Here is a 56,564-nt window from a genome sequence, read left to right on the forward strand (position 1 = left end):
AAGGACGGCAAGGTCGGCGGCATCGCGGACGTCCGCGACGAGACCTCCTCGCGCACCGGTCAGCGCCTGGTCATCGTGCTGAAGCGGGACGCGGTCGCCAAGGTCGTGCTGAACAACCTCTACAAGCACACCGACCTGCAGACCAACTTCGGCGCCAACATGCTGGCGCTGGTGGACGGCGTGCCGCGCACGCTCTCCCTGGACGCGTTCATCCGGCACTGGGTGACGCACCAGATCGAGGTCATCGTCCGCCGTACGCGCTTCAGGCTGCGCAAGGCCGAGGAGCGGGCGCACATCCTGCGCGGCCTGCTGAAGGCGCTGGACGCGATCGACGAGGTCATCGCGCTGATCCGGGCCAGCGACACGGTCGACATCGCGCGCACGGGCCTGATGGGGCTCCTGGAGATCGACGAGATCCAGGCCAACGCCATCCTGGAGATGCAGCTGCGCCGGCTGGCCGCCCTGGAGCGCCAGAAGATCATCCAGGAGCACGACGAGCTCCAGGCGAAGATCACCGAGTACAACGCGATCCTGGCCTCGCCGGAGCGCCAGCGCGCCATCGTCAGCACCGAGCTGGCCGCGATCGTGGACAAGTTCGGCGACGACCGCAAGACCATGCTGGTGCCCTACGACGGTGACATGTCCATCGAGGACCTGATCGCCGAGGAGGACATCGTCGTCACGGTCTCGCGCGGCGGGTACGTCAAGCGCACCAAGACCGTCGACTACCGGGCGCAGAAGCGCGGCGGCAAGGGCGTGCGCGGGACGAAGCTGAAGGAGGACGACATCGTCGACCACTTCTTCGTCTCCACCACCCACCACTGGCTGCTGTTCTTCACCAACAAGGGCCGGGTCTACCGGGCCAAGGCGTACGAGCTGCCGGACGCCGGCCGGGACGCGCGCGGTCAGCACGTGGCGAACCTGCTGGCCTTCCAGCCGGACGAGGCGATCGCCGAGATCCTCGCCATCCGTGACTACGACGCGGCGCCCTACCTGGTGCTCGCCACCAAGGCCGGTCTGGTCAAGAAGACGCCTCTGAAGGATTACGATTCGCCCCGGTCCGGCGGTGTCATCGCGATCAACCTCCGGGAGAGCGAGGACGGTTCCGACGACGAACTGATCGGAGCCGAACTGGTCTCGGCGGACGACGATCTGCTTCTGATCAGCAAGAAGGCGCAGTCGATCAGGTTCACCGCCTCCGACGACACTCTGCGTCCCATGGGCCGTGCCACCTCGGGTGTCAAGGGCATGAGTTTCCGCGAGAGCGATGAACTTCTGTCGATGAATGTTGTTCGACCCGGTACGTTCGTGTTCACTGCCACCGACGGGGGGTACGCGAAGCGGACCCGTGTCGACGAGTACCGCGTCCAGGGCCGTGGCGGCCTCGGCATCAAGGCCGCCAAGATCGTGGAGGACCGCGGTTCGCTCGTCGGCGCGCTGATCGTCGAGGAGAACGACGAGATCCTCGCCATCACCCTGTCCGGCGGTGTGATTCGTACGCGAGTCAGCGGGGTCAGGGAGACGGGCCGTGACACCATGGGCGTCCAACTGATCAACCTGGGCAAGCGCGATGCCGTGGTCGGCATCGCACGGAACGCCGAGGCCGGCAGCGAGGCGGAGGAAGTCGACGGCGAGGACGTCGTGGACGAGACCGTCGAGATCGTCGAAGGTGTCGAGACCAGCGGTACGGACGAGGGTGAGGCGCCCTCGGCCGAGTAGCACGAGGAGAGAGTCATCGTGAGCGGAGCCACGGGCGCCGGATCGGCCGGTACCTCCACGGGTACGGACGCGGACGGCGGCGGCCGTGGCTCCGCCGCGTCCGGCGGGCCCACCGAGGGCGGTGCGCAGCCGATGGACACGCACACCACCCAGCTGAAGGCGGTCAAGGCGTCCGCGAAGGACGCGAAGGGAACCCAGGGGGGAACCGTGACCGACACCCGGGGCGGCCAGGCCGCGGCGGGCGCCCAGCCGGCCGCCGGACAGCAGCCGAACCCCTCCCCGCTGCCCGGCGAGCGGCGCCAGGAGCAGCCCGGAGGTCCCTATCACCCGCCGCAGGCCTACCCGGCGGCCCAGACCGCCGCGCAGGCGCCCGCAGGGGCGGTACGGCGGCCGCGCACGGGCGCCGGGACCCGCACCGCCCCGCGCACCCGCAAGGCCCGCCTGCGGGTCGCCAAGGCCGACCCGTGGTCGGTGATGAAGGTCAGCTTCCTGCTCTCCATCGCGCTCGGCATCTGCTCGATCGTGGCGGCGGCGGTGCTGTGGATGGTCCTGGACGCGATGGGCGTGTTCTCGACGGTCGGCGGCACGATCTCGGAGGCGACCGGCTCGAACGAGTCGAACGGCTTTGACCTCCAGTCGTTCCTGTCCCTGCCGCACGTCCTGATGTTCACGGCGATCATCGCGCTCATCGACGTCGTCCTCGCGACGGCGCTGGCGACGCTCGGCGCGTTCATCTACAACCTCTCCGCGGGCTTCGTCGGCGGCATCGAGCTGACCTTGGCCGAGGACGAGTAACCGGAGTCCAAACCTCTGCCGTCGGTCCCCCGACAACCGATTTTGGGACTGCCCCGGTCGTGCGCTAATCTTCAGGAGTCAGCGCGCGGGACACACCGCAAAGCGCGGCGGGGCTATAGCTCAGTTGGTTAGAGCGCATCCCTGATAAGGATGAGGCCACAGGTTCAAATCCTGTTAGCCCCACCAGTACGAAGGCCCCCGGTCCGGACGGATCGGGGGCCTTCGGCGTTGAGCGGCGGCGGAGCCGGTGGTGGTGCGGGGGGCCGGCGCCGGGAACGCAAAAGCCCGGTCGCTGGCGACGGGGGATGCACCAGCGACCGGGTTGAGGCCAGCCTAACAAGGCGGCCTGTGCGGTGGGAGTCAACTTCTCAGCCGTCGTGTGCAGTTGTGATCGGGATCACTCAAAGGCGGTCAGGCGGCGGGCGGGTTCAGGTGTCGCAGGGCGGGTCGTAGGCGAGCCGGGGGAGGTACTCCTGCCACTTCGCCTCGGTCAGGACGTTGCGGGTGGCCGAGCAGATGCGGCTGACGGCCCGGTCGACGTCCAGGCTCCACAGCCGGACCGTGCCCGCGCCGCTGGAGACGCCCAGCATGTTGCTCCTCGGGCTGAACGAGAGGAAGTTGCCCGTCTTGGCGTTCGGACTCATGGACTGGCCGATGGGGTGGGCGGCGGACGGGGCCGAGACGTTCCAGAGCCGGACCGTGTTGTCGTTGCCGCCGCTGGCCAGGGTCCTGCCGTCGCGGCTGAAGGTCAGGGACACCACCGCCTCGGTGTGACCGGTGAGGGCGGCGCCCAGCCGGGTCGCGCGGGCCGGGTCGGAGACGTTCCACAGGCGGACCGTGTCGTCGTCGCTGCCGCTCGCCAGCGTCGCGCCGTCGGGGCTGTAGGCGAGGGTGTTGACGGGGCCCAGATGGCCCGTCAGGGGTCTGCCGAGGGCCCTGGGGCGGCGCCGGTCGGAGACGTCCCACAGGCGGACCGTGCCGTCCGCGCTGCCGCTCGCCAGCGTCCTGCCGTCCGGGCTGAAGACCAGCGCGTTGACGTAGCCGGTGTGGCCCCTGAGGGGTGGGCCGAGCCGCCTCGGACGGGCCGGGTCCGTGATGTCCAGGAGCTGGACCGTGCGGTCGTCGTAGTCGGCGGCGACGGTCCGGCCGTCCGGGCTCATCGCCAGCGCCTCGGCACCCGCGTACCGGGTCTCCAGCCGGACGGACGGCCCGTACCGGTGCGGACGGGCCGGGTCGGAGATGTTCCACAGCTGCACCCGGTTGACGTTGTTCTCGCCGGTCAGGATGACGAGGGTGCGGCCGTCGCGGGTGAACACCATCGAGCGCAGGTCCCGCCATCCGGTCCTGAACGGCTCGCCGAGCGCCCTGGGCCGGGCCGGGTCCGCGATGTCCCACAGCCGCATCCGGCTGTCGCCGGCCCCGGTGGCCAGGACCCGACCGTCCGGGCTGAACGCCCCCGCCGCTCCGATCATGTCCGACCCGGGGACCGACCACAGCCGTACCTTGCCGTCTCCGCTGCCGGTCGCCAGGGTGTGCCCGTCGGGGCTCCAGCCGACGGCGTACATCTCCCCGCTGCTGCCCGCGAGCGGCTCGCCCACCTGCGAGGGGTAGGCCGGGTTGCCGACGTTCCACACGCTGGCGGTGGAGTCCGCGCTGCCCGCGGCGAGCATCGAGCCGTCGGGGCTGAAGGCCACCGACCAGACGGGCCCGGTGTGGCCGGTGAGCGGTGCGCCGAGAGCCTTGGCGTGCTCCCGGTCGGTGACGTCCCACAGCCGCACGGTGTCGTCCGTGCTGCCGCTGGCCAGGGTGCGGCCGTCCGGGCTGAAGGCCACGGAGTGCACGGTGCCGGAGTGCCCGGTCAGCGGCGCCCCGACGCGCGCGGGCCGCCGGGGGTCGGAGACGTCGTAGAGGAGGATCGCGTTGTCGTCGCTGCCGGTCGCGAGGGTGCGGCCGTCGGGGCTGAACGCGAGGGAGCGTACGGCCTCGGAGTGACCGCTCAGGGTGCCGATCGAGCGGGGGCGGCGCGGGTCGCGCACGTCCCACAGGCGGACGGTGTGGTCCTCGTCGGCGGTGGCCAGTGTCCTGCCGTCGGGGCTGAAGGCCACCAGGTAGATCGTGCCGTCGTGACCGTTCAGCGGGGTGCCCAGGGACGCCGGGTGCCGCGGGTCGGAGACGTTCCACAGCCGTACGGTGCCGTCGTCGCCTGCGCTGGCCAGGGTCCGGCCGTCCGGGCTGAAGACCGCGCTGGAGACCCAGCTGGTGTGGCCGGACAGCGGCGCGCCCAGCGCTCTCGGCCGGGTCGGGTCGCCGACGTCCCACAGGCGGACCGTGCGGTCGTAGGCGGCGGTGGCCAGCGTCCTGCCGTCGGGGCTGAAGGTGGTGAGGTAGACGGCTCCGGTGTGGCCGAGCAGCGGCGTCGCCAGCGGGGCGTTGACGATCGACACGAGGCGGTTGTCGGCGCCCTCGTCACCGGGACGCAGGTCGTGTGCGACCAGGTCGAGCTGGGCGGAGAGCGCCGGGTCCGAGTACTGGAACCGGTCGGCCTCCGCGACCACCTGCTCGAAGACGGCGTCGTCCCGCTGCTGCCGGGCTACCACGGCGGCGCCCGCGGCCAGCAGCGCCAGCACGACCAGCGTCGACACGGCGGCCCTGCCGAGCCACACGGTGCGCCGGCGCAGCCGTACCGAGGCCGCCAGGAACCGCACCGCGCTGCGGGTCAGCAGGGTGTCGTCCGCCGACCTCGCCCAGGTGTGGGCCTGCTCCAGCCGTGAACCGCGGTAGAGCAGGGCGGGATCGTGGCCGGACTCGTCCCAGGAGCGGCCGTCCTCCTCCAGGCGCTGGCGCAGCAGATTGCCGTTGCGGTCCTCGTCGAGCCAGTCGCGCAGCCGGGGCCAGGCGTGCAGCAGCGCCTCGTGGGTGATCTCCACGGTCTCGGCGTCCAGCGTCACCAGGCGGGCCCGCACCAGCGCTTCGAGCGACTCCTCCGTCTTGTTCGGGTCGGTGGACTCCGCGGCGAGCTGGCGCCGGGTGCCCCGCCTGCGGGTCGCCTGGGTGTCCTCGCCGAGGCGGACCAGGCGGAGCAGCAGCAGCCGGGCGGCGGTCCGGGCGGCCGGGTCCAGGCTGGTCCAGGCCCGCTCGGCGGTCGCGGCGACGGCGCCCTGGATACCGCCGGCGGCGCGGTAGCCGGCCAGCGTCAGGCGGCCCGCCTTGCGGCGCTGCCAGGTCGCCAGCAGGGCATGGGAGAGCAACGGGAGGGCGCCCGCGTCGTGCGCGCCCCGCGGGCCGTCGTCGCTCACCTCGCGGACGATCAACTCGGCCAGACCCGGCTCCAGTTCCAGGCCCACCGCCTTGGCGGGCGCGGTCACCGCCTCGCGCAGCTCGGCCGTGGTCAGCGGGCCGAGCACCATGTGCCGGTGCTGGAGCGCGTCGGCCAGCTCGGGATAGCCCAGGCACTGCTCGTAGAAGTCGGCGCGGATCCCCAGGACGACCAGCGCGGGAGCGGGTTCGTCAGGAGCGGCGGAGGTGCTGGCCGTGTGCAGGAGCCGGACGAAGGCGTGCCGGTCCGCCTCGTCGGCGCAGAGGGTGAAGGTCTCCTCGAACTGGTCGACGATCAGGACCGGCCGGGCCGTATCGGATCCTGACGGCCATGTTTCACGTGAAACATCCTCGCCCTCGCTCCCGGCCCAGGTCCTGACCGCCGCCCGCACGGCCTCCGGATCCTCCAGGTCCTTCAGGCCGGCCAGCTCGGGTATGCACCGGGTCAGTTCCTTGACCGGTTCCGGGCCCGGGACGAGCTGCACCACCTCGTGCGGGTGCTCCGCCTCCTCCGCCAAGGCGCCGTTCTGCAGCGCGGTGACCACTCCGGCGTTCAGCAGCGAGGACTTTCCCGCTCCAGAGGCCCCGACCAGCATCACCAGACCGCCGGTCGCACTCGCCGAGCGGAGCTGGGTGATCAGGGCGTCGGTGCTGCGCTCGCGGCCGAAGAACCAGCGCGCGTCCTCGCGGCGGTAGGAGGCCAGACCCCGGTACGGGCAGACGCCGTCCGGCGGTGCGGATGCGTCCGGATCCTCGGCCGCCGCCGGCGCGGACAGCTCGCCGACCGGGTCGGCCACGGCCCGCTCCCACAGCTTCTGCCACTGGGACAGGTCGTACAGCCCGGAGGAGACGGGGGCCGGCTGGGAGCGCCGGGCCTGGGGGATGAGGATCTGGAGCACGGCGGCGAGCACGGCGAACTGCGCGGGCACGTTCTTCGCCCGGCGCCAGTCGCTGATCCGCTGGGCGGAGACCCGTACGGGACGGCCCCGCTCATCGATACGATGCAGCCGGTCGACCGCCTCGGCGACGCGTTTGAGCGGGGGGTTGCCGGCCTCCTTGTACAGCAGCGCGAGACGTTCCGCGAAGGCTGCGCGTGCCCCTGCGTCGGGCCCCAAGGCGCTCCACCCCTTACTCCCGGGCTGCTGGACATCCGGACCGGAAAACTCACTTTATATGGCTGACCTGCGGCGAAGCCTGGGACCGGGCGTCCGGACCTCCTCAGATGTGCACCTCGACTGGCAGGATTTCGATCCAGCAAGGCGATGGCCGGGCCTCGCCCGGCGGGCCGACCAGCTCAGCGTCCGCGGAGCCGGCGCACGGCACCGCATGTTCTCGGTCAGGTTCCACCGGCCGTTCCTCGCCGGTGTGGCGCGCCGACGGCAGCTGCTCTCCGACCGAGCGGACCCCTCGGGGCCCGAGACCACCCGCGCCGTTCGGCGCCGGTCCCCACGTGGGGAGGGACCGGAGCCGAACGGCACGGGTCACCGTCCGAAGAGCCGTCAGCCCGCGGCACGGGCCGCCTCGGCCGCCCGTTCCCCCGCGTCTCCTCCGGCTCTCGTCTTCCCGCGAGGTCCGGCCCTCGTGGGCCTACGAGGCGAACAGGCCCAGGGCCGAGTCCAGGGACCAGGTCTGCCAGCACAGGGCGAACAGACCGACCGCGGAGATGAGGGCCATCATCAGGTTCTGGCCCTGCTCCGCCCAGTCGTGGATCATGAGCGTCAGGTAGATCATGTTGAGCAGGAACCCGGCCACCAGGGCGATCGGTGTGAGGAAGCCGAAGGCCAGGCCGAGGCCGAGGGCCAGCTCCGCGTACACCACCACGTAGGCCATCAGCCGGGGCCGCGGCGCGACGACGGTGTCGAAGCCCCGCCGGACCACCGGCCAGCGGTGCTTCTCCGCGACACCGGCCGCCCACCGGATGCCCCCGCCACCGAACCACTGCTTCTTGTCCTTGTGCCGCCAGCTCTCCAGCCACCACAGACCGAGCCCGATGCGGAGCACCGCGAACCACTCGGCACCGCTCAGCAAGGCTGATCGCATCCCGCACCCTCCCCGGATCCGTCCCACCATCTGACGATCCGTCAGTTCAGCGGATGGCGGCGCGACCCGCAAGAGGTCCGGCGGCTCTTGCTGGCACCGGCTCGTGGGCCTAGCCTGAAGCCCGTCACCAATCTGATGGACCGTCAGTTAAGCGGGCATCCAAGCAGGCAGCAGGGGGTAGGCATGGCAGAGAACGCGACCGGCACCCAGGAACTGCCCAGGGTCGTCAGCGTGGACGACCACGTGATCGAGCCCGCGCACCTCTTCGAGAGGTGGCTGCCGGGCAAGTACCGGGACAAGGGCCCCAAGCCCTTCACCGCGGGCATCGGCGAACTCGCCTACGTCGGCGGCAAGTACCGCTTCACCACCGACCCCGAGGGCCAGATCACCGACTGGTGGGAGTACGAGGGCCTGCTCTTCCCCTACAAGCGCATCATCGCGGCCGTCGGCTTCTCCCGGGACGAGATGACCCTCGACGGCATCACCCGGGAGGAGATGCGGCGCGGCTGCTGGGACCCCAAGGCCCGCCTCGACGACATGGACATGAACCACGTGGAGGCCTCCCTCTGCTTCCCGACCTTCCCCCGGTTCTGCGGGCAGACCTTCGCCGAGGCCGAGGACAAGGAGGTCGCGCTGGCCTGCGTCCGCGCCTACAACGACTGGATGGTCGAGGAGTGGTGCGGCGACAGCGGCGGCCGGCTGATCCCGCTGTGCCTGATCCCGCTGTGGGACATCGACCTCGCCGTCGCCGAGATCCGGCGCAACGCCGCGCGCGGCGTCCGTGCGGTCACCTTCAGCGAGATCCCTACCTACCTGGGCCTGCCGTCCATCCACTCCGGCTACTGGGACCCGTTCTTCGCGGTCTGCGAGGAGACCGGGACGGTCGTCAACATGCACATCGGCAGCAGCTCCCAGATGCCCGCGGCCTCACCCGACGCCCCGCCCGCCGTGCAGGCCTCGCTGAGCTTCAACAACGCCATGGCCTCGATGATGGACTTCCTCTTCTCCGGGGTCCTGGTGCGGTTCCCGCGCCTCAAACTGGCCTACAGCGAGGGGCAGATGGGCTGGATCCCGTACGCCCTGGAACGCGCCGACGACGTCTGGGAGGAGCACCGCGCCTGGGGCGGGGTCAAGGACCTGGTCCCGGAGCCGCCGTCGACGTACTACTACCGGCAGATCTTCTGCTGCTTCTTCCGCGACCGGCACGGCATCGAGGCGATCGAGACCGTCGGCGTGGACAACGCGACCTTCGAGACGGACTACCCGCACGTCGACTCGACCTGGCCGGAGACCAAGCGGGTCGCCCAGGAGCACGTCGGCGGGCTGGCACCCGAGGTGGCGTACAAGCTGCTGCGCGGCAACGCGATCCGGATGCTGCAGCTGCCTTTCACGTAACCCGGTTCGACCGGCCGCCGGATGGGCAGGGGACCTCCCATGAAGGTCTCCGTGTCGGTCGACGCCGACGTCTGTTACGGGTCGGGCGAGTGCGCCTTCCGGGCGCCCGAGGTGTTCGGCTTTGAGGACGGGTACGGTTTCGTCCTGCCCGGACGCGAGCGGTCCGGGGACGACGAACTGCTCCGGGACATCGCCGAACGCTGCCCGTCCCAGGCGATCCGGATCAACGGCACGAGGGTCACCGACTAGCGGATGAGCACCACCGGCACCGAACGCACCGGAGACAGCGGACTCACCGACCTCCTGGCCACCCTCGGCCGCGGCTGGGTCCAGGACTTCCCGGCCCCCTGGGGAAAGCCGCGCGTGGCCCGCGCGCTCAACGCCTACCTGCGCGACCACCCGCGCCGCCGGGTCGTCCGGACGCGCTCCGGCGCCCGGTTCGCCGTCGACACGCGGGACCTCATCCAGCGCTACCTCTACCTCTTCGGGGTGTGGGAACCGCACATGACCCACTGGCTGCGCGGCCGGCTGGCGCCGGGGGACTGCTTCGTGGACGTGGGCGCCAACATCGGTGTCTTCAGCGTCCTCGCCTCCGGGCTGGTCGGGGAACGGGGCCGGGTCGTGGCCGTCGAGGCCTCTCCCGCCTTCCACCGCCGCCTCGAACAGCACAGTGCGCTCAACGGCTGCCGGAACATCCGGGCGGTCAACGCCGCCGTCTCCGACAAGCCCCGCACCCTGACCTTCGTGCTCGCCAGCTCCGCCAACCTGGGCGCCAACAGCATCGTCCCGTGGGACGGCCCGGCCGAGTCGAGCTTCGACATCGAGGCCGTGCCGCTGCCCGAGCTGCTGCTGCCCGAGGAGATCGCGACCGCACGGGTCGTCAAGATCGACGTGGAGGGCGCCGAGGGCGCGGTGGTGCGGGGGCTCGTCCCGCTGCTGGAGAGACTGCGACCGGACGCCGAGATCACCGTCGAGGTCACCCCCGACCGCATGGCGCAGCTCGGCGACTCGGCCGATGACCTGCTGCGCACCATGACCGACGCCGGCTACCACGTCTACCGGCTCGCCAACAGCTACGCGGCGGACAGCTACCCGAAAGCCCTGCACGACGGGCCGCTGGCTCCGGTCCGCTGGGAGGGACCGGTGACGGAGGAGAGCGACCTGGTCTTCTCCCGGACCGACGCGGCGACGCTCATGCCCTAGGACCCCTCCGGCGAGGGGTGCGGCACCGGCCGGTCCCGGTCCGGCTCGGGCGGGCAGCGCCAGCCGAACTCGGCCAGTGCCCGTGCCCGGGCCGCCACGACCGCCATCCGGGCCTGCCGTTCGGCCGGGTCGGTGTGCGCGGGCCGGGCGGTGACCTGGCCCGGCCACTTGCGGTACAGCAGCCCGGCCTCCGCCGTGAACCAGCCCCGGCTGACCGCGTCCAGCGCCAGCAGCAGCCCGGTGTCCTCGGAGGCGGGCAGCGCCATCCAGCCGCCCAGGGCGAGCAGCAGGTCGCGGCGGACGAAGAGGCCCGCCGGGTGGACCGGGGCCCGGAAGTCGTTCGCCGCCCAGGAGGCGAGCACCGTCCCCGGTTCGAGCGGCCCGTCCGCCGGATCGCCGGGAAAACCCGCCGTGGAGCCGTCGGGCAGCAGGTCCAGGACGCGTGAGGTGGCCCAGCCGACCGCCGGACGGGCCTCCAGGACGGCCAGGTCACGGGCCAGCGCGCCCGGCAGGAGCTGGTCGTCGGCGTCGAGGATCTTGACGTAGGGCCCCTCGGCCCGGGCCAGCGCGAGGGTGCGGGCGACGCCGGGACCACCGGGACGGCCCTGCCGGTACGACACGCGGGGGTCGTCCGGGACGTACGGACGGACCTCGTCGCCGTGGCCGTCCTCCTGGATCAGCCACCGCCACCGCCAGCCGTCCGGCAGCCGCTGCTCGCACAACGACCCGTAGGCCTCGGGCAGGAAACGGGCCGACGGCGCGTGGACCGCGGTGACGACGGTGACGCACCGGCTCACTGCGGCGCTCACCACCTTTCCAGGTATGTGGTGAAGAGCAGTTCCGTGCGGTCGCCCGGGAGCGTGACGACGGAGACGTCCACGACACGGCCGTGGACGTCGTACGACGTCTTGCGCAGCACGATCACCGAGGTGCCGGCCGGCAGGTCCAGCTCCCGGGCCTCCTCGGGCGTGGGCGGCCGGGCGGTGACGCGTTCCTCGACGCGGGCGACCTCGATGCCGACGGTGCGCAGCTGATGCTGGGTGCCGCCCGGCCAGGGCTCCCTGGTCTCGTCCAGGAGCGCCGGGTTCGCCGCGATCAGGTCCCGGACGAGGTAGGAGCTGACCAGGCTGAAGGGCGCGGGCTCGGCCGAGCACCGGGTCCGGTAGGTGCGTTCCAGGAGCACCGTGCCCGCCGGCACCCCGAACACCTCGGCCAGGTCGCCGGGCGCGCCGAGTTCGCGGTAGCGGGCGAAGAAGACCAGGTCGTCGAGGACCAGTCCGGTCTCGTGCTCGGTCGCGCCGGTCGCCGCACGGGCGGCCTCCGGCATCCGGGCGCGGTCCTTCTCCCACTGGAGGCGCGTGTTGTCGCGGAGCGTGCGGGTGCGGGGTCTGCGCACGAAGGTGCCGCTGCCGTGCCGCTTGTCGATCAGGCCCTCCGCGCTCAGCATGCGCAGGGCGTTTCTCACCGTGGGCACGCTCTTGCCGAACCGCCGGGCCAGTTCCGTCTCGGCGGGCAGGCGGGCACCGGGTTCGAGGCCGCCGGTCCTGATGGAGCGGCGCAGGTCGTCGGCGATCTCCTCGTACGCCTTGGGCACCTCTTCAGCCTACGACTCCTGAAGAGGAGCTGAGGAGTCGAGTGGCCCGCGCAGGAGCCGGGGAGCGGCGTGTTCCGCGGAAGAACCGGCGTGCAGCGTGTCCTGGGGGAGACGACGGCGGGGCGGGAGGCCCTCCCGGGCCCGGACGTGCGAAGACCCGCGGCCGGATCCCGGTCGCGGGTCTGTGTCGCAGTAGGCGCTGGTACGTACGCAAGTCGCCCTTGCGCCGTTGCGTCTGAGCCGTCTGGGGAGAATCAGCAGTCGAGGTTCGCCGCGGGGGGTTCGGCCGGGTTGTCCGATTCCGTCGTGTCCAGGGGCCGCTGTCGGCAGCCGGGGGTCTTTCCGTGGGCCTCGGCCCTGATGCGCTGCTTCATCGTGGGGGGCAGGGACCTGGCCTGTGACCAGAGCCAGTGGGTCTGTGCCGGGATCATCACCTTGTCGGCCGGGCCCTGCTCGTCCCCGGTGTTGCTGTTGCGCGGGGTCTCGGTCTGCGGTACCGCGGCGGCGGTGGTGGCGGAGACGAGTCCGAGCGCCGTGCACAGCGCCAGGAAGGCGGTGACAAAGGCGGTCCACAACTTCATGACCTTGGCGTTCCGAGCCATGGCCCCTCACTTTCGGGTTGGGCGATTTGCGTACTTTCCTCATGATGTGTATGAGCGTCGCGAAGTGGGGGACGTCGACCGGTGGCGCGGCGATGTTCTGATGAACACCACCCGGACGGACGCAAGAGGTCCAAAAAATCAGAAGAAAGGCCCGCGAAAGCGGGCGAGAGGGCGCAAAGTAACCGTCCGTGGAGGTGTGATCACCCTCCGCCGGGAACGCCAGGCCGGGCGCGACGCCCCCCGCAACACCGTGCGGTGAGCCGGAGTTGGGGCCGGATGCCAGGTCACCGATCGATATCGGTCGGTGTGTATAGTCGGGCGCCAGAGGTCCCCTACGTCAAGGAAGAGACGAGGTCGCGCGGTGAAGAAGCTTCTCCTGGTCGCACTGGCCGCCATCGGCGGGCTCCTCGTGTACCGCCAGATCCAGGCGGATCGCGCCGAGCAGGATCTGTGGACGGAGGCGACTGACTCCGTGCCCACGGGTCCGTGAGTACCGACAACCAACGACACTGAGACCCCGACCGCCTGGCGGTCGGGGTTTTGCGTTGTCCCGGGCCGTCCGGCGGGTCCGGGGCGCGCGAGGGGGCCGTTTCGGACGGTCGCGCGAATCGCCGGGTGGCGCGGGGACACGCGCGGCAGTATGGGCCCGGTCCGGGCCTGGACGGCTGACGAGCGAGTGCTGGGGGCGCGCGTGATACGGCGGTGGCGTACGGCGACGGGACGGCGAGGCGGCGCGACGGCCGCCCGCGCGCTGACGGCGGTGCCGGCGGCGCTGCTGACGGCGCTGCTGTCGGCCTCTCCGGTTGCGGCGGACGACGGCAGCGGTTACGCCTTCGCCCCGGACGCCCGCACGATCACTGGAGCCGGCGGCAGCTCGGCCGCCGAACCGCTGGAGCCGGGCACGACCTACCGCAGCACCCTTCCGGACCAGGGCAAGCTGTACTTCCGCCTCGAACTCGCCGCCGGCACCACCGCCTACGTCCCGGTCACGGCGGTGCCGCCGGCCGACGCCACCGTCTCGGCGAGCGACGGCATCGGCGTGACGGTCCAGGACGCCAACGGTGCCACCTGCGGCTACGACGGCGCCCGCTTCGGCGCCGGGCTGAGCCCCCGGCCGATCACGGCGCTGGGACGCCGGGACACGGGCCGGTCGCTGTGCAAGGACGCGGGCACCTACTACGTGGTCGTCGAACGGCTGGCCTCCGGCTCGCGGACCACGACCCCGGGCAGCTGGGACCTGGAGATCGCGCCCGTCACCGAACCGGGCCTGGTCGAGGCGGGCGCCACCACCGCACCCGGGACCTGGGACTCGGCCTCCCCCGAGCCGGTCACCGGTGCCGCCCGCCGCCGAACCGCGGGCGCCGGATTCGCCACCGCCCGCACCCTGGGCCCGGGAGTCTGGCGGACCGGGATCAGCCCGGGCCGGACCCTGTACTACGCGGTCCCGGTCGACTGGGGACAGCAACTGCACGCCACCGTCGAACTGGGCAGCGGCGGCCAGGGCCACGGCTATGTCAGCGCCGCGCTCAACCTCTCCCTGTACAACCCGGTCCGCGGCTCCGTGGAGGACGTCTCCCTCGGCTACGACGGCACCCAGAAGGCGTCCTCGCTGGCGCCCCTGCCACCCGTGGCGTACGCCAACCGGTACGCCGTACCCGGCGAGGAGAACTCCGTCCGCTTCGCCGGCGCCTACTACCTCGTCGTCCACCTCACCCGCCAGACCGGCGACACCTTCGGCGCGGGGCCCTACGACGTGACCCTGCGGGTCCGCGTCGACGGCGCCCCCGGATCCGGTCCCCGGTACGCCGGTTCACCCGTCCCGAAGGGCGTCTTCGACCCGCCGTCGGACCAGGGCGGCGACGGCCTGTCGGCCCCGGCCGGTGGCGGCGGCACGTCGATGCGGCTGCTCGCGGCAGGCGGGATCGGCACGGGCACCGCCCTGCTCCTGGGCCTCGGCGTGTGGACGCTGACCGCCCGCCGGGCTCAGATCCGGGTCAACGCCCAGAAGCCCACGGCGTAACAGGCCAGCGCCAGCAGCAGAATGGGCACGACGGCCACCGCGGGCGGCCCGGGCCGGCGCGCCTTGCGCCGACGTCGGCCATGGGTGCGCGCCGGAGGCCGTGGCGCCGGCTGCGGGTCGTGGGCGGTGTAGGTGGCCGTGCCGCCGGTCCCGGTGGAGCCGCCGAGCGGCTGGGCCGGCACAAGGGGCTGGACCGGGGGCCACGGGGTGTGCTGCGGGTCCGGCCGCGGCTGCTGATGGGCGGCGTACGACGGGTACGGCGGTGCGGGCCGCGGCTGTTGCGCGGACACCGGGTGCGGGGCGGGGGAGAACGGCGTGGTGGGCGGTGGGAGACGGAAGCTCCCCGTGTCGGACATGTCGGCCGGGACCGGGGTGGAGCCGGTGGAGGGGGCCTCGGCCGGAGGCGGGCCGGCGCCCGGTCTCGGGTCCGCTGCCGGTCTCGGGTCCGTGCTCCCCGTCCGGTCCGCGGCCGCCGGGACGGGGCCCGATCCGCTCGGTGTCGCCGGGTCCGGCTCCGGTGTCGCGGCATGATCCGCCGGACCGGCGCCCGCGCGCGAACTCGGGCTTGCCGAGACGCCAGTTGGGTGGGCCGCGTCCGTCGTGGTCCCTGTCGGGTCGATCCCGGACGCCTGTCTCAGCGGGCCCGTGGGATCGAACCCCGGCGGCAGCGGACCCAGTTGGTCGAAGATCTCGATCAACTCGTCGTCGGCACCCGGTTCGGGGAGGAGTTCCACGGCCTGGGCCAGGGCCTTGCGCGCGCCGGTGGCCGTGCGGAAGCGGCGCTCCGGATCGGGCTGGAGGAGGATGGCGACGACCTGCCACAGCGGCTCGGGAATGCCCTTGGGCGCTCCCGGCGTGCCGTGCTCGGCGAAGTGCTCGACGAGCGCCTTGGCGTCGGGCTTGGCGCCTTCGAGGAGGAACAGGGCGACCAGGCCGACGGCGAACAGGTCGGCCCTGAAGTCGGGCTCCGCGCCGAGAAGTTGCTCGGGTGCGATGTAACCGGGCGTGCCGACCACGAGGTTGGTCTCGGTCAGCCGGGCCTCACCGAACCGCATGGCGATGCCGAAGTCCGACAGACGCAGCCGCGGACGGGCCGTACCGCTGGCCTCCAGCAGGATGTTCGCGGGCTTGATGTCCCGGTGGACGACGCCCTCGGCGTGCACGGCGGCGAGGCCGGAGAGCAGTTGGTCCAGGAGCGTGCAGACGAAGCCGGGAGGCAGGGGACCGTAGTCCCCCACGAGGTGGACCAGCGAGCCGCCGGCGACCAGGTCCATCGTGAACAGGACCTTGTCGTCGTCGGCGGCCCAGCTGGCCGGGGCCAGGACGTGGGGATGGTCGATGCGCAGCGCCTGCTCCCGCACGAAGCGCAGCAGCGCGTGGGCGTCGCTCTGCTGGAGCACCTTGGCGGCCACGTAGCGCTTGCGCCGGTGGTCCCAGGCGCGCCAGACGGCACCCACCCCGCCGTGACCGATCGGGTCGGCCAGTTCGTACCGGCCTGCGAAGACCTCACCCATGACTGCCCGTAGCCCTCCCCCTGCGGTCCCCTCGGTCCCCCCTGCCTCACACCCCCGTTGCCTTCCCCCCGATGAGCGATGCGACCCCTCTCGCGTGACCCCCTCGGCCAGGGCCGGGCCCCGCCCGGTTCACCGGACCCCCTCCGGTGCGCCGGGCCGTGGCTCAGCTCTGGTGCGACTGGTAGTGCGTGACGGCGTCGGACGTGCGGCCGGCGCCGTAGACGCGAAGGAACTCCGCGAGCTCCGGATGGGTCGGAGCCAGGGTGTCCGCCGCGTCGATGATGTCACCGGCGGCCGCCACCGAGCGCAGCAGCGACTGGATCTCGCGGACCACCCGCTTCACCGTGGGCGCGCCCGAACCGCTCGTCGTCTGCGTGGTGTTGCTGAGCACCGAGCCCCCCTGGGACTTCTTGATCTCGTCCATCCGCTCGGTCGCCTCGGCCGCGCTCACGCTGCCGTCCGCGACCTGCGCCGCCAGGTCCTGGAGCAGCTGCACCCGCTGGACCACGGCCGGGTTGCCGATCTTCGCCCGCTGTCCGCTCATCAACTGCGACAGCATGGGCGCGGACAGTCCGAGGACCGCCGCGAGACGAGCCTGATTGAGCCCCAGGTCGTCGATGAGCTTACGGAAGAGCGCCCCCAACGGCTCCCCGTACCAGTTCCGCTGCAGCTCCCGCGCTCTGGCGGTGGCTTCCTGCTGTGCGGCGTCCATTGCGTCTCCCCATCGCTTCCCCAAAAAATCCACGGTTCGCTACAGCGAACCCCCGTCGAGCATCTTACGGAGCGTGGTCATCTGCGGGGACCCCCAATCTTTTTGTGAGGTACGGGGGGTGACCCGGTACTCTGGTCTGCGGCACCGGTCGGCGGACGTTCCGCAGGGTCGGCGCTTCCCTTACGGGGCCTTAGCTCAGTTGGTAGAGCGCCGTCTTTGCATGGCGGATGTCAGGGGTTCGACTCCCCTAGGCTCCACCCCGTGACACCCCTCCGACCTGCTAGAACGCAGGCCGGAGGGGTTTTTCGTGTCGGTACCAGGGTCGGTGCGCGCGCGTACGGGCCGTCCCGGTCCGGCTACGTCACGTGGCGGAAGCGGTACCGGGCAGTTCGACGGTGACCCGGAGGCCCCCGGCGGACCGCGGGGTGAGGGTGAGGGTTCCGTCGTGGGCTTGGGCGATGGACTGGACGATGGCCGCACGGTGGAGATGACCCAGGGCTCGCCGAGCCGCTTGCGCAGCGCGGAGACCGTGATGCGCACGGCGTTGGTGAACGGGTCGGCGTTCTCGTCCCACGCCCGCTCCAGGAGTTCCTCGGCGCCGACCACACCGCCCTCCGCGCCGACAAGGACCTCCAGCACCGCGAACTGCTTTCTGGTCAGGGCGACATGGCGGCCGTCCCGGTGGACCTCTCGTGGAGAGCCTCCTGCCCTGGTGCGGCCTGCCCCTGCCGGTGCTGCTGGCCGCCGCGCTGTGGCGCCGCTCCGCCGCTGCCCTGGCCGCGCTGCTGCTGTCCACCGTGGTGTGGCTGAACCTCTTCGGAGGGCTGCTCGCCGACCCGTCCCTCCCGGGCGGCGACCTCACGGTGGCCTGCCACCACGTCGAAGCCGACAACCCCGACCCGGCCGGCACCGCCCGCGCCCTGGCCGCCTCCGGCGCGGACGTGCTCGCCCTGGAGGAGTTGACCGGTCGGGCCACGGGCACGTACGAGAAGGCGCTGGCAACGGCGTACCCCTACCGCGCGGTGCTCGGCACGGTCGGGCTGTGGAGCAGGCTGCCGCTGTCGGACACGCGGGCGGTCGACATCGGCACGGACCAGGGCCCCGGAGTTCCTGGAGGCTGCCCGCCACCGGCAGCGACCACCGGCCGGTGGCGGCCCGGATCAGCTGGTGAGGACGCCCGCCGGCCGCGTTTCCCCTCGCACGGAGCACAGGCGCGCCGCTGCGCCCCGTACCCGCGGGACACGGTGGCGCGCCTGTTTCACGTGAAACCTCGGCTCAGAGTTCCTGGTCGTCGCGGGACGCCTGCTCCTCCGCCTCCTTGGCCTGGACCTCCGGATGCAGGGCGGCACTGCCGTCCACCGAGCTGAGACGGCCCGGCTCCGGGACCTCCGTGGCCGCCGGCGGCTCGACCAGCCAGTCCGGGTTGGCCTGCTTGTCCCACCACTTCCACGTGGCGAAAGCGGCACCGGCCAGGACACCGACCACGGCGAACGCCTTGACGGCGCGGCCGAACGACGAACGCCGCTCGTTCCTGCGGGCCAGCTTCGCGATCTCCTCGGCCGAGACATTGCCACGCAGCGCGGCCAGTGCGGCCGCGCCACGCGACGCGGCCTCGTCGCGGACCGGCCCGGCCGCCGCCACGGCCTGCTCGATCCTCGGACGCGAGTAGTCGGCCGCCTGCCGGGCGGCCTTGCGGGTCAGGTCGGCTGCATCGTGTGCCGCCTGGTCCACCATCGGCGGCACATGGGTCCGCGCCTGTTCCAGACGCGGCACGAGACGGGCGTCGTACTGGACGCGGGCCTGCTCGGCGGCCTGCGACACCACGGGCGCGAGCCGTACGCGTGCCTCCTGCGCGTAATACGCGGCACGCTCCTTGGCCGTGTCGGCGTAGGGCGCCACCACTTCCGCGGCGTGCCGCACGCTGTCCTTCGCCGAGCTGGTCGCGGCGCGCACGCTCTCTTTGCGGGTCACGGGTTTCCTCCTCCTCGGTGGCGTACGGTATTTCGACTTTCCACCCTTTAACGGATCATGCCTGCCGACGGGCCGGGCGGCGCGCGAGGACGGGCATACGGGTGCAACCGGAGCTGAGAGGGACCTGCCCACGACGATGCCATGGATCGGTGCCCAGCGCTCCCGACCGGAGTACCCCGTCGGGGTTTCCGCAAGCGATTCGTGAGGATCCGTGTGGGGAGCGGCCTGGCGGGCCACCGGGCCGCCGCGGCGTGCGAGGATCGTGAGGGCGAACCCGGTACCGGGTCACCCCCCGCGCACACGAGAGAACAACGGAAGGCGGACCGTGGCCGAGCAGCTCTACGCCACCTTGAAGACCAGTCTCGGTGACATCGAGGTCCGGCTCTTCCCGAACCACGCGCCGAAGACGGTCAAGAACTTCGTCGAACTGGCGCAGGGCGAGCGTGAGTGGACCCACCCCGCCACCGGCGCGGTCTCCACGGACCGTCTGTACGACGGCACGGTCTTCCACCGGGTGATCGGCGGATTCATGATCCAGGGCGGTGACCCGCTCGGCACCGGCATCGGCGGACCCGGCTACAAGTTCGAGGACGAGTTCCACCCCGACCTCCGCTTCGACCGCCCCTACCTGCTGGCCATGGCCAACGCGGGACCCCGCACCAACGGCTCGCAGTTCTTCATCACGGTCAATCCCGCGCCGCACCTCAACCGCAAGCACACCATCTTCGGCGAGGTCCTCGACGCGGACAGCCAGAAGACCGTGGACAAGATCGCGGCGGCCCCCGTCAGCGGGCCGAACAAGCGCCCGGAGAACGACGTCGTCGTGGAGACGGTCGTCGTCGAGAAGCGCGGCGGCTGATCCGGCCGAAGGGAACCAAACGCCCCGCTCGTCCGTAAGGATGTGCGGGGCGGCGTATTGCCCACGACGAACGAGGGGACCCCATGGAGGACCAGGCGACAGGCAGCGAGCGCGACGCCCACAGCCTGCCCAAGTGCTACCGGCACCCGGACCGGGAGACCGGTGTGCGCTGCACCCGCTGCGAGCGCCCCATCTGCCCCGAGTGCATGGTCAGCGCCTCCGTGGGCTTCCAGTGTCCCGAGTGCGTCCGCGGCACCGCCCCCGGTGCGAGCGGCCCGCCCGCGGCCGACACCCGCCCCCGCACCATCGCCGGCGGTACCGTCACCGCCGACCCGCGCCTGCTCACCAAGATCCTGATCGGCCTGAACATCGCGGTCTTCCTGGTCCAGCTGTCCGTCGGGGACAACTTCACCGACCGCTTCGACCTGATCGGCCAGGCCTTCTTCCCGCAGTTCGGCGACATCGAAGGCGTCGCACAGGGCCAGTACTACCGGTTGCTGACCGCGATGTTCCTGCACGACAGCTCGAACTACATGCACATCGCGTTCAACATGCTCAGCCTGTGGTGGATCGGCGGCCCGCTGGAAGCGGCGCTCGGCCGCGCGCGGTACATCACCCTCTACCTGGTTTCCGGCCTGGCCGGCAGCGCCCTCAGCTATCTGCTGGCCGCCCAGAACCAGCCCTCGCTCGGCGCGTCCGGTGCCATCTTCGGCCTCTTCGGCGCGACCGCGGTCCTCATCCGCCGGCTCAACTACGACATGCGGCCGATCATCGCCCTGCTGGTGATCAACCTGATCTTCACCTTCAGCGGCGGGATCGCCTGGCAGGCCCACATCGGCGGCCTGGTCGCCGGTGTCGTCACCGGCTACGCGATGGTGCACGCCCCGCGCGAGCGACGGAACCTCATCCAGTACGGCACCTGTGCGCTGGTCCTGGTCGTGTCCCTGGTCATCACGGTCGTCCGGACCGCACAGCTCACCTGAGCCGAACCGCCCGCGCGGCCGCCCTGGGCCGTGTCAACCGCCCGCACGGCTCGTTCGGGCCCGGAGCACGGCGGCTCACCGCACCGATACCGAACCGTTGTCCACAGTCGGTGGCGGATCTTGTGCACAACGTGCGCGAACGACTGCGCCCCCTCTATCTCACCTGTGTCGTCGCAGGTCAGGGAGGGGGCGCGTCAAGTTGCGACGGGCGTTGTGGTAGTCGTACCGGCGTCAACGCCCAGCGGGTTATCCACAGATCGTCTTCTTTTCCCCAGGAGGGTGTGGACAGGAGGCCAGGTCTGTGGATAACTCAGCGAACAACCCTGGGCAGAGCTACTTCCACTGCGTGGAGACGCCGAAGCCGGCCGCGATGAACCCGAAGCCCACGACGATGTTCCAGTTGTCGAGGCTGTCGATCGGCAGCGAGCCGTCGGTCACGTAGAAGACGACGATCCAGGCCAGTCCGATGAGGAACATGGCCAGCATCACCGGCGCGACCCAGGCACGGCTGTTCAGTTTGATGGCGGTCGCCTGCTTCGCCGGGGGCGGCGTGTAGTCGGCCTTCTTGCGGATACGTGACTTCGGCACGAGGGTCTCTCCTGTCGATGCGCTGCGTGGCCGCGCAGGTAACTGGGTCGGGCTCGGAGCAGCGTACAAGGGGACAGCAAGGGCGCACTGACCGCTCCCCCGGGCGTCCGTTAGCGTAGTGCTTCCGCGGCGCCGAAGGAGATAAGGGTACGTTGAGCAATTCTGCCGACTCCAACGCCACCGGATCAACGGGTGCGGGCCCGGCGCGCAAGGCCGGCTTCCGGCCGGTGCGGATTCTCACCGTGGCCGTCTTCGCCCTGGCCGGTCTTCTCTTCTTCACCAGCTTCAACACGGCCAAGGGCACCGACATCCGCTCGGACGACAATCTGCTGAAGCTGTCCGACCTGATCCAGGAGCGCAGCCGCAAGAACAAGGAGCTGGACGAGTCCATCGCGGGCTCGCGGGACCGGAACGAGAAGCTCGCCGAACGGGACGACGGCTCCAGCAAGGCCGAAGACGACAAGCTCTCGGGCCTGGAGAAGGACGCGGGCACCCAGAAGCTGACCGGCGACGCGATCACCGTCACGCTGAACGACGCCCCGCCGAACGCCACCGCCAAGCTCCCCGGCTACCCGGAGCCGCAGCCCGACTACCTGGTCATCCACCAGCAGGACTTGCAGGCCGTGGTGAACGCCCTGTGGCGGGGCGGTGCCCGCGGCATCAAGGTCATGGACCAGCGGCTCATCTCCACCAGCGCCGTCCGGTGCGTGGGCAACACGCTGATCCTCCAGGGCCGCGTCTACTCACCGCCGTACAAGATCCAGGCGGTCGGGGACCCCGCGAAGATGCAGCAGGCGCTCGCGGACTCCGCGGCGATCCAGAACTACATGGTGTACGTCAACGTGTACGGCCTCGGCTGGAAAGTCACCGAGGACGGGACGGTGACTCTGCCGGGCTACTCGGGCACAGTGGATCTGCACTACGCGAAGCCCGTGGGGTAAACAGCCCGTCGTCCTCTGGAGCCGCCGGTGCGCGTGATCGTCAGGACCGTCAGCGAGCTGTGCATCACCGTCGGCACCCTCATCGTCCTCTTCGTGGTGTACGTGCTGTTCTGGACCGGGGTGAAGGCCGACGGCGTCATGCACGACCAGATCGACCGGCTGCAGCGCCAGTGGTCGGACAGCGCCACGGTGCGGCCCAGGACCGGGGCGAGCGCCGCCCCCGCGGCGCCGGCCGCGTACCACTACGGCAAGCCCTTCGCGATCATGTACATCCCGCGGTTCGGTTTCACGTGGAACAAGCCGGTCCTGGAGGGCACCGGCACCGACGTGCTGCAGAAGGGCCTCGCCCACTACGCCCGGACCGCCCGGCTGGGCCAGGAGGGCAACTTCGCGGTCGCCGGCCATCGCCGCACCTACGGCGACCCGTTCCTGGACTTCCCGCGGCTCCGCACGGGCGACGCGATCGTACTGACGGACGGTACGACCTGGTTCACGTATCGGATCGACAAAGGCCCCTACAAAACAGTTCCGACAGACGTTGAAGTGATCGACCCTGTGCCACGTAAGTCCGGGTATACGGGTCCGGGCCGGTATCTCACGCTGACCACGTGCGATCCGGAATGGGGGCACAGTCATCGGCTGATCGTCTGGGCGCACCTGGACTCCACACAGCCTGTGGACGAAGGCAAACCCCGGGCGTTGCGCCGTTAGTCTGGTGCAGTACGGCGGGATTCTGGTGCCGTGGTGGAACGGAAGGGACGGCATGTACGGCTGGATCTGGCGGCATCTGCCGGGCAGTGTGTGGGTGAGGGCGCTGATCTCACTCGTGCTGGTCCTGGCCGTGGTCTATGTCCTCTTCCAGTACGTCTTCCCCTGGGCCGAACCACTGCTGCCCTTCAACGATGTGACGGTGGACAACCAGTGAGCGCGCGGATTCTCGTCGTCGACAACTACGACAGCTTCGTCTTCAACCTGGTCCAGTACCTTTACCAGCTGGGCGCCGAGTGCGAGGTGCTGCGCAACGACGAGGTGTCGACGGCGCACGCCCAGGACGGCTTCGACGGCGTCCTGCTGTCGCCCGGCCCCGGTACGCCGGAGCAGGCCGGCGTCTGCGTGGAGATGGTCCGCCACTGCGCGGCCACCGGGGTGCCGGTCTTCGGCGTCTGCCTCGGCATGCAGTCCATGCAGGTGGCGTACGGCGGTGTGGTGGACCGGGCCCCCGAGCTGCTGCACGGCAAGACCTCGCTGGTCGAGCACGAGGGCACGGGGGTCTTCGCCGGGCTGCCGAGCCCGTTCACCGCGACCCGCTACCACTCGCTCGCGGCCGAGCCGGCCACCGTACCGGCCGAACTGGAGGTCACGGCCCGCACCCACGACGGGATCATCATGGGCCTCAGGCACCGTGAACTCCCGGTCGAGGGAGTGCAGTTCCATCCCGAGTCGGTTCTGACCGAGCACGGGCACCGGATGCTGGCCAACTGGCTGGCGGAGTGCGGTGACCAGCGGGCCGTGGCGAGGTCGGCGGGGCTCGCCCCGGTGGTGGGCAGGGCCTCGGCGTGACCGCGCTGCGCCCCGAGCGCGAGACCGATACCTCGTACGGGGATCAGTCGTACGGGGGACCGAGCGCGCTCGGGGACACGGCGTACCTCCCACCGGTGGACGACGCGACCGTGGCGCTGCGGATCCCCGATCCGCCGCCCGTGTCGGCCTCTGAGGGCGCGGCAGCATCACAGGCCTCCGGAGTCCCAGGGGGCGGCCGAGCGGCCCGCAGAAAGGCCGCCAGGCGGCGCGGTGGCCGCCGCGCCGGGGCACCGGAGGGCGCGCCGCCGGAGGACGGTCCGACGGGGCGTCCGCTCTCCCGGGTCGAGGCCCGTCGGCAGGCGAAGCTGCGCAAGCCGAGCCCGGCCGTCATGGCGAGCCGCGCGATAGGAGAGGTGTTCATCACCACCGGCGTGCTGATGCTGCTGTTCGTCACCTATCAGCTGTGGTGGACCAACGTCCGGGCGCACGCGCAGGCGGGCAGCGAGACCAGCAGCCTGCAGAAGGACTGGGCCAGCGGCAAGCGGGCCCCCGGCGTCTTCGCCCCCGGACAGGGCTTCGCCATCCTGCACATCCCCAAACTGGACGTCGTGGCGCCGATAGCGGAGGGCGTCAGCAACAAGAAGGTCCTCGACAAGGGCATGGTCGGCCACTACGGCGAGGGTGTCCTGAAGACCGCGATGCCGCAGGACAAGGCCGGCAACTTCGGTCTGGCCGCGCACCGCAACACGCACGGCGAGCCGTTCCGGTACATCAACCGGCTGACGGCCGGTGACGCGGTCGTGGTCGAGACGCAGGACGAGTACTTCGTGTACAAGGTGACGTCGATGCTGCCGGTGACGTCGCCGAGCAACGTGAGCGTGCTGGACCCCGTCCCGAAGGGATCGGGTTTCACCACGCCGGGCCGGTACATCACGCTGACCACCTGCACACCCGAGTTCACCAGCAAGTACCGGTTGATCGTGTGGGGCAAGATGGTCGAGGAACGCCCGCGCAGCAAGGGCAAGCCAGACGCGCTCGTCGAGTAAGGGCAGAGGCAGAGGAACAGTGGCAGCGACCGCCGACGACACCGAAGAGCACAGCGACGCGCAGGACGTGGTGCCGGGGCCTGGCCGCCGGCCGATCGGCCCGGTCGCGACGGCGGTCAGCGTCTTCGGTGAACTCCTCATCACGGCAGGCCTGGTGCTCGGCCTGTTCGTCGTCTACTCGCTCTGGTGGACGAACGTCATAGCGGACCGCAAGGCGGACCGGCAGGGCGACCGGGTCCGGGACACCTGGGCCCAGCAGGACACCGGTCCCGGGGCGCTGAACACGAAGAACGGCATCGGCTTCCTGCACGTGCCGGCCATGAGGAACGGCGAGGTGCTGGTCGAGAAGGGCACCTCGACGGACGTCCTCAACGACGGCGTGGCCGGCTACTACACGGACCCGGCCAAGGCGATGCTGCCCACCACCGGCAAGGAGGGCAACTTCACCCTCGCCGCCCACCGCGACGGCCACGGCGCGAAGTTCCACAACATCGACAAGGTCAAGGTCGGCGACCCGATCGTCTTCGAGACCCGGGACGACTGGTACGTCTACAAGGCCTACTCGATCCTCCCCGAGACCTCGAAGTACAACGTCAAGGTCCTCTCCCAGGTCCCCGAGGAGTCCGGCAGGACCAAGCCGGGCCACTACATCACCCTGACGACGTGCACGCCGGTCTACACGAGCCGCTACCGCTACGTGGTCTGGGGCGAACTGGTCCGCGTCCAGAAGGTCGACAGCAAGCGGACCCCGCCGAAGGAACTGGGCTGACCGAGTCCGTGACGGCAACGCTGTCCCCTGGTCAGCTGATGTGGCTGAAAACCCCTCATGGACACGGAAATCGATTGCAGTCGCTCAAATGTTTGATAGATCGTCTGCGTTGATCACAGGTCCGTCCTGGCCCTGGAGACACCCAGGGCCAATGGCAACGAAGAGGGAGCGGGCAATATGAGAACTCGCATGCGAATAGCCGCTGGCTTCGCCGCGGCGGCTGTCGCCACGATCGCTTTCAGCGGTCAGGCCTCCGCGGCGGAGACGGCCAGCTGTTCGACCACGGGGGCGCGAGGCAGCATGGGCGCCACCTATCCCACCGGCGACAACTGGCAGTACGCCGAGTTCAAGATCGCGCTGTCGGTGACGGACACGGCTGCCGACGGGCATCACGTAGCGGTCCGTCTCCTCACCAAGGCGATCGGGACCGACGCGGTGACGAAGTGGAGCTGGCACTCCCTCCTCACGGGCAAGGGTGACACCCTCACGCTCAGCACGACTGCGCAGACCTCGTGGGGCATCTGGGCCACTGGCGTCGAGGTAGCCCGCTTCGAAGGCGACACCAAGCTCAACTCCTGCACCGACTGGTCCTGAACCGGCGCCCCGTTCGGCCTGAATTCCTGGCGTAACTCATGAGGCTTGGCGATTTCTGCTCGTGAGAAAAGTGGGGACATGGCCAGAGCCCCGGTGCCCTTCTTTCGGGAGGGGCACCGGGGCTCAGTCGTACGGAATGGCCGGCGTCAGCCGTTGTTGCCGCCGAAGAAGCCTCCGCCGCCGTTGTCGCCGCCGTTGTTGTTGCCGCCGCCGACGTTCACCGTGGTGAGGGTGACCTGCGTGCCGCCGGGGTTGTCGACGGGGCTGTTGGCACCCGGGTCCTGGCCGATGACGCGGGCGTTGTCGCTGTTGTCACCGTTGAACTGGATGTTGGTGAAGCCGGCCGCCTGCAGGGTCTGCTTGGCCTGCTGGACAGTCTGGCCGACCACGCTCGGCACGGGCGTCTGCTGCTGCTTGGCCTTGCCGATCTGGATGTTCACCGTGGAGTTCTTGTCGACCTGCTGTCCGGCCTGCGGGTCGGTCGAGACGACCTTGCCGACCAGGTTCGGGTCGTCGGTGTCCACCTCGGAGCAGTTGCCGGTCAGGTTGTTCGCCTGCATCTGCTGCTTGGCCTCGTCACAGGACTTGCCGCTGACGTCCGGGACCGTCGACTTCGCCTGGGCCTTGGCGACCTCCAGTGTGATGACCGAGCCCTTCTCCTTCTCCGTGCCAGGGTCGGGGTTCTGACTCAGCACCGTGCCCGCGTCCTGGGTGGAGACGGTCTTGGTCACCTTGACCTTGAAGCCCTTGTCCTCCAACTGCGAGGTCGCATCGTCGATGTTCTTGCCGATCACGTTGTCGACGGCGACCTTCGGCGCGCCCGTCGACACCACCAGGCTGATCGTGTCGCCCTTGCTGACGTTCGTGGGGACGGCCGGGTCCTGGGAGCAGATCTTGCCCTTCGGCTGGTTCTCGCAGGGCTTCTTGGTGGGCGTCCCCAGCTTCAGGCCCGAGTTGTCGGCCATCTCCTGGGCGTCCGAGTAGGTCGAGCCGACGAAGTTCGGGACGGGGAACGGTTTGTCCCCGCCGTTGCCGCTCACCACCCACTTGCCGATCAGGATCGAGCCGACCAGCACCAGGATGCCGGCGACCACGAGCAGGATCGTCGAGGTGTTGTTCTTCTTCTTCTGCTGGCGGCGGCGGTCCGGGCGCTCGTCGTAGCCGTAGCCGCCGTCGTCCGGGTTCATCGGCGGCAGCATCGTCGTGGCGCCGGCGTCCGAGCGCAGGGCCGTCGTCTGCTGGTCGTCCGGGTAGCCGTAGCCGACCGAACCCATCGCGGCGGTGGCGGCGACCGGCTGGCCGTCGAGGCAGGCCTCGATGTCGGCACGCATCTCGTCGGCCGACTGGTACCGGTAGTTCGGGTCCTTGACCAGGGCCTTCAGGACGATGGCGTCCATCTCGGGCGTGATCTCGGGGTCGAAGACCGACGGGGACTGGGGTTCCTCGCGGACGTGCTGGTAGGCGACGGCCACCGGGGAGTCGCCCACGAACGGCGGCCGTACCGTCAGCAGCTCGTAGAGCAGGCAGCCCGTCGAGTACAGGTCCGAGCGGGCGTCGACCTGCTCGCCCTTGGCCTGCTCCGGGGAGAGGTACTGGGCGGTGCCGATGACCGCGGCCGTCTGGGTCATGGTCATGCCGGAGTCGCCCATGGCGCGGGCGATGCCGAAGTCCATGACCTTGACCTGGCCGTTGCGCGTGAGCATGACGTTCGCCGGCTTGATGTCACGGTGGACGATGCCGCTGCGGTGCGCGTACTCCAGGCCCTGGAGGATGCCGATGGTCATTTCCATCGCGCGCTCGGGCAGCAGCTTGCGACCGGAGTGCAGCAGCTCACGGAGCGTCGAGCCGTCCACGTACTCCATGACGATGTACGGGATCGAGACCCCGTCGATGTAGTCCTCGCCCGTGTCGTAGACCGCGACGATCGCGGGATGGTTGAGCGAGGCGGCCGACTGGGCCTCCCGGCGGAACCGGGCCTGGAAGGACGGATCGCGTGCGAGGTCCGCGCGCAGCGTCTTCACCGCCACCGTGCGGCCGAGCCGGGTGTCATGCGCGAGATAGACCTCCGCCATGCCACCACGGCCGAGCACGTGGCCCAGTTCGTACCGGCCGCCTAGGCGACGCGGCTCTTCCATAGTTCCCTACCAGCCCTCTCCGTCGGTCCCGACCGGCACGGGTGTGCGGTCGGAGGCTGCCGTCCGGGCCTACCGTACCCGGCTGAGTTTGTGTGACCTGGCCAAGCCCGTAACCCGATACAGGACCGGTATGTCAACGTGCACCGATGTGAAGGGGACGTGAGCAGGGTCACTTCTTGGAGTTGATGACCGCCTCCATCACGCTCTTCGCGATCGGGGCCGCGAGGCCGCCGCCGGAGATGTCGTCACGGTTGGCCTGGTCGTCCTCGATCACCACGGCGACGGCGACGGGCTTGCTGCCGTCGGGCAGCTTCGCGTAGGAGATGAACCAGGCGTAGGGGTTCTCGCTGTTCTCCACACCGTGCTGGGCGGTACCGGTCTTGCCGCCCACGGTGGCGTTGCTGATCTGGGCGTTCGTACCGGTGCCCTCCTTGACGACCGTCTCCATCATCGACTGGAGGATCTGGGCGTTCGCCGCGGACAGCGGCTGGCTCATCTCCTCGGGGTCGGTCTGGGAGATGGTGTCGAGGTTCGGCGACTGCAGCTTGTCGATCATGTACGGCTTCATCAGCTTGCCGTCGTTGGCGACCGCGGAAGCGACCATGGCCATCTGCAGCGGGGTCGCGGCGGTGTTGTACTGGCCGATCGAGGACAGCGCGGTCTGCGACTGGTTCATGTCGTCGGAGAAGACCGAGGCGCTGGAGCGGACCGGGGTGAACTGCTCCTGGTCGAAGCCGAACTTCTTGGCCTCGGCGAGCATCTTGTCGTTGCCGAGGTCGGCGCCGATCTTGCCGAAGACGGTGTTGCAGGAGTACCGCAGCGCGATCCGCATGGTCGCGTTCTTGCAGGGGATGCTGCCCTCGTTCTTCAGCTCGGTGGTGGTACCCGGCATGACGTACGGCAGCGGGGACTTCGTGGCCTGGTCCGCGGAGGTGTACAGCCCGTTCTGGAGCGCGGCCGCGGCGGTGACCACCTTGAAGGTGGAGCCCGGCGGGTAGGTCTCGCGCAGCGCCCGGTTCAGCATCGGGTCGTTCGGGTTGTACTTCTTCTGGAGCTTCTTCCAGGCCTCGGCGTCCTTGTCCGAGGTCCCGGCGAAGGCCGAGGGGTCGTACGACGGGTAGCTCGCCAGCGCCAGGATCTTGCCGGTGGCGGGGTCCAGGGCGACGACGGCGCCCTTGCCGCCCTGCTTCTTCAACCCGTTGTAGGCGGCGTTCTGGGCGGCGGCGTTGAGGGTGGTGACGACGTTGCCGCCCTGCTTCTGCTTGCCCGTGATCATGCCGAGGGTGTTGCGGAAGAAGAGCCGGTCGTCGTCACCGGTGAGGATGCCGTCCTCCAGGGACTCCAGCTGGTTGGCGCCGAAGGCCTGGGAGGCGTAGCCGGTGACCGGGGCCCACATGGGCCCGTTCTTGTACGTCCGCTTGTACTTCAGGTCGTTGAGACTCGAGGAGCTGGACGCCGTGGAGCCGGTGACCGGGTCGCCGTCGACGATGATGTCGCCGCGCGGGGTGGAGTAGCGGGCGATGGTGACGCGGCGGTTCTTCGGGTCGGTCTTGAGGGTGTCCGCCTTGACGTACTGGAGCCAGTTGTCCCGCAGCAGCAGGGTGAGGACCAGCAGGCCGCAGAAGATCGCGATCCGGCGCAGGGGCTTGTTCATGAGGGGCGCACCACCTGGGTCATCTCGGCGTCGGGGTTGGTGGCGGGGGCGGGCGCCGGGCGGCGCGCCGTGTCGCTGATTCTGATGAGGATGCCGATGAGGGCCCAGTTGGCGATCACGGAGGAACCGCCGTAGGCAAGGAACGGCATGGTCATACCGGTCAGCGGGATCAGGCCCATCACACCGCCCGCGACGACGAAGACCTGGAGCGCGAAGGCGCCGGACAGGCCGACGGCGAGCAGCTTGCCGAACGGGTCGCGGGCGGCGAGCGAGGTGCGCACACCGCGCTCCACGATCAGCCCGTAGATCAGCAGGAGCGCCATGATGCCGGCCAGGCCCAGCTCCTCGCCGAAGGTGGCGAGGATGAAGTCGGAGTTGGCGGCGAAGCCGATGAGATCGGAGTGGCCCTGGCCGAGACCCGTGCCGAGGGTGCCGCCGGAGCCGAAGGCCCACAGGGCCTGCATCGACTGCTCGGAATGCCCGGCCACACCGGCTTGGCTGAGCGTGTACTCCTTCATGGGGTCGAGCCAGGCTTGGACACGCATCTTCACGTGCGGCTCGATGCTCGCCACGCCGACGGCGCCCGCGGCGGACATCAGCAGACCGAAGACGATCCAGCTGGTCCGCTCGGTGGCGACGTACAGCATGATGACGAACATCCCGAAGAACAGCAGGGACGTTCCCAGGTCGGTCTCGAAGACCAGCACCAGGATCGAGATGAACCAGACGACCAGAATGGGACCGAGGTCACGGCCGCGGGGCAGGTACAGACCCATGAAGCGGCGGCTCGCGAGCGCGAGTGCATCGCGCTTCACCATCAGGTAGCCGGCGAAGAAGATCGCAAGGACGATCTTCGCGAACTCACCCGGCTGGAGCGTGCCGAGGCCGGGGATGCTGATCCAGATCTTGGCGCCGTAGACGTTCGCGCCGAGTCCGGGCACGAGGGGCAGGAGCAGCAGCAACAGCGCACCCGCCATGGAGATGTAGGTGTAGCGCTGGAGGACGCGATGGTCCTTGAGGGAGAGCAACACGATGACGAGCAGGGCGACGCCCATGGCCGAATAGAGCAGCTGGCGTGGTGCCGCCTCTACGTAGGTATTGGCCTGCTGGAGGCGCTTGGACTGGTCCAGCCGCCAGATCACCACCAGCCCCAGCCCGTTGAGCAGGGTGGCCAGCGGCAGCAGCAGCGGGTCCGCGTACGGGGCGAACTTGCGGACGGCGAGGTGGGCGACGGCGGCCAGGAGGCCCAGGCCCAGGCCGTAGCTCAGCAGTCCGGCCGGGACCTTGTCGCTGATGGCCAGGCCCACGTTGGCGTAGGCGAACACCGGGATGACGACGGCGAACACCAGGAGCGCCAGCTCGGTGTTGCGCCGGCTCGGGGTGCCGATGGAGCCGATGGTGGACGTGTGGTTCGTCGACGTGTTGGTAGTACTGCTCATCGTGTGACAGGGCCTCTCACGGCTTGCCTACTGCTTACCGCACAGCGAGACGACCTTCTGCTCATCCTCCGAGAGGGTGGGGCCGGGGCTGGGGGTCGCTGAGGTGGACGGGGACGGTGACGCCGTGGAGGACGCCGAGTTCGAGGGGCTTGGCGAGGCCTTGGACGTGAGCGACGTCTTGGTGGTTCCCGTGGTGCCCGCGGTCCCGCCCTTGTCGGTCTTGGAGTTGGTCTTGGACCCGGCCGCGGCGCGCTCCGACTCCTTCTTGCAGGCGGAGGCCTGCACGGCCAGCTCCTGGACCTTCGACCGGGCGTCGGTGAGCCCGCCTTCGGCGATGGTGGCCTTGACCTGCTTCTGCTGGTACGGCGGCAGGTACTTGAGTTCGATCTCGGGGTGGTCCGTCTCCACCTTCGAGAGCGAGACCCAGGCCAGGTCCTGGCTGATGCCCTGGTAGAGCGCGACGTGCTCGCCGTTGGCGCCGACGTAGTACTGGGTCTGCGTCCAGCGGTAGCCGCCGTACAGGCCCCCGCCGATGACGGCGAGGGCGAGGATGCCGAAGAAGGATCTCTTCAGCCACCGGCGGCCCTTGCGGGGCTTGACGAAGTCGTCGTCGGTGTAGTCGTCGAAACTGCCGGCCGGCGTGTATCCGGTGGTGTCGCCGGAGCCGGGCGGGCCGAACTCGCCGCCCCCGCTCTGGCCGGGGACCTGGCGGCCGAGGTTCGCGGCGCGGCCGGCCGGGGTCTGCATGAAGCCGTTGTCGTGCAGGTGGTGCTGGTTCTCGGCGACGGCGCCGACCACGACCGGGGTGTCGGAGAGCTGCCCGGCGAGGGTGTCCCCGGTGTCCAGGTCGAGGACGTCGGCGATGATGACCGTGATGTTGTCGGGGCCGCCGCCGCGCAGCGCGAGCTGGATCAGCTCCTGCACGGTCTCCTGCGGTCCCTGGTAGCTGGCGAGGGTCTCCTCCAGGGTCTGGTGGGAGACGACGCCGGAGAGCCCGTCGGAGCAGATGAGGTAACGATCACCCGCGCGCACCTCGCGGATGGACAGGTCGGGCTCGACGTGGTCGCCGCTGCCGAGGGCGCGCATGAGCAGCGAGCGCTGCGGGTGCGTGGTCGCCTCTTCCTCGGTGATCCGGCCCTCGTCGACGAGCCGCTGCACCCAGGTGTGGTCCTGGGTGATCTGCGTGAGCAGGCCGTCCCGCAGCAGGTACGCGCGGGAGTCGCCGACGTGCACCAGGCCGAGCCGCTGCCCGGTCCACAGCAGGGCGGTCAGGGTGGTCCCCATGCCCTCCAGCTGCGGATCCTCCTCGACCATGGCGCGCAGCTGGTCGTTGGCGCGCTGCACGGCGTGGCCGAGGGAGGTGAGGATGTCGGAGCCGGGCACGTCGTCGTCGAGTGTGACCAGGGTGGAGATCACCTCGGAGGAGGCGACCTCACCGGCGGCCTGGCCGCCCATGCCGTCGGCGATGGCGAGCAGGCGGGGACCGGCGTAACCGGAGTCCTCGTTGCCCTCCCGGATCATGCCTTTGTGCGATCCGGCGGCGAAGCGCAGTGACAGACTCATGCGCACCTCGCCCGTCGGCTCCGGGTACATCCGCACGGTGCCCACCCTCCGGTCGGGAGCGCGCCGGGGACCGGCGTCCGGTCCGCCGCCGCGTGCTCGCTCCGCTCGCGCCTATCCATGATGTAGCACTACTTCCGCAGCTCGATGACGGTTTTGCCGATGCGGATCGGCGCGCCCAGCGGGATCGGCGTGGGAGTCGTCAGCCGGGACCGGTCCAGATACGTGCCGTTCGTGGATCCGAGGTCCTCGACGATCCACTGGCCGTCGCGGTCCGGGTAGATCCTGGCATGGCGGCTGGAGGCGTAGTCGTCGTCCAGCACGATCGTGGAGTCGTGGGCGCGGCCCAGGGTGATGGTCTGCCCCTGGAGGGCGACCGTCGTACCCGTGAGCGTGCCCTCGGAGACGACGAGCTTGCTGGGTGCGTTGCGCCGTCGGCCGCTGCCGGCCGCCTGCTGCTGGCCGCGCTGCTGCGGTGGCGCGGCCTGCTGCCGGGCGGCGGGCTGCTGCTGCCGGCGTCCTTCTTCCCTACGCGATCCGCGCTGGGTGACGCGCGTACCGAACAGATCGCTGCGGATGACCTGCACGGCCACGATCACGAACAGCCACAGTACGGCCAGGAAACCCAGCCGCATGACCGTGAGGGTCAGCTCTGACATTGCCCCCGCTTCACCCTTCGGCTTGCCGGTAAATGATGGTGGTGCTGCCCACGACGATCCGCGAGCCGTCGCGGAGCGTAGCGCGGGTGGTGTGCTGCCCGTCCACCACGATGCCGTTGGTGGACCCGAGATCCTGGATCGTCGAGGGCGTTCCGGTCCGGATCTCGCAGTGCCGGCGGGAGACGCCGGGGTCGTCGATCCGCACGTCGGCCTCGGTGCTGCGGCCCAGCACGAGCGTCGCGCGGGAGATCTGATGGCGGGTGCCGTTGATCTCGATCCAGTAGCGGGTGCGGGAGCCGGGCGCCGGGGCGCCGACCGGCCCGGAGGGGCCGGCGGGGCGCTGGGCCGCGGGCTGGGCCGGCTGCGGGTAGCCGTAGCCGGCGGGGCGCTGCGGGGCGCCGGGCGGCGGTGAGCTGGGCATGGGCGGGGCCGCGGCGGACTGCGGGTAGCCGTAGCCGCCCTGTCGCTGCGGGGCGCCGCCGGCGGGCGCGCGCTCGGGCGCGGCCTGCTGGTTGCTGGAGGAGGCGAGGGTGCGGCTGCGCACCCGGTACAGGCCGGTGTCCAGGTCCTCGGCCTTCTCCAGGTTGACCTTGATCGGCCCCATGAAGGTGTAGCGCTGCTGCTTGGCGTAGTCGCGGACCATCCCGGCCAGCTCGTCACCGAGCTGTCCGGAGTAGGGGCTGAGCCGCTCGAAGTCGGGAGCGCTCAGCTCGACGATGAAGTCATTGGGTACGACGGTCCGGTCGCGGTTCCAGATGGTCGCGTTGTTGTCGCACTCGCGCTGCAGGGCGCCGGCGATCTCCACGGGCTGGACCTCGGACTTGAACACCTTCGCGAAGGTGCCGTTGACCAGACCTTCGAGACGCTGCTCGAACTTCTTCAGGACTCCCACAGGGCACCTCCTCTGTCGCGTTGCCCGTACGGCTTGCCTTACCGCTACTGCTCACTGATCGTATCTACGCGCCCGGCAATCAGCCGGTTCCCCCAGCGCCCCCCCTTCGAACTCCTCGGCGTGCTTCTTCCTGTCGGGATCGGCACTCCGCTGCCAAGGATCGTAGAGGCGGCTCACGACCAGTGTCCCGCACCCGGCTGCGGACCCGATCCCTCTGTGGACAGATGGCCTGGACCGGTACGAGGTTGATACGTGACCGCAGACTGCTCGGTACGTGTGCTTCGGGTGAGCGCTGCCCCCGGACAAGGGATGTGAACCCACCTCCTCCCACGTGCTAGTGTTCTGCATGTCGGAAGGCGCCGACCCGAAGGAAACACAGGGTCCGGAGCCGGAGGACACACCCAATGCGCGGGTGGCGGAATAGGCAGACGCGCTGGATTCAGGTTCCAGTGCCCGAAAGGGCGTGGGGGTTCAACTCCCCCCTCGCGCACAGAGGCAGAAGGCCCATCGTGATCACGATGGGCCTTCTTGCTGTCTTCTCACGTTCGGGCTTCTCGCGTTCCGGGTGCGGTCACAGGGCCCGGCGGTTCGGTGTGGTGATGTGATTTTCCTGGTGGTGTGAGGTGTCTCTCACCGGGCGGGCGCGAGGTCGGTCACCGGACCGAGGGGCGCGGTCCTCGGCCCGCCGGACGGTCCCGGAGTTGTCCACAAGGTCTGCCGGGGTTCCGGCGCCCGCCTGTACCGTTTTCCCGAGTTGATGTTCGTGCGGGTGGGATGCGCGCAGTACGGGGGAGGCGGTCGACGTGACCGGACGGGAAGAGACGGCGACGGCCGAGGCGCGCAAGCTGCCCACGCCGAAGGGCTTCGCCCGGTGGCCCGTGGAGGGGTCGCCCAAGGAGGAGGGCAAGGCGCTGCGTTCGGCCGTGCCGCGCGGCGATCACGCGGCCCTGGACATGGACGGCTCCCGGCCCGACGCGGTGAGCGCGGTCGAGGAGTCCAACCGTGACCGCATCCCGGAGCTGGTCCCGATACGGGTCGGCAGGATGGCGGCGAGCCCGTTCGCTTTCCTGCGCGGCTCGGCCGGCCTGATGGCGCACGACCTGGCCCGCACGCCCATGACCCGGATCGCCACCCAGATCTGCGGCGACGCCCACGCGGCCAACTTCGGCCTGTACGGAGACCCGCGCGGCGACCTGGTCATCGATCTGAACGACTTCGACGAGACGGTGCCCGGCCCCTGGGAGTGGGACCTCAAGAGGCTCGCCGCCTCCCTGGTCCTGGCCGGGCGCGAGGCGGGCGCCGACGAGGACACCTGCCGCAGGGCCGCGGGCGACGCGGCCGGCGCCTACCGCCGCACCATGCGCCTGCTGGCGAAGCTCCCGGTGCTGGACGCGTGGAACGCCATCGCGGACGAGGAACTGGTCTCCCACTCCGACGCCCACGACATGCTCGGCACCCTGCACCGCGTCTCTGAGAAGGCCCGCGCCAACACCAGCGGCCGGTTCGCGGCCCGCTCCACCGAGCCCACCGGGAACGGCGGCCGCCGCTTCGTCGACGCCGCGCCGGTGCTGCGCCGGGTCGCCGACGCGGAGGCCGAGGCCGTCGTCGCCGGGCTGGAGCACTACGTCACCACCCTCTCCGAGGACCGCCACCCCCTGCTCGCCCGGCACGCCCCGCACGACGTCGCCTTCCGGATAGTCGGCACCGGCAGCGTCGGCACCCGGTCCTACGTCGTGCTGCTCCTCGACCATCGCGACGAGCCGCTGATCCTCCAGGTCAAGGAGGCCCGTCCGTCCGCGCTCGTGCCGCACCTGGCGACGGCCGGTTTCGACGCGCCCGCCGCCGGTCACGAAGGGCGCCGGGTGGTCCTGGGACAGAAGCGGATGCAGGTGGTCAGCGACATCCTGCTCGGCTGGACCACGGTCTCCGGCCGGCCCTTCCAGGTCCGCCAGTTCCGCAACCGCAAGGGCAGCGTCGACCCGGCGGCCCTGGCGCCCGACCAGATCGACGACTACGGCCGGATGACCGGAGCCCTGCTGGCCCGCGCCCACTCGCACGGCGCCGACCCCCGGCTGATCGCCGGCTACTGCGGCAAGAACGAGGAACTGGACGAGGCGATCGCCGCGTTCGCGGTGGCCTACGCGGACCGCACGGAGGCGGACCACGAGGAACTGGTGACCGCGGTCCGGGCGGGCCGGATCCCGGCGGAACTCGGGGTGTGACCGTCGGCTCCGGGGTCTGGGCTCCGGGCTCCGGGACACCGCGGCGAGGTGTGCCGCGGGCCGGGGCCGTGGCAGGCCGGCCGTCCCGGAAGCCCCCGCGCAGACCGGGTCGCCGGGTGGGTGGCGGCCACCGCCGGGGACGACAGGCCCTAGTCTGGTCGGGTGACGACCCCGGAAGCTGAGCAGCCTGAGGCACCGCGGCCCGAGGAACGCCTGGAGCGGTCCGTGCGGGCCGCCGAGCAGGCGCTGATCGAGTTCGAGATCGCCGTCGAGACCTTCCGTGTCGAGGTCGAGAACTTCTCGCGCCTGCACGAGCAGAAACTCGGCCCGTTCTACCTCCGCATGGAAGAACTGGACGCCCGGATCGCCGAGGCGAAGGCCGCCCGCACCGGCGACCCCGAGGACGTCCGCGCCGCCGAGGAGGCCCGCGCCCGGGTCCTGCCCATCCCCGGTGTCGAGGAGCTGCTGCACGGCTGGATGGACGGCGACGGGCTGTTCCCCGAGGCCGTCGCCATGCTCACCGAGCAGGAGGTACGGCCCCCGCAGCGGGTGCGGCCCAGCGAGGAGGCCCGTCGGCTCTACCGCGACCTGGCCCGCAAGGCCCACCCCGACCTGGTGCCGGAGGGCGCGGAGCAGGAGCGCCGCGAGGAGTTCCTGACCCGGGTCAACGCCGCCTACGCCCGTGGCGACGAGGACCTGCTGCGGGAGCTGGCCGCGGAGTGGGAGGCCGGTCCGGTGCCGCCCGAGCGCAAGCCGAGCCGCGCCGAGGAGCTGTACGCGCGCCTGGAATGGCTGTCCGAGCGCAAGGAACTGCTCACCCTGGTCGCCAAGGAACTGGAGGACGGCCCCATCGCCGGCCTGCTCCGGCTCGCCCCCGATGACCCCGACGCCCTCCTCGACGAGATCGCCGACAAGCTCCGCAAGGACGTCGCCGAGCGCGAGACGGAACTGGCCGCGCTGCTCGCCGAGGAGTAGCGGTCGGGTAGCGTCGGAGGCATGAACTTCGCAGCGCGTGTGCCCACGGTCGAGGTCACGGACCTCAAGGACGGCGACTTCCTGCTGGACGTCCGCGAGGACGACGAGTGGGAGGCGGGCCACGCCGCGGGCGCCCTGCACATCCCGATCAGCGAGTTCGCCGCCCGCTACGGCGAGTTCACCGAGGCCGCCCCCCAGGACGGCCGGGTCAACGTCATCTGCCGTTCGGGCGGCCGCTCGGCGCAGGTCACGATGTACCTGGTCCAGCAGGGCATCGACGCGGTGAACGTGGACGGCGGCATGCAGGTCTGGCAGGCGGCGGGCCGCGAGGTCGTCACGGACGCCGGCCAGCCGGGCTTCGTCGTCTGACCCGCCCCGCGGCGGAGCGCACTGCCCGAGGGGCACGGAAAGCCGCGCCATCGGTCGGTACCGGTGTGCACGCCGGTGCCCCTCCTCGGTTCCTCACCCCAGCGCGTGGGCGGCCAGCAGGTCGCCGAGCGCCTCCTCGTGGGCCGCCGCGGACCCGAGCGCCAGCTCCAGCTGTTTGGCCCAGGCGTGGTACCGGTGCAGCACGTACTCCGTGTCGGCCCCGAACCCCCCGTGCAGATGCTGCGCTGTCTGCACCACCCGCCGTACCCCCTCCGCCGCCCAGATCTTCGCCACCGCCACGTCACCGGCCGCCGGCAGCGCCCCCGGCGCGCCGGAGGCGATCCGCCAGGCCGCCTGCCACAGCGTGGCCTCCATGGCCCGCAGATCGATGTACCGGTCGGCGGCCTGCACGGCGACCGCCTGGAAGGTGGCGACGGGATGCCCGAACTGTTCCCGCTTGCCGGTGTACTCGGCGGTCATCCGCAGCACGCGCTCGCCCAGCCCGAGGGCCAGCGCACAGGTCCCGGTGGTCAGCAGCTCCCGCAGCCACTCCCAGGCCCCCTCCGCCGTCATCACGTCCCGCCCGGCCACCCGCGCCGACTCCAGCCGCAGCTCACCGAGCCGTTCCCCGCTGGTCGACACCTGCTCGGCCAGCGTGACCCCGGCAGCCGAGGGCGCCACCAGCGCCAGCACGCTCAGGTCGCCGTCGGTGTGCGCCGGTACGACGACGAGATCGGCGTCGTACGCCCACGGCACCGCCGTCTGCACGCCGTCCAGCACCCAGGTCGCGCCGTCGCGGCGCGCGGTCACCGCCAGCTCGGCCGGGTCGTGCCCGGTGCGTCCGCTCGCGGCGACGGTCAGCACGAGTTCCCCGCGGCCCGCTCGCGCCAGCAGCCGGCCCCGCAGCTCCTCGTCCCCGTAGGCCTGCACGGCCGCCATCGCCGCGCTGTTCTCCAGCAGCGGCACCCGGGCCAGCACCTGCGCCGCTTCCCGCAGCACCAGGCAGAGCGCGATCGCGTCCAGCCCCGCCCCGCCGTGCTTCTCGGCCGACAGCAGACTCAGCAGGTCCGCGGCGCCCAGCGTGTCCCAGAGCTCCCGGTCGAAGTGGTCCGCGACGGCGCCGGTGGTCAGCGCCGGGCTCGGCACCGCGTCCGGTGCCACCGCGGCGAACACCCCGCGCGCCGCCTCGGCCGCCGCCAGCTGCTCCTCGGTGAAGGTGAAGTCCACGGTCCTGTCCTCCCGGCCGGTCCGCTGATCTGACGGTCCGTCAAGATAGAACAGGTTCTAGAAGAAGGGAACCGTAAACCTCTGCGATCACCGGCGCCTTCCGTCGTAGGCTGACGGCCGCTGTCCGCCGACGGGGACGGGCACACGAGGGAGGACACATGGGGATCCGAAGCCTGACCCGCATCGAGGCCGAGCGCCGGTCGGCACTGGTCACGGTCGAGCGGTACGACATCGACATCGACCTGACCGGCCTGCCCGACGGGCCGGAGATCCGCTGTGTCTCGACGGTCGCCTTCGGCTGCTCGGAGCCGGGAGCGGAGACCTTCGTCGACTGCGCGGCCGAGGTCCGCTCCGCCACCCTCAACGGCACCCCCCTCACCCCGGGCGACGACGGCCGGATCCCGCTCCCCGCCCTGGCCGCGCACAACGTGCTGCGGGTCGAGAGCGTCCAGGCCGACACCACGACCAGCCCGGGCGCCCATCGGGCCGTCGACCCCGCCGACGGCGAGGTCTACCTGTGGACCAGCTTCGAACCGGACGAGGCCCGCTACGTCTGGGCCTGCTTCGACCAGCCCGACCTCAAGGCCCCGCACGCCTTCACCGTCACCGCACCGGCCGCCTGGACCGTCCTGAGCAACTCCGGCGACCCGCGCGTCGAGGAGCAGGGCACGGCCCGCCGCTGGAGCTTCCCCGACACCCCGCCGCTGTCCGTGTACAACACCGTCGTCAACGCGGGCCCCTTCCACGAGATCCGCCGCGAGGCAGACGGCCACGACCTCGGCGTCTTCGCCCGCCGCTCGCTCGCCGAGGTCCTGGAGCGCGACGCCGACGAGATCTTCACCCTGACCCGCCAGGGCCTCGCCTTCTACGCCGAGGCCTTCGCGATGCCGTTCCCGCAGCGCAAGTACGACCAGGTCTTCATGCCCGAGTTCGGCGGCGCGATGGAGAACTACGGCTGCGTGACCTGGTCGGACATGTTCCTGCGCCGGGCCACGCCCACCCACGCGGAGCGTGAGGTGCTCGCCGTCGTGCTGCTGCACGAGATGGCGCACATGTGGTTCGGCAACATCGTCACCATGCGCTGGTGGGACGACCTCTGGCTGAACGAGGCGTTCGCCGAGTTCGCCTGCCACTGGGCCGCCGAGGGCGCCACCCGCTACACCGACGTCTGGGCCGGCCACCTCGCGGGCGGCAAGCTCCGGGCCTACCTCTCCGACCAGGGCCCGGTCTCCCACCCGATCCACCAGCCCATCCACGACGTCGCCCAGGCCGCGTCGATCTTCGACAACATCACGTACCCCAAGGGCGCCTCCGTCCTCCAGCAGCTGAAGACCTATGTCGGCGAGGACCGGTTCCGCGCCGGGATGGCCGCCTACTTCGCCCGTCACGCCTGGGGCACCACCACCCTCCAGGACCTGATAGACGCCCTCGCCGAGGCTGGCGACCGGTCCCTCGCCACTTGGCGGACGTCCTGGCTGGAGACGGCCGGCACCGACCGCTTCACCCTGGAGCACGACGGCGACACCGTCACCCTGGTCGCCGACGGCACCCCGCGCCCGCAGGTCCTGGCGATCGGTGCGTACGACCGCGCGGGCGACGCCCTCGAACGCACCGCGCTGGTGCGCGTCGAGGTCGCCGAGCCCCGCACCCCGGTCACCGGCCTCCCCGCCACGTCCGACCTCCTCCTGATCAACGACGACGACCTCACCTTCGCGACCACCCGCCCGGACGCCGCCACCCGCGACACCCTCTTCGGCGCGGCGGCCCTGCTGCCGACGGCCATCTCCCGGGGCGTGGCGGCCGCCACCGTCTGGGACATGCTCACGGCCGGTGAGGCCACCGCGGCGGAGGCCGGACACTGCCTCACCGCGGTCCTCGCCGCCGAGACCTCCGACGCCGTGATCGAGCCCCTCCTGACCCTCGTCACCACCATCGCCGAACTCTGGGCCCCGGACGCCGACCGTCCCGCGCTGACCGAGGCCGTGGCCGCCACCTGCCTGCGGCTCGCCGACGACCCGGGCCGCCGCCAGGTGGCCCTGCGCGGCCTGGCCCGCACCGCGACCGCCGAGGGACTGGCCCGGCTCCGCGAGATGGCCGGCGACGACGTGGACCTGCGCTGGCGCGCCCTGGTCCGCGAGGCCGAGCTGGGCGGCGACATCACCGCCGAGTCCGCGGCCCTGCTCGAACGCGACCCCGACCCCGACTCCTGGGTCCGCGCCCTCACCGTCCGGGCCGCCCTGCCCGACCCGGCCGCGAAGGCCGAGGTCTGGCGGCAGCTGGCCGTGGACCGCACCGTGCCCGTCCAGTCGGTCGGCGCGGTGGCGGCGGCCTTCTGGCGCCCGGGCCAGGACGCCGTGCTCGCTCCCTACGCCGAGCACTACCTGGCCGAGATGCCCCAGCTGGACCAGGGCGGCATGATCCCCGCGATGGTCTACACCTCCCAGCTCTTCCCGCTGTACGGGATCGACTCCGCGTTCGTCGAGAAGGCGCAGCAGGCCGGCCAGGAGGCGGTCCCCGTGGTCCGCAAGACCCTCCTGGAGCGCGCCGACACCGTTCTCCGGATGCTCCGCGCCCGGACCGGGAACGCCTGAGCCGTCCACCGATCCCGGCCCCGGGGCGGATCAACAGTCTCGGCGGCCGGGTCCCCGGTATCAACCGCTGTGGACAACCTCCCGCGCGGCCTGTGGAGAACTCGCCGAGCGGGGTCCTTCAGGCCTTCCCCTGTCCGCCGCCGTACCGGCCGTGACCTGGGACGCGGGCCCCGGCCGACCGGTGCGGCCACCGCCGCCGGGACCGGCCGCAGTGGTGATGGACACGTCCCCGGGCCGCGCCCCGGGGCTGCACCCGGCGGCCGGTGCTGAGTACCGTTCCGTGCGAGTGCCGGGCAGCGGCACACCGGGCGGCCCCGACGGGCGGTCCGGACGGCTCGGCGGTACCGGGGAACGGGGCGGCATGGACGCGTACGACGGCGACTCGGACGCCCGGCACGGGCCGGAGGGTCCGGGCGGCCCGCGTCCGGAACCGCGACCCGCCGCCGAACCCGCCGTGCTCGTCGGACCCCCCGTGCTCGTCGGACCCCCGGAGCCCGAGGGCCCCGGCACGCCGTCGGCACCGGACGCGGGCGTCCCCGGGGAGCGGCCGCCCGTCCCGCCCCGGACCGGCGTCGCCGCCCTCTCCCCGCGCTACCAGGTCGGTGCCGCCCTCGCGCTGGCCCTGGTCGCGGTCACCGTCTGCGTGCACCTCGGGATGGTGTTCCTGAGCATCGCGCCGGCGAACACCGTGACCAGACAGCACGGCAAGGCGATCGAGGACTGGGTGTACCCGGAGTTCGAGCAGAACTGGAAGCTGTTCGCGCCGAACCCGCTCCAGCAGAACATCTCCGTCCAGGTGCGCGCCGAAGTCCTCATGCGGGACGGCACCACGACCACCACCGGCTGGAACGACCTGTCCGCCGAGGACGGCAGGGCCATCGACGGCAGTCTGCTGCCGAGCCACACCGTGCAGAACGAACTGCGGCGGGCCTGGGACTTCTTCGTCACCACCCACGGCACCGACAACCGGGCGATCGGCCTGCGCGGCTCGCTGTCCGAGCAGTACCTGCGCCGGATCGTCGTGATGCGCCTGTACGAGGGCGACGCGACCAGCCGGAAGGGCACCGTCGAACGCGTCCAGGTGCGCTCCAGCACCACCAACGTGCCGCCGCCGCGCTGGAGCGGCGAGAAGGTCTCCGACACCCCGCTCTACCGGGTGCTGCCCTGGTGGACGGTGACGGCGGACGAGGCCGACGGAGGTGTGCGATGAACCGCGTCGTCCTGTGCCTGTCCCGCGCGATCGCCCGGGTCACCGGATCGGCGCTCGGCCCCTACCAGACAGCCGTCGTGCGGATCGGGTTCGCCGCCACCTGGCTGCTGTTCCTGCTGCGCGAGTACCCGCACCGCCAGGAGCTGTACGGCCCCGACGGCCCCTGGGACTTCGGTCTGGCCCAGCGGCTGACCGCGGACAACCACGCCTTCTCGGCGCTGCTGGCCTCCGACGGGCAGGCCTTCTTCGAGGCCTTCTACCTCCTGGCGGTCCTCACGAGCGTCCTGCTGCTGGTGGGCTGGCGCACCCGCACGATGTCCGTGCTCTTCATGGTCGGTGTGCTGTCCCTGCAGAACCGCAGCGTCTTCGTCGGCGACGGCGGGGACAACGTGCTGCACCTGATGTCCTTCTACCTGGTGTTCACCCGCTGCGGTCAGGTGTGGTCGCTGGACGCGCGCCGCGCCGCCCGCGCGCGTGCGGAGCAGGAGCGGCGGCCGGGCGCCGACCTGGTCGGACCGGCACTGTGGGCGTTCATCGGCGTCCTGCTGGTCGCGGCGGCCCTCACCGGACGCTCCGGCGGCGGCTGGCTGGTCCCGGCCGTCCTGTGGGGTGCCTGGGCGGGCGCCGCGCTGCGGTGGGCCGTGGGCCGCTGGGCGCGCACCGCCGAGCCCCGGATCCTGCTGGACGTCGTCGCCGACGTCCTGCACAACGGCGCCCTGTTCGTGATCATGGCCGAGGCCTGTCTGATCTACGCCACCGCCGGCTGGTACAAGATCCAGGGCTCCCGCTGGCAGGACGGCACCGCCGTCTACTACCCGCTGCACCTGGACTACTTCTCGCCCTGGCCGGCCCTGGCCGACCTGCTGTCCGCCAACGGCACCCTGGTGCTGCTGGTGACCTACGGGACGGTCATCGTGCAGGTCGCCTTCCCGTTCACCCTGTTCAACCGACGGGTCAAGAACGTGCTGCTGGCCGCGATGATGACCGAGCACGCGGTGATCGCGGTCGTCCTGGGCCTGCCGTTCTTCTCCCTCGCCATGATCGCGGCGGACTCGGTCTTCCTGCCGACGGCCTTCCTGCTCTGGCTGGGCGGCCGGGCGGCACGCGCGCGTCACCGCGTCCTTCGGCGCGGTGCTCCCGATCTGCCGGCCGCTCGCTCCCCGGAGGCCGACGAACAGCCCCGCGTAGGCTTCGGGGCATGACCGACCCCCTGGACCAGTGGGCGCGGACGGCGGACTCCGCCGTCCTGCTCGACGGCTTCCACACCCTCAAGCACGCGCTGCGCTTCGGCGCCCGGGTACCGGTGGCGGTCACCACGGACCGGGCCGCGGCGCTGGCCCTCGCGGACGAACTCGCGCCGGACGTGCGCGAGGCGCTGGCCGCCCTGCTGACGGAGGTGGACCGGCCGGCGTACGCGTCGCTGGTGGCCCGCCCGCATCCCACGGCGGTGGCCGCGCTGGCGGAACGGCCGTCCCGCGAGGCCAACCTGCGCGAGCTGGCCCGCGAGCCGCGCCTGGCACCCGTCGTCGTCCTGGACGAGCCGCGCAACCTCGGCAACGCCGGCGCGGTGATCCGCCTGGCGGCGGGCTTCGGCGCCACGGGCGTGATCACCACGGGCACACTCGACCCCTGGCACCCGACGGTCGTGCGCGGCGGCGCGGGCCTGCACTTCGCGACGGCCGTCGAACGGCTGACCGTCCCGGAACTGCCCGCAGGGCCGGTGTACGCGCTGGATCCGGAGGGCGAGGACATCCGGAACACGAAGCTCCCGGACCACGCCGTCCTCGCCTTCGGCTCGGAGCGGACCGGCCTGTCGGCGGAGTTGCGCGCGCGTGCCGACCACCTGCTTCGCCTGCCGATGCGCCCGCAGGTGAGCAGCTACAACCTGGCGACCAGCGTGGCCATGACCCTCTTCCACTGGAGCGCCCCGTAGCGGAACGGCGCCAGGGCCGTGCGCCGCTGTGCCACCTGGGCGCGACCGCTCTCGGCGGACGCGCCCACGCAAAGGCCGGGAACCGGGGCGGTCAGGCCTCCCGGCGTACCTCGATCACCCGGAAGCGGTTGGCCACGAACGCCCCGTCGCACAGCGCCGCGTTCGCCGCCGCGTTGCCGCCCGAGCCGTGGAAGTCGGAGAACGCGGCCGTCTGGTTCACGTACACCCCGCCGACCAGGTTCAGCGACAGCTGGGCCGCCTCCTCCAGGCAGACCTCCTCCACGGCGCTCTCCACGTCGGGGTCGACGGTGTACGCGCCGACCGTCATCGCGCCCTTGTCGCGGACCGTGCGCCGCAGCAGCTCCACCGCGTCGGCGGCCGAGTCGACGGCGACCGCGAACGACACCGGGCCGAAGCACTCGCTCATGTACGCGGCCTCGTCGTCGGGCTTGGCGCCGTCCAGCTTCACGATCACCGGGGTGCGCACGACCGCCTCCGGGAAGTCCGGGTTGGCGATCTCGCGGGAGGCGAGGGCGACCTCGCCGAGCCCGGCGGCGGCCTCCAGGCGCGCCTTGACGTCGGGGTTGACGATCGCGCCCAGCAGGGCGTTCGCGCGGGCGTCGTCGCCGAGCAGGCCGTCGACCGCGCGGGCGAGGTCGGCCACCACCTCGTCGTAGGTCTTGGGGCCCTCGTCGGTGCGGATGCCGTCGCGGGGGATCAGCAGGTTCTGCGGGGTGGTGCACATCTGGCCGCTGTACAGGGAGAGCGAGAACGCCAGGTTGGAGAGCATCCCCTTGTAATTGTCGGTCGATTCGACCAGGACCGTGTTGACACCGGCCTTCTCGGTGTACACCTGCGCCTGCCGGGCGTTCGCCTCCAGCCAGTCGCCGAAGGCGGTCGAGCCCGTGTAGTCGATGATCTTGATCTCCGGGCGGGTCGCGAGCGTCTTCGCGATGCCCTCGCCGGGGCGCTCCGTCGTCAGGGCCACCAGGTTCGCGTCGAAGCCGGCCTCGGCGAGCACCTCGCGGGCGACCTGCACGGTGAGGGCGAGCGGCAGCACCGCGCGCGGGTGCGGCTTCACCAGGACCGCGTTGCCCGTGGCCAGGGAGGCGAACAGGCCCGGGTAGCCGTTCCACGTCGGGAACGTGTTGCAGCCGATGACCAACGCGATCCCGCGCGGGACCGGCTTGAACGTCTTCGTCAGCGCCAGCGGGTCGCGCTTGCCCTGCGGCTTGGACCACTCGGCCGTGTCGGGGGTGCGGACCTGCTCCACGTACGCGTAGGCCACCGCCTCCAGGCCGCGGTCCTGGGCGTGCGGGCCGCCCGCCTGGAACGCCATCATGAACGCCTGGCCGCTGGTGTGCATGACCGCGTGCGCGAACTCGTGCGTCCGGTCGCTGATCCGCTTGAGGATCTCCAGGCACACCACCGCCCGCGCTTCCGCGCCCGCGTCGCGCCACGCGCGCCGGCCCGCCGCCATGGCGGGCAGCAGTGTGTCGACGTCGGCGTGCGGGTAGGTCACGCCCAGCTCGATGCCGTACGGGGAGACCTCGCCGCCGGTCCAGTCGTCGGTGCCGGGCTGGCCGAGGTCCAGGCGGGTGCCGAGGAGGGCGTCGAAGGCGGCCTTGCCGGCCGCCGCGTCCAGGCTGCCGTGCTCGCCGTAGGCCTTGGGGTGCTCGGGGTGGGGGGACCAGTACGCACGCGTGCGGATCGCCTCCAGCGCCTGGTCAAGCGTGGGCCGGTGCTTGGCGATCAGCTCGTGCACGGTGAGTTCGGCGGTCATGCGGGACCAACTCCTCGTCTGATGAGCTCCCCTTGAGCTCATGACCTGGGCGGAAACGGCCGGACAGAGTTAGAGTAACCGAACGATCGGTCGGGACAAGGGGGCCTGCCGCATCTGTGGAAAACCCCGTGCGGGAGGATCGCGCACATGACAGCACTCGACCTCAGCAGCCCCGTGGGGGTCGCCGGAACCGGCACCATGGGCCAGGGCATCGCCCAGGTCGCCCTCGTCGCGGGCCATCCGGTACGGCTGTACGACGCCGTCCCCGGGCGGGCCCGGGACGCCGCGGAGTCGATCGGAGCCCGTCTCGACCGGCTGGTCGAGAAGGGCCGTATGACGGCCGCTGACCGGGACGCCGCCCGTGCCCGGCTGCTGCCCGCCGGGGAACTGGCCGAGTTCGCGGACTGCACCCTGGTCGTCGAGGCCGTCCAGGAGCGGCTGGAGGTCAAACAGGAGCTGTTCCGGGCCCTGGAGGACATCGTCGACGGCGACTGTCTGCTGGCCACCAACACCTCCTCCCTGTCGGTGACCGCCATCGGCGGTGCCCTGCGCGGCGCCGCCCGCCTGGTGGGGCTGCACTTCTTCAACCCGGCCCCGCTGCTGCCGCTGGTCGAGGTCGTCTCCGGCTTCGCCACCGACGTCACGTCGGCCACGCGCGCGTACGAGACGGCCCGCGCCTGGGGCAAGACGCCGGTCGCCTGCGCGGACACCCCCGGCTTCATCGTCAACCGCATCGCGCGGCCCTTCTACGCCGAGGCGTTCGCCGTCTACGAGGCGCAGGCCGCGGACCCGGCCACCATCGACGCGGTGCTGCGCGAGAGCGGCGGCTTCCGGATGGGCGCCTTCGAACTGACCGACCTGATCGGCCAGGACGTCAACGAGGCCGTCACGCACTCCGTGTGGCAGGCCTTCTTCCAGGACGCCCGCTTCACGCCCTCCCTGGCCCAGCGCCGGCTCGTCGAGTCCGGCCACCTCGGCCGCAAGACCGGGCACGGCTGGTACGACCACACGGCCGGCGCCGAGCGGCCCGAGCCGGACACCGCCGAGCCGGCCGACCGGCCCGCCTACGTCGTCGCGGAGGGCGGCCTGGGGCCGGCGGCCGAGCTGCTCACGCTGATCCGCGAGGCGGGTATCCAGGTCCGCGAGGAGGACGAGGACCACGGCACCCGCCTGATCCTGCCGAGCGGCGGCCAGCTGGTCCTCGCCGACGGCCAGACCTCGGTGGAGTTCCGCGACGTCGTCTACTTCGACCTGGCGCTCGACTACCGCCGCGCCACCCGCGTCGCCCTGTCCGCCGGGCACGACATCCAGCCCCGGACGCTCAGTGAGGCCATCGGTCTCTTCCAGGCGCTCGGCAAGAAGGTCAGCGTCATCGGTGACGTCCCCGGCATGATCGTCGCCCGGACGGTCGCCCGGATCGTCGACCTCGCGCACGACGCCGTCGCCAAGGGCGTCGCCACCGAGGAGGACATCGACACCGCGATGCGCCTGGGCGTCAACTACCCGCTCGGCCCCTTCGAGTGGAGCCGCCGCCTCGGCCGCGACTTCGCCTACGACCTCCTCGACGACCTCCACCTGCGCGACCCGAGCGGCCGCTACGCGCCCTCTCTCGCGCTCTACCGCCACGCGTACGCCACCGAGAAGCGGGAGGGCGCCTCATGACCACCGCCAAGCGCGACACCTACACCCCTGAGACGCTGCTCTCGGTGGCCGTGCAGGTCTTCAACGAACGCGGCTACGACGGCACGTCCATGGAGCACCTCTCCAAGGCGGCCGGCATCTCCAAGTCGTCGATCTACCACCACGTCTCCGGCAAGGAGGAGCTGCTGCGCCGGGCCGTCAGCCGCGCCCTGGACGGCCTGTTCGGGATCCTCGACGAGGAGCACGCGCGCGTGGGGCGCGCCGCCGACCGCCTGGAGCACGTCGTACGGCGCATGGTCGAGGTGCTGATCACCGAACTGCCGTACGTCACGCTGCTGCTGCGGGTGCGGGGCAACACCGGCACCGAGCGGTGGGCGCTGGAGCGGCGCCGGGACTTCGACCACCGGGTGGCCGACCTGCTGAAGGCGGCCGCCGCCGACGGGGACGTCCGCGGTGACATCGAGGTGCGCCTGGCCACCCGGCTGGTCTTCGGCATGGTCAACTCGATCGTGGAGTGGTACCGCCCGGACGGGCGCGGCGCGACCGAGCGGGAGGTCTCCGACGCGGTGGCCCGCCTGGTCTTCTCGGGGCTCCGCGCGGCCTGACGGAGCCCGTCAGCCGCCCGGACCCAGGTCCTCCTCCTCGAACACCAGCAGCGTGCGGGTGCTGAGCACCTCCGGGATCGCCTGGAGCCGGGTCAGCACCAGCTCGCGCAACGCCCTGTTGTCGGGCGTGTGCACCAGGAGCAGCACGTCGAAGTCCCCGCCCACCAGGGCGATGTGATCCGCGCCCGGCAGCTGCCGCAGCTCCTCGCGCACGGTGCGCCAGGTGTTCTGGACGATCTTCAGCGTGACGTAGGCGGAGGTGCCGTGGCCGGCCCGTTCGTGGTCCACGCGGGCGCCGAATCCGCGGATCACGCCGTCCTCGACGAGACGGTTGATCCGCGCGTAGGCGTTGGCGCGCGAGACGTGGACGCGCTCGGCGACCGAGCGTATCGAGGCCCGGCCGTCCGCCTGGAGGATCTGCAGGATGTCCTGATCAATGGCGTCCAGCGGACGGGCGGGCGGCAGCCCCGCCCGGTCCTGCGGGCCCTCGGCCATTTGTTCAGGTGGCATGTCCCCCCGCCTTCCTCATATGGACGTACTGCATTCATTCCAGGTTGTGGAGAACCGTTTGTCCACAGCCTGCGGCCGCATGTAGCCAAAATGTGCCGACGACCGAACAATCGGTAGGTGAGACGGGTCACAGCCGACCCGTCTCCCAGCCACCCCCACGAGGAGGTGCCGTCATGACGGTCCTGGAGCAGCGAGGCGCATACCGCCCGTCGCCGCCGCCCGCCTGGCAACCCCGGACGGACCCCGCGCCCCTGCTGCCCGACGAGCGGCCGTACCGCGTCCTCGGGACCGAGACGGCCGCCGAGGCCGACCCGGAGCTGCTGCGCCGGCTCTACACCCGGCTGGTGCACGGCCGCCGGTACAACACCCAGGCCACCGCCCTCACCAAACAGGGCCGCCTCGCCGTCTACCCGTCCAGCACCGGCCAGGAGGCCTGCGAGGTCGCCGCCGCGCTGGCCCTGGAAGAGCGCGACTGGCTCTTCCCCAGCTACCGCGACACCCTCGCGGTCGTCGCCCGGGGCGTGGACCCCGTGGAGGCCCTCACCCTGCTCCGCGGCGACTGGCACACCGGCTACGACCCCTGTGCCCACCGCGTGGCCCCGCTCTCCACCCCGCTCGCCACCCAGCTCCCGCACGCGGTCGGCCTCGCCCACGCGGCCCGCCTCAAGGGCGACGACGTGGTCGCGCTCGCCATGGTCGGCGACGGCGGCACCAGCGAGGGCGACTTCCACGAGGCGCTGAACTTCGCGGCCGTCTGGCGCGCCCCGGTCGTCTTCCTCGTGCAGAACAACGGCTTCGCCATCTCCGTCCCGCTCGACAAGCAGACCGCCGCCCCCTCCCTGGCCCACAAGGCCGTCGGGTACGGCATGCCCGGCCGGCTGGTCGACGGCAACGACGCGGCCGCGGTGCACCAGGTCCTCTCCGACGCCGTGCGGCACGCGCGCGAAGGCGGCGGCCCCACCCTGGTCGAGGCGGTGACCTACCGCATCGACGCCCACACCAACGCCGACGACGCCACCCGCTACCGGGGCGACGCCGAAGTGGACGCCTGGCGCGACCACGACCCGATCCTGCTGCTGGAGCGCGAACTCACCGACCGGGGACTGCTCGACGAGGACTTCGTGCGGCACGCGCGCGAAGGCGCCGAGACCATGGCCGCCGACCTGCGCGAGCGCATGAACCGCGACCCGGAACTCGACCCGATGGCCCTCTTCGACCAGGTGTACGCCGAGACCACCACCCAACTGCGCGAGCAGCGCGCCCTGCTGCGGGCCGAGCTCGAAGCCGAGCAGGACGACCAGCGCGAAGGCGGCCACCGATGACGACCGTCGCCACCAAGCCCGCCACCATGGCGCAGGCCCTCACCCGCGCCCTGCGGGACGCGATGACCGCCGACCCCGCCGTGCACGTCATGGGCGAGGACGTCGGCGCCCTCGGCGGCGTCTTCCGCGTCACCGACGGCCTCGCCAAGGAGTTCGGCGAGGACCGCTGCACCGACACCCCGCTCGCCGAGGCCGGCATCCTCGGCACCGCCGTCGGCATGGCCATGTACGGGCTGCGCCCGGTCGTGGAGATGCAGTTCGACGCCTTCGCCTACCCCGGGTTCGAGCAGCTGATCAGCCACGTGGCCCGGATGCGCAACCGCACCCGTGGCCGGATGCCCCTGCCGATCACCGTCCGCATCCCCTACGGCGGCGGCATCGGAGGCGTCGAGCACCACAGCGACTCCTCCGAGGCCTACTACATGGCCACCCCCGGCCTGCACGTCGTCACCCCGGCCACCGTCGCCGACGCCTACGGCCTGCTGCGCGCCGCCATCGCCTCCGACGACCCGGTCGTCTTCCTCGAACCCAAGCGCCTGTACTGGTCCAAGGACACCTGGAACCCCGAGCGGCCGACGGCCGTCGAACCCATCGGCCGCGCGATGGTGCGCCGTACGGGGCGCAGCGCCACGCTCATCACGTACGGCCCGTCCGTACCGGTCTGCCTCGAAGCCGCCGAGGCCGCCCGCGCGGAGGGCTGGGACCTCGAGGTCGTCGACCTGCGCTCGCTGGTGCCGTTCGACGACGAGACGGTCTGTGCCTCGGTGCGGCGCACCGGGCGCGCGGTCGTCGTGCACGAGTCGGGCGGGTTCGGCGGACCGGGAGGGGAGATCGCGGCCCGGGTCACCGAGCGCTGCTTCCACCACCTGGAGGCGCCGGTGCTGCGCGTGGCCGGGTTCGACATCCCCTACCCGCCGCCGATGCTGGAGCGCCACCACCTGCCCGGCGTCGACCGCATCCTGGACGCGGTGGCGCGTCTGCAGTGGGAGGCCGAGGGCTGATGGCACAGGTGCTGGAGTTCAAGCTGCCCGACCTCGGAGAGGGGCTGACCGAGGCGGTGATCGTCAGCTGGCTGGTCCAGGTCGGCGAGGTCGTCGCCATCGACCAGCCGGTCGTCGAGGTCGAGACGGCCAAGGCGATGGTCGAGGTGCCCTGCCCGTACGGCGGTGTGGTCACCGCCCGCTTCGGGGAGGAGGGCGCCGAACTGCCCGTCGGCGCGCCGCTGCTGACGGTCGCCGTCGGCGAGGCCGACCCGGTCCCCGAACCGGAGGGCTCCGGCAACGTCCTGGTGGGCTACGGCACCGGGGCGCCCCCGGCACGCCGCCGCCGGGCCCGCCCGGCCGCACCGGACCGGGCCAACGGCACGGCGGCGCCCGCGGCCACCGCCGAGACGGCGGTCCACGCACGTGTGCCCGCACCGCCCGCGGTCACCGAGGGTCCGGTGCCGGTGATCTCCCCGCTGGTGCGCCGGCTCGCCCGGGACAACGGCCTTGACCTGCGCGGGCTGTCCGGCTCGGGTCCCGACGGCCTGATCCTGCGCGCCGACGTCGAGGACGCGCTGCGGGTCGGCGCGACCCGTACCGTTCCCCAGCCCGGACCGTCGGCCGCCCCGGACGACGCGGCGAACGGCCGGACCGGCATCCGTACGCCCCTCAAGGGCATCCGGGGCGCGGTCGCCGACAAGCTCTCCCGCAGCCGCCGGGAGATCCCCGACGCGACCTGCTGGGTGGACGCCGACGCGACCGAACTGATGCGGGCGCGGACCGCGATGAACGCGGCGGGCGCGTCGAAGATCTCCCTGCTCGCGCTCCTCGCCCGGATCAGCACGGCGGCCCTGGCCCGGTATCCCGAGCTGAACTCCTACGTCGACGTCGAGGCCCGCGAGATCGTCCGACTCGACCGGATCCACCTGGGCTTCGCCGCCCAGACCGACCGGGGCCTGGTCGTCCCCGTCGTCCGGGATGCCCACGCCCGTGACGCCGAGTCCCTGACCGCCGAGTTCGCCCGGCTGACCGAGGCGGCCCACGCCGGGAAGCTCACCCCCGGTGAACTCACCGGCTCCACCTTCACGTTGAACAACTACGGCGTCTTCGGTGTCGACGGCTCCACGCCGATCATCAACCACCCCGAGGCGGCGATGCTGGGCGTGGGCCGCATCGTCCCGAAGCCGTGGGTGCACGAGGGAGAGCTGGCGGTCCGGCAGGTCGTCCAGCTGTCCCTGACCTTCGACCACCGGGTCTGCGACGGCGGCACCGCGGGCGGCTTCCTCCGCTATGTGGCCGACTGCGTGGAGAATCCGGCGGTGCTGCTCAGGACGCTCTAGCGGCGGCGGCCGCCGGCCGCCCGGCAGATCACCCGCCCGCTATCGGTTCCCAGTGATCCACCCGCCCTCCATACTCGAAAGGTGACCGACACCGAGCCGCCGGCCTACGACGCGATCGTGTTGGCCGGCGGCGCCGCGAGACGCCTCGGCGGAGCCGACAAACCCTCCGTCCGGGTGGGCGGCCGACCGCTGCTCGACCGCGTCCTGACGGCCTGTGCGGGCGCCCGGAACACCGTCGTGGTGGCCGCCCCGCGCCCCACCGTCCGGCCGGTCCTGTGGACCCGCGAGGACCCGCCGGGCGGCGGCCCGGTCGCCGCCCTCGACGCGGGCCTGCGCCACATCACCGCCGACCACGTGGTCGTCCTCTCCGCGGACCTGCCGTTCCTCGGGCCGCGGACCCTGGAGAGGCTGTCCGCGGCCCTGCGCGGCACCGGCGCCGACGCCGCCCTGCTCACCGACGCGGACGGCCGCGACCAGCCCCTCGTCGCCGCGTACCGCACGGCACCGCTGCGCCGCGCCCTGTCGGACCTGGCCGCGAGCGGCGGCACGGGCGACGGCGCGACCGCCGGTCTCACCGGTCTCCCGCTGCGGCGCCTGACCGCCGTACTCGACCTCACCCGTGTCCCGGACCCCTTCGCGTCCTTCGACTGCGACACCTGGGACGACATCGCCGACGCCAGGGCACGCATCAGGGAGCATGGGCACGTGTTGGATGAATGGATCTCCGCAGTCAAGGACGAACTGGGCATCGACCTGGACGTCGACACCGGCGTCCTGCTCGACCTGGCCAGGGACGCCGCGCACGGCGTGGCCCGGCCGGCCGCCCCGTTGACGACGTTCCTCGTCGGCTACGCGGCCGCCCAGGGCAAGGGCGGCCCCGAGGCGGTCGCCGAGGCGGCCCGCAAGGCGGCCGCGCTGGCCCTGCGCTGGGCGGAGGAGGCGAACGCCGGACAGTCCGCTCCCGGTCGGCCCGCCACCGGCCCCGGGCCCGGCCGGTGACGCCCCCCGGCATCCGGGTCGGCGCGTCCGCCGGGAACACCGACGACGATCTCGACGTCGAGGAGGCGCTCGCCCTCGTGAGAGAGCCCAGGCAGCCCAGGGAGTTCGGCGAAGGGATCACCGGTGGCCACGGCCGCCCGCCCGCCGCCCAGGCCGAACAGGCCCACGGCGGTCCGCCGGAGCACCAGCACCGGGCCACCCCCTGGCCCCAGGCCCGCGAGGCCGCCGCCCGTGCCGCCCGCTCGGGCGCCCGCCGGGCCCCCGTCTCCCTGGCGCTCGCCGACGCCCTCGGCCTGGCGCTGGCGGCCCCGCTGGACGCGCTCACCGACCTGCCCTCCTTCGACACCTCGGCGATGGACGGCTGGGCGGTGGCGGGCCCCGGCCCCTGGGACGTGCGCGAGGACGGCGTACTGGCCGGGCACGCCCAGCCGGAACCGCTCACCGACGGCGAGGCGGTACGGATCGCCACCGGCGCCCGGATCCCGGCGGACACCACCGCGGTGCTCCGCAGCGAACACGGCCGCACCGACACCCAGGGCCGGCTGCACCCCATCCGCGAGGTCGTGCACGGCCAGGACATCCGCCCGCGCGGCCAGGAGTGCCGCACCGGCGACCAGTTGCTCTCCGTCGGCACCCTGGTCACCCCGGCCGTCCTCGGCCTCGCCGCGGCCGCCGGATACGACACGCTCACGGTCGTCCCCCGCCCCCGTGCCGAAGTCCTGGTGCTCGGTGACGAGTTGCTCACCGAGGGCCTCCCGAGCGAAGGACGCATCCGGGACGCGCTCGGTCCGATGCTGGCGCCCTGGCTGCGTGCGCTCGGCGCCGAGGTGACCGCCGTACGCCGGCTCGGCGACGACGCCAAGGCGCTGTACAAGGCGATCACCTCGTCCGGCGCCGATCTCGTGGTCACCACCGGCGGCACCGCGTCCGGTCCGGTCGACCACGTGCACGCCACCCTGGAGCGCGTCGGGGCCCAACTCCTCGTCGACGGCGTCAAGGTCCGCCCCGGCCACCCCATGCTGCTGGCGCGCACCCAGCAGAACCAGCACCTCGTCGGTCTCCCCGGCAACCCCCTCGCCGCCGTCTCCGGCCTGCTCACCCTGGCCGAACCTCTGCTGCGCACCCTCGCCGCCCACCCGGCCCCCGAGCCGTACACGGTGCCCCTGGCGGAGGCCATCCACGGACACCCCTACGACACCCGGCTCATCCCGGTCGTCCTGCGCGGTGACACGGCCCTACCGCTGCACTACAACGGTCCCGCGATGCTCCGTGGCATCGCCGCCGCCGACGCCCTCGCGGTCGTGCCGCCGGGCGGGGCGCAGCGGGGTGCGGAGGCGGAACTCCTGGACCTGCCCTGGGCCGCCGCGGGCATCGAGGTGTGTTTCACGTGAAACTTCCGGGCCATGACGCCATCGCCCGCCAGGCGGACGAACACCTGCTGTCCCAGCGGGTGAAACTCCCGACGAAAGTCGTGGAAGGCCCGTTCGTCCAGGTCAGCAAGCGACTCGCCCTGGCGCTGCTGGTCCTGGTCGCCACCGCGTTCATCGTCTACGCCGACCACGACGGCTACAACGACACCTCGGACGGTGCCGTCGATCTCCTGGACGCCTTCTACTACGCGACCGTCACGCTCTCCACCACGGGGTACGGCGACATCACGCCGGTCAGTGACGCCGCCCGGCTCACCAACATCTTCGTCATCACGCCGCTGCGCGTGCTGTTCCTGATCATCCTGGTCGGCACCACGCTCGAAGTCCTCACCGAACGCACCCGGGAGGAATGGCGCCAGAACCGCTGGAGGTCCGCCTTGCGGGATCACACCATCGTCGTCGGCTTCGGGACCAAGGGACGGTCGGCGATCCAGACCGTCTGCGTGACCGGGCTGAAGGCGGAGCAGGTGGTCGTGGTCGACCCCAGCGTCAAGGCGATCGACGCGGCCACCGCCGAGGGCTTCGCCGGAGTGATCGGGGACGCGACGCGCAGCGAGGTCCTGAAGCGGGCCGAGGTGCAGCGCGCCCGGCAGATCATCATTGCCACCCAGCGGGACGACACGGCCGTGCTGGTGACCCTGACCGCCCGGCAGCTCAACAAGAGCGCGAAGATCGTGGCCGCGGTCCGCGAGGAGGAGAACGCTCCGCTGCTGAAGCAGTCCGGAGCCGACTCCGTCATCACCAGCGCCAGCGCCGCCGGTCGCCTGCTGGGGCTGTCCGTGCTCTCTCCGGCCGCCGGCATGGTCATGGAGGACCTGATCCAGCAGGGCACCGGCCTGGACCTGGTGGAGCGGCCGGCGGTCAAGGCCGAGGTCGGCAAGAGCCCGCGCGAGACCGCCGACCT

50 protein-coding genes, 3 tRNA genes and 2 pseudogenes (2 of these 55 running past the window's edge) are annotated in these 56,564 nt (G+C 71.5%); 35 read left to right on the forward strand and 20 right to left on the reverse strand.

The window, feature by feature from the left end; translation table 11 throughout:
- The 3 genes from gyrA to ACIRQ9_RS01595 all read left to right on the forward strand — a co-directional run.
- Positions 1-1,719, forward strand: partial view of a DNA gyrase subunit A gene (gene gyrA / locus ACIRQ9_RS01585; RefSeq protein ID WP_404165956.1) — the 3' portion only. 885 nt of this gene lie to the left of the window's left edge; the window shows 1,719 of its 2,604 coding nt (coding positions 886-2,604); its start codon lies beyond the left edge, outside the window; its stop codon occupies positions 1,717-1,719.
- An 18-nt stretch (positions 1,720-1,737) separates the two neighbouring features.
- Entirely contained in the window at positions 1,738-2,514 is a 777-nt protein-coding gene (locus tag ACIRQ9_RS01590) for a DUF3566 domain-containing protein (RefSeq protein WP_404165958.1), read from the forward strand.
- Positions 2,515-2,623: 109 nt separating this feature from the next.
- A tRNA-Ile gene (locus ACIRQ9_RS01595) sits at positions 2,624-2,700 on the forward strand.
- Positions 2,701-2,942: 242 nt separating this feature from the next.
- Here the strand turns inward: ACIRQ9_RS01595 and ACIRQ9_RS01600 are convergent.
- Both ACIRQ9_RS01600 and ACIRQ9_RS01605 read right to left on the reverse strand, forming a co-directional pair.
- Positions 2,943-6,944, reverse strand: coding sequence for a hypothetical protein (locus tag ACIRQ9_RS01600; RefSeq protein ID WP_404165960.1), 4,002 nt, complete (start codon positions 6,942-6,944; stop codon positions 2,943-2,945).
- A 472-nt stretch (positions 6,945-7,416) separates the two neighbouring features.
- Positions 7,417-7,869, reverse strand: a complete 453-nt coding sequence (locus ACIRQ9_RS01605; protein ID WP_404165962.1) for a DoxX family protein — start codon at positions 7,867-7,869, stop codon at positions 7,417-7,419.
- Between the two features lie 183 nt (positions 7,870-8,052).
- Between ACIRQ9_RS01605 and ACIRQ9_RS01610 the strand changes: the two genes are divergently transcribed.
- The 3 genes from ACIRQ9_RS01610 to ACIRQ9_RS01620 are packed head-to-tail and all read left to right on the forward strand — an operon-like array spanning position 8,053 to position 10,467.
- Positions 8,053-9,264 (forward strand): amidohydrolase family protein, encoded by a 1,212-nt coding sequence (locus tag ACIRQ9_RS01610; RefSeq protein ID WP_404165964.1) that lies wholly within the window; start codon positions 8,053-8,055, stop codon positions 9,262-9,264.
- Positions 9,265-9,303: 39 nt separating this feature from the next.
- Positions 9,304-9,513, forward strand: coding sequence for a ferredoxin (locus ACIRQ9_RS01615; RefSeq protein ID WP_404165966.1), 210 nt, complete (start codon positions 9,304-9,306; stop codon positions 9,511-9,513).
- A 3-nt stretch (positions 9,514-9,516) separates the two neighbouring features.
- The gene (locus tag ACIRQ9_RS01620) at positions 9,517-10,467 is read left to right on the forward strand and encodes an FkbM family methyltransferase (RefSeq protein ID WP_404165968.1); all 951 of its coding nucleotides are present in this window, start codon (positions 9,517-9,519) and stop codon (positions 10,465-10,467) included.
- Here ACIRQ9_RS01620 and ACIRQ9_RS01625 read toward each other — a convergent pair.
- From ACIRQ9_RS01625 to ACIRQ9_RS01635, 3 genes are all read right to left on the reverse strand, one after another.
- Positions 10,464-11,276, reverse strand: coding sequence for a glycosyltransferase family 2 protein (locus ACIRQ9_RS01625; RefSeq protein ID WP_404165970.1), 813 nt, complete (start codon positions 11,274-11,276; stop codon positions 10,464-10,466). The genes ACIRQ9_RS01620 and ACIRQ9_RS01625 overlap by 4 nt on opposite strands.
- Positions 11,273-12,061 (reverse strand): GntR family transcriptional regulator, encoded by a 789-nt coding sequence (locus ACIRQ9_RS01630; protein WP_404165972.1) that lies wholly within the window; start codon positions 12,059-12,061, stop codon positions 11,273-11,275. The genes ACIRQ9_RS01625 and ACIRQ9_RS01630 overlap by 4 nt, the downstream gene beginning before the upstream one ends.
- A gap of 254 nt (positions 12,062-12,315) precedes the next feature.
- Positions 12,316-12,663 carry a DUF6344 domain-containing protein gene (locus ACIRQ9_RS01635; protein WP_404165974.1) on the reverse strand — a complete coding sequence of 116 codons (348 nt, stop codon included), beginning with the start codon at positions 12,661-12,663 and terminating at the stop codon, positions 12,316-12,318.
- Between the two features lie 361 nt (positions 12,664-13,024).
- Between ACIRQ9_RS01635 and ACIRQ9_RS01640 the strand changes: the two genes are divergently transcribed.
- Together ACIRQ9_RS01640 and ACIRQ9_RS01645 are read left to right on the forward strand one after the other, a co-directional pair.
- Positions 13,025-13,153 (forward strand): DLW-39 family protein, encoded by a 129-nt coding sequence (locus ACIRQ9_RS01640; protein ID WP_365601999.1) that lies wholly within the window; start codon positions 13,025-13,027, stop codon positions 13,151-13,153.
- A 201-nt stretch (positions 13,154-13,354) separates the two neighbouring features.
- Complete coding sequence (locus tag ACIRQ9_RS01645; RefSeq protein WP_404165976.1) at positions 13,355-14,683, forward strand: hypothetical protein; 1,329 nt, start codon at positions 13,355-13,357, stop codon at positions 14,681-14,683.
- On the opposite strand, the gene ACIRQ9_RS01650 is transcribed toward ACIRQ9_RS01645, so the two are convergent.
- Both ACIRQ9_RS01650 and ACIRQ9_RS01655 read right to left on the reverse strand, forming a co-directional pair.
- Entirely contained in the window at positions 14,647-16,197 is a 1,551-nt protein-coding gene (locus ACIRQ9_RS01650; protein ID WP_404165978.1) for a protein kinase, read from the reverse strand. The genes ACIRQ9_RS01645 and ACIRQ9_RS01650 overlap by 37 nt on opposite strands.
- A gap of 163 nt (positions 16,198-16,360) precedes the next feature.
- Positions 16,361-16,909: a transcriptional regulator gene (locus ACIRQ9_RS01655; protein ID WP_046727633.1), complete on the reverse strand. Its 549-nt coding sequence runs from the start codon at positions 16,907-16,909 to the stop codon at positions 16,361-16,363.
- A 184-nt stretch (positions 16,910-17,093) separates the two neighbouring features.
- On the opposite strand from ACIRQ9_RS01655, the gene ACIRQ9_RS01660 reads away from it, so the two are divergent.
- Positions 17,094-17,166, forward strand: a tRNA-Ala gene (locus ACIRQ9_RS01660).
- A gap of 104 nt (positions 17,167-17,270) precedes the next feature.
- Here ACIRQ9_RS01660 and ACIRQ9_RS01665 read toward each other — a convergent pair.
- Positions 17,271-17,384, reverse strand: a pseudogene (locus ACIRQ9_RS01665) (two-component sensor histidine kinase); the annotation flags it as partial.
- 2 nt (positions 17,385-17,386) lie between these two features.
- Positions 17,387-17,602 (reverse strand): annotated as a pseudogene (locus tag ACIRQ9_RS01670) (winged helix-turn-helix domain-containing protein); the annotation flags it as partial.
- Here ACIRQ9_RS01670 and ACIRQ9_RS01675 point away from each other — a divergent pair.
- Positions 17,602-18,276: an endonuclease/exonuclease/phosphatase family protein gene (locus tag ACIRQ9_RS01675; protein ID WP_404165980.1), complete on the forward strand. Its 675-nt coding sequence runs from the start codon at positions 17,602-17,604 to the stop codon at positions 18,274-18,276. The pseudogene ACIRQ9_RS01670 and the gene ACIRQ9_RS01675 sit on opposite strands and share 1 nt — an antisense overlap.
- Here ACIRQ9_RS01675 and ACIRQ9_RS01680 read toward each other — a convergent pair.
- On the reverse strand, positions 18,185-18,880 hold the full coding sequence (locus ACIRQ9_RS01680; RefSeq protein WP_404165982.1) for a DUF5324 family protein: 696 nt from the start codon (positions 18,878-18,880) through the stop codon (positions 18,185-18,187). The genes ACIRQ9_RS01675 and ACIRQ9_RS01680 overlap by 92 nt on opposite strands.
- Before the next feature lie 325 nt (positions 18,881-19,205).
- Between ACIRQ9_RS01680 and ACIRQ9_RS01685 the strand changes: the two genes are divergently transcribed.
- Both ACIRQ9_RS01685 and ACIRQ9_RS01690 read left to right on the forward strand, forming a co-directional pair.
- Positions 19,206-19,739 (forward strand): peptidylprolyl isomerase, encoded by a 534-nt coding sequence (locus ACIRQ9_RS01685; protein ID WP_404165985.1) that lies wholly within the window; start codon positions 19,206-19,208, stop codon positions 19,737-19,739.
- Positions 19,740-19,822: 83 nt separating this feature from the next.
- Positions 19,823-20,722 carry a rhomboid family intramembrane serine protease gene (locus tag ACIRQ9_RS01690; RefSeq protein WP_404165986.1) on the forward strand — a complete coding sequence of 300 codons (900 nt, stop codon included), beginning with the start codon at positions 19,823-19,825 and terminating at the stop codon, positions 20,720-20,722.
- A 333-nt stretch (positions 20,723-21,055) separates the two neighbouring features.
- On the opposite strand, the gene crgA is transcribed toward ACIRQ9_RS01690, so the two are convergent.
- Positions 21,056-21,310, reverse strand: a complete 255-nt coding sequence (gene crgA, locus ACIRQ9_RS01695) for a cell division protein CrgA (RefSeq protein WP_046727637.1) — start codon at positions 21,308-21,310, stop codon at positions 21,056-21,058.
- 152 nt (positions 21,311-21,462) lie between these two features.
- Between crgA and ACIRQ9_RS01700 the strand changes: the two genes are divergently transcribed.
- The 7 genes from ACIRQ9_RS01700 (at position 21,463) to ACIRQ9_RS01730 (ending at position 26,181) form a co-directional block, all read left to right on the forward strand.
- On the forward strand, positions 21,463-22,251 hold the full coding sequence (locus ACIRQ9_RS01700; protein WP_404165988.1) for a DUF881 domain-containing protein: 789 nt from the start codon (positions 21,463-21,465) through the stop codon (positions 22,249-22,251).
- Positions 22,252-22,278: 27 nt separating this feature from the next.
- On the forward strand, positions 22,279-22,962 hold the full coding sequence (locus tag ACIRQ9_RS01705; RefSeq protein WP_404165990.1) for a class E sortase: 684 nt from the start codon (positions 22,279-22,281) through the stop codon (positions 22,960-22,962).
- Positions 22,963-23,014: 52 nt separating this feature from the next.
- Positions 23,015-23,176, forward strand: coding sequence for a hypothetical protein (locus tag ACIRQ9_RS01710; RefSeq protein ID WP_339130468.1), 162 nt, complete (start codon positions 23,015-23,017; stop codon positions 23,174-23,176).
- Positions 23,173-23,811 (forward strand): aminodeoxychorismate/anthranilate synthase component II, encoded by a 639-nt coding sequence (locus tag ACIRQ9_RS01715; protein WP_404165992.1) that lies wholly within the window; start codon positions 23,173-23,175, stop codon positions 23,809-23,811. The genes ACIRQ9_RS01710 and ACIRQ9_RS01715 overlap by 4 nt, the downstream gene beginning before the upstream one ends.
- Positions 23,808-24,818: a class E sortase gene (locus tag ACIRQ9_RS01720; RefSeq protein WP_404165993.1), complete on the forward strand. Its 1,011-nt coding sequence runs from the start codon at positions 23,808-23,810 to the stop codon at positions 24,816-24,818. Before ACIRQ9_RS01715 ends, ACIRQ9_RS01720 begins: the two co-directional genes overlap by 4 nt.
- Positions 24,819-24,837: 19 nt before the next feature.
- Positions 24,838-25,587 (forward strand): class E sortase, encoded by a 750-nt coding sequence (locus ACIRQ9_RS01725; protein ID WP_404165995.1) that lies wholly within the window; start codon positions 24,838-24,840, stop codon positions 25,585-25,587.
- Between the two features lie 189 nt (positions 25,588-25,776).
- The gene (locus ACIRQ9_RS01730; protein WP_404165997.1) at positions 25,777-26,181 is read left to right on the forward strand and encodes a hypothetical protein; all 405 of its coding nucleotides are present in this window, start codon (positions 25,777-25,779) and stop codon (positions 26,179-26,181) included.
- 146 nt (positions 26,182-26,327) lie between these two features.
- On the opposite strand, the gene pknB is transcribed toward ACIRQ9_RS01730, so the two are convergent.
- From pknB to ACIRQ9_RS01760, 6 genes are all read right to left on the reverse strand, one after another.
- On the reverse strand, positions 26,328-28,316 hold the full coding sequence (pknB, locus tag ACIRQ9_RS01735) for a Stk1 family PASTA domain-containing Ser/Thr kinase (RefSeq protein WP_404165999.1): 1,989 nt from the start codon (positions 28,314-28,316) through the stop codon (positions 26,328-26,330).
- Between the two features lie 169 nt (positions 28,317-28,485).
- Entirely contained in the window at positions 28,486-29,970 is a 1,485-nt protein-coding gene (locus tag ACIRQ9_RS01740; RefSeq protein WP_404166001.1) for a peptidoglycan D,D-transpeptidase FtsI family protein, read from the reverse strand.
- On the reverse strand, positions 29,967-31,409 hold the full coding sequence (locus ACIRQ9_RS01745) for an FtsW/RodA/SpoVE family cell cycle protein (RefSeq protein ID WP_404166003.1): 1,443 nt from the start codon (positions 31,407-31,409) through the stop codon (positions 29,967-29,969). Before ACIRQ9_RS01745 ends, ACIRQ9_RS01740 begins: the two co-directional genes overlap by 4 nt.
- A gap of 27 nt (positions 31,410-31,436) precedes the next feature.
- Positions 31,437-33,002: a Stp1/IreP family PP2C-type Ser/Thr phosphatase gene (locus ACIRQ9_RS01750; protein WP_404166393.1), complete on the reverse strand. Its 1,566-nt coding sequence runs from the start codon at positions 33,000-33,002 to the stop codon at positions 31,437-31,439.
- Between the two features lie 98 nt (positions 33,003-33,100).
- Positions 33,101-33,628 (reverse strand): FHA domain-containing protein, encoded by a 528-nt coding sequence (locus tag ACIRQ9_RS01755; protein WP_404166005.1) that lies wholly within the window; start codon positions 33,626-33,628, stop codon positions 33,101-33,103.
- A gap of 10 nt (positions 33,629-33,638) precedes the next feature.
- Positions 33,639-34,520: an FhaA domain-containing protein gene (locus ACIRQ9_RS01760; protein ID WP_404166007.1), complete on the reverse strand. Its 882-nt coding sequence runs from the start codon at positions 34,518-34,520 to the stop codon at positions 33,639-33,641.
- 406 nt (positions 34,521-34,926) lie between these two features.
- Between ACIRQ9_RS01760 and ACIRQ9_RS01765 the strand changes: the two genes are divergently transcribed.
- The 4 genes from ACIRQ9_RS01765 to ACIRQ9_RS01780 all read left to right on the forward strand — a co-directional run bounded on the left by ACIRQ9_RS01765 (position 34,927) and on the right by ACIRQ9_RS01780 (position 38,086).
- Positions 34,927-35,010 (forward strand) — tRNA-Leu (locus ACIRQ9_RS01765).
- A gap of 313 nt (positions 35,011-35,323) precedes the next feature.
- On the forward strand, positions 35,324-36,742 hold the full coding sequence (locus ACIRQ9_RS01770; RefSeq protein ID WP_404166009.1) for a DUF2252 domain-containing protein: 1,419 nt from the start codon (positions 35,324-35,326) through the stop codon (positions 36,740-36,742).
- Positions 36,743-36,904: 162 nt separating this feature from the next.
- The gene (locus tag ACIRQ9_RS01775) at positions 36,905-37,717 is read left to right on the forward strand and encodes a hypothetical protein (protein ID WP_404166011.1); all 813 of its coding nucleotides are present in this window, start codon (positions 36,905-36,907) and stop codon (positions 37,715-37,717) included.
- 39 nt (positions 37,718-37,756) lie between these two features.
- Complete coding sequence (locus tag ACIRQ9_RS01780) at positions 37,757-38,086, forward strand: rhodanese-like domain-containing protein (RefSeq protein ID WP_404166395.1); 330 nt, start codon at positions 37,757-37,759, stop codon at positions 38,084-38,086.
- Positions 38,087-38,179: 93 nt separating this feature from the next.
- Here ACIRQ9_RS01780 and ACIRQ9_RS01785 read toward each other — a convergent pair whose 3' ends face one another.
- Positions 38,180-39,313 (reverse strand): acyl-CoA dehydrogenase family protein, encoded by a 1,134-nt coding sequence (locus tag ACIRQ9_RS01785; RefSeq protein ID WP_404166013.1) that lies wholly within the window; start codon positions 39,311-39,313, stop codon positions 38,180-38,182.
- Positions 39,314-39,471: 158 nt separating this feature from the next.
- Here ACIRQ9_RS01785 and pepN point away from each other — a divergent pair, with 158 nt between their 5' ends.
- The 4 genes from pepN to ACIRQ9_RS01805 all read left to right on the forward strand — a co-directional run bounded on the left by pepN (position 39,472) and on the right by ACIRQ9_RS01805 (position 45,047).
- Positions 39,472-41,904 (forward strand): aminopeptidase N, encoded by a 2,433-nt coding sequence (gene pepN, locus ACIRQ9_RS01790; protein WP_404166015.1) that lies wholly within the window; start codon positions 39,472-39,474, stop codon positions 41,902-41,904.
- Between the two features lie 361 nt (positions 41,905-42,265).
- Positions 42,266-43,114 carry a DUF5819 family protein gene (locus ACIRQ9_RS01795; RefSeq protein ID WP_404166017.1) on the forward strand — a complete coding sequence of 283 codons (849 nt, stop codon included), beginning with the start codon at positions 42,266-42,268 and terminating at the stop codon, positions 43,112-43,114.
- Complete coding sequence (locus ACIRQ9_RS01800; protein WP_404166018.1) at positions 43,111-44,316, forward strand: HTTM domain-containing protein; 1,206 nt, start codon at positions 43,111-43,113, stop codon at positions 44,314-44,316. Before ACIRQ9_RS01795 ends, ACIRQ9_RS01800 begins: the two co-directional genes overlap by 4 nt.
- On the forward strand, positions 44,313-45,047 hold the full coding sequence (locus ACIRQ9_RS01805; RefSeq protein ID WP_404166020.1) for a TrmH family RNA methyltransferase: 735 nt from the start codon (positions 44,313-44,315) through the stop codon (positions 45,045-45,047). The genes ACIRQ9_RS01800 and ACIRQ9_RS01805 overlap by 4 nt, the downstream gene beginning before the upstream one ends.
- A 91-nt stretch (positions 45,048-45,138) precedes the next feature.
- On the opposite strand, the gene paaN is transcribed toward ACIRQ9_RS01805, so the two are convergent.
- On the reverse strand, positions 45,139-46,830 hold the full coding sequence (gene paaN, locus ACIRQ9_RS01810) for a phenylacetic acid degradation protein PaaN (protein ID WP_404166022.1): 1,692 nt from the start codon (positions 46,828-46,830) through the stop codon (positions 45,139-45,141).
- 147 nt (positions 46,831-46,977) lie between these two features.
- Here paaN and ACIRQ9_RS01815 point away from each other — a divergent pair, with 147 nt between their 5' ends.
- Positions 46,978-48,492, forward strand: coding sequence for a 3-hydroxyacyl-CoA dehydrogenase (locus tag ACIRQ9_RS01815; protein ID WP_404166024.1), 1,515 nt, complete (start codon positions 46,978-46,980; stop codon positions 48,490-48,492).
- Positions 48,489-49,076 (forward strand): TetR/AcrR family transcriptional regulator, encoded by a 588-nt coding sequence (locus ACIRQ9_RS01820; protein ID WP_351938710.1) that lies wholly within the window; start codon positions 48,489-48,491, stop codon positions 49,074-49,076. The genes ACIRQ9_RS01815 and ACIRQ9_RS01820 overlap by 4 nt, the downstream gene beginning before the upstream one ends.
- Positions 49,077-49,085: 9 nt before the next feature.
- Here ACIRQ9_RS01820 and ACIRQ9_RS01825 read toward each other — a convergent pair whose 3' ends face one another.
- The gene (locus ACIRQ9_RS01825; protein ID WP_399011720.1) at positions 49,086-49,586 is read right to left on the reverse strand and encodes an Lrp/AsnC family transcriptional regulator; all 501 of its coding nucleotides are present in this window, start codon (positions 49,584-49,586) and stop codon (positions 49,086-49,088) included.
- Between the two features lie 173 nt (positions 49,587-49,759).
- Here ACIRQ9_RS01825 and pdhA point away from each other — a divergent pair, with 173 nt between their 5' ends.
- The 6 genes from pdhA to ACIRQ9_RS01855 form a co-directional block, all read left to right on the forward strand.
- Positions 49,760-50,908 carry a pyruvate dehydrogenase (acetyl-transferring) E1 component subunit alpha gene (pdhA, locus tag ACIRQ9_RS01830; protein WP_404166026.1) on the forward strand — a complete coding sequence of 383 codons (1,149 nt, stop codon included), beginning with the start codon at positions 49,760-49,762 and terminating at the stop codon, positions 50,906-50,908.
- Positions 50,905-51,909 (forward strand): alpha-ketoacid dehydrogenase subunit beta, encoded by a 1,005-nt coding sequence (locus ACIRQ9_RS01835; protein ID WP_404166027.1) that lies wholly within the window; start codon positions 50,905-50,907, stop codon positions 51,907-51,909. Before pdhA ends, ACIRQ9_RS01835 begins: the two co-directional genes overlap by 4 nt.
- Positions 51,909-53,231, forward strand: coding sequence for a dihydrolipoamide acetyltransferase family protein (locus ACIRQ9_RS01840; protein ID WP_404166029.1), 1,323 nt, complete (start codon positions 51,909-51,911; stop codon positions 53,229-53,231). The genes ACIRQ9_RS01835 and ACIRQ9_RS01840 overlap by 1 nt, the downstream gene beginning before the upstream one ends.
- An 81-nt stretch (positions 53,232-53,312) precedes the next feature.
- Positions 53,313-54,230, forward strand: a complete 918-nt coding sequence (locus ACIRQ9_RS01845; RefSeq protein WP_404166031.1) for an NTP transferase domain-containing protein — start codon at positions 53,313-53,315, stop codon at positions 54,228-54,230.
- Positions 54,227-55,621, forward strand: a complete 1,395-nt coding sequence (locus ACIRQ9_RS01850) for a molybdopterin molybdotransferase MoeA (protein WP_404166033.1) — start codon at positions 54,227-54,229, stop codon at positions 55,619-55,621. The genes ACIRQ9_RS01845 and ACIRQ9_RS01850 overlap by 4 nt, the downstream gene beginning before the upstream one ends.
- A protein-coding gene (locus tag ACIRQ9_RS01855) for a potassium channel family protein (RefSeq protein ID WP_404166035.1) crosses the window boundary here: on the forward strand, positions 55,618-56,564 show its 5' portion. 151 nt of this gene lie beyond the right edge of the window; the window shows 947 of its 1,098 coding nt (coding positions 1-947); the start codon lies at positions 55,618-55,620; its stop codon lies beyond the right edge, outside the window. The genes ACIRQ9_RS01850 and ACIRQ9_RS01855 overlap by 4 nt, the downstream gene beginning before the upstream one ends.

Origin of the sequence: Streptomyces sp. NPDC101237, assembly GCF_044767465.1 — a bacterium.
Lineage (GTDB): Bacteria > Actinomycetota > Actinomycetes > Streptomycetales > Streptomycetaceae > Streptomyces > Streptomyces gramineus.

Bases quoted from the DNA above. Each gene is read 5' to 3' on its own strand.
- ACIRQ9_RS01605 (WP_404165962.1), bottom strand. From the start codon at position 7,869: ATGCGATCAGCCTTGCTGAGCGGTGCCGAGTGGTTCGCGGTGCTCCGC.
- ACIRQ9_RS01610 (WP_404165964.1), top strand. From the start codon at position 8,053: ATGGCAGAGAACGCGACCGGCACCCAGGAACTGCCCAGGGTCGTCAGC.
- ACIRQ9_RS01615 (WP_404165966.1), top strand. From the start codon at position 9,304: ATGAAGGTCTCCGTGTCGGTCGACGCCGACGTCTGTTACGGGTCGGGC.
- ACIRQ9_RS01620 (WP_404165968.1), top strand. From the start codon at position 9,517: ATGAGCACCACCGGCACCGAACGCACCGGAGACAGCGGACTCACCGAC.
- ACIRQ9_RS01635 (WP_404165974.1), bottom strand. From the start codon at position 12,663: ATGGCTCGGAACGCCAAGGTCATGAAGTTGTGGACCGCCTTTGTCACC.
- ACIRQ9_RS01650 (WP_404165978.1), bottom strand. From the start codon at position 16,197: ATGGGTGAGGTCTTCGCAGGCCGGTACGAACTGGCCGACCCGATCGGT.
- ACIRQ9_RS01655 (WP_046727633.1), bottom strand. From the start codon at position 16,909: ATGGACGCCGCACAGCAGGAAGCCACCGCCAGAGCGCGGGAGCTGCAG.
- ACIRQ9_RS01690 (WP_404165986.1), top strand. From the start codon at position 19,823: ATGGAGGACCAGGCGACAGGCAGCGAGCGCGACGCCCACAGCCTGCCC.
- ACIRQ9_RS01710 (WP_339130468.1), top strand. From the start codon at position 23,015: ATGTACGGCTGGATCTGGCGGCATCTGCCGGGCAGTGTGTGGGTGAGG.
- ACIRQ9_RS01730 (WP_404165997.1), top strand. From the start codon at position 25,777: ATGCGAATAGCCGCTGGCTTCGCCGCGGCGGCTGTCGCCACGATCGCT.
- pknB (WP_404165999.1), bottom strand. From the start codon at position 28,316: ATGGAAGAGCCGCGTCGCCTAGGCGGCCGGTACGAACTGGGCCACGTG.
- ACIRQ9_RS01740 (WP_404166001.1), bottom strand. From the start codon at position 29,970: ATGAACAAGCCCCTGCGCCGGATCGCGATCTTCTGCGGCCTGCTGGTC.
- ACIRQ9_RS01745 (WP_404166003.1), bottom strand. From the start codon at position 31,409: ATGAGCAGTACTACCAACACGTCGACGAACCACACGTCCACCATCGGC.
- ACIRQ9_RS01750 (WP_404166393.1), bottom strand. From the start codon at position 33,002: ATGTACCCGGAGCCGACGGGCGAGGTGCGCATGAGTCTGTCACTGCGC.
- ACIRQ9_RS01755 (WP_404166005.1), bottom strand. From the start codon at position 33,628: ATGTCAGAGCTGACCCTCACGGTCATGCGGCTGGGTTTCCTGGCCGTA.
- pepN (WP_404166015.1), top strand. From the start codon at position 39,472: ATGGGGATCCGAAGCCTGACCCGCATCGAGGCCGAGCGCCGGTCGGCA.
- ACIRQ9_RS01795 (WP_404166017.1), top strand. From the start codon at position 42,266: ATGGACGCGTACGACGGCGACTCGGACGCCCGGCACGGGCCGGAGGGT.
- ACIRQ9_RS01800 (WP_404166018.1), top strand. From the start codon at position 43,111: ATGAACCGCGTCGTCCTGTGCCTGTCCCGCGCGATCGCCCGGGTCACC.
- ACIRQ9_RS01805 (WP_404166020.1), top strand. From the start codon at position 44,313: ATGACCGACCCCCTGGACCAGTGGGCGCGGACGGCGGACTCCGCCGTC.
- paaN (WP_404166022.1), bottom strand. From the start codon at position 46,830: ATGACCGCCGAACTCACCGTGCACGAGCTGATCGCCAAGCACCGGCCC.
- ACIRQ9_RS01815 (WP_404166024.1), top strand. From the start codon at position 46,978: ATGACAGCACTCGACCTCAGCAGCCCCGTGGGGGTCGCCGGAACCGGC.
- ACIRQ9_RS01820 (WP_351938710.1), top strand. From the start codon at position 48,489: ATGACCACCGCCAAGCGCGACACCTACACCCCTGAGACGCTGCTCTCG.
- ACIRQ9_RS01825 (WP_399011720.1), bottom strand. From the start codon at position 49,586: ATGCCACCTGAACAAATGGCCGAGGGCCCGCAGGACCGGGCGGGGCTG.
- pdhA (WP_404166026.1), top strand. From the start codon at position 49,760: ATGACGGTCCTGGAGCAGCGAGGCGCATACCGCCCGTCGCCGCCGCCC.
- ACIRQ9_RS01835 (WP_404166027.1), top strand. From the start codon at position 50,905: ATGACGACCGTCGCCACCAAGCCCGCCACCATGGCGCAGGCCCTCACC.
- ACIRQ9_RS01840 (WP_404166029.1), top strand. From the start codon at position 51,909: ATGGCACAGGTGCTGGAGTTCAAGCTGCCCGACCTCGGAGAGGGGCTG.